The sequence below is a fragment of the Mycoplasma anseris ATCC 49234 genome (assembly GCF_000702805.1).
Taxonomy (GTDB): Bacteria; Bacillota_I; Bacilli_A; order Mycoplasmatales; family Metamycoplasmataceae; genus Metamycoplasma; species Metamycoplasma anseris.
This window is the reverse complement of the sequence record NZ_JNJX01000001.1, coordinates 57,672-115,342: the sequence shown is the minus strand read 5'-3', so window position 1 is coordinate 115,342 and position 57,671 is coordinate 57,672. Positions and strand designations below refer to the sequence as shown.

51 protein-coding genes and 1 tRNA gene (1 of these 52 only partly in view) are annotated in these 57,671 nt (G+C 26.5%); 41 read left to right on the top strand and 11 right to left on the bottom strand.

Annotated features, from left to right (window positions below):
- The 3 genes in view from tilS to T401_RS06325 are tightly spaced (each overlapping or abutting the next) and all read right to left on the bottom strand, a layout consistent with a single transcriptional unit that may run on beyond the window.
- Positions 1 to 577, bottom strand: the 5' portion of a protein-coding gene (tilS, locus tag T401_RS0100480; RefSeq protein ID WP_052169624.1) for a tRNA lysidine(34) synthetase TilS. It extends 344 nt beyond the left edge of the window; only the first 577 of its 921 coding nucleotides appear in the window; it begins with the start codon at positions 575 to 577; its stop codon lies off the left edge, out of view.
- Positions 577 to 1,128, bottom strand: a complete 552-nt coding sequence (gene pth, locus T401_RS0100475; RefSeq protein WP_033178533.1) for an aminoacyl-tRNA hydrolase — start codon at positions 1,126 to 1,128, stop codon at positions 577 to 579. Before pth ends, tilS begins: the two co-directional genes overlap by 1 nt.
- Positions 1,128 to 3,320, bottom strand: a complete 2,193-nt coding sequence (locus tag T401_RS06325; protein ID WP_033178532.1) for an AAA family ATPase — start codon at positions 3,318 to 3,320, stop codon at positions 1,128 to 1,130. Before T401_RS06325 ends, pth begins: the two co-directional genes overlap by 1 nt.
- 137 nt (positions 3,321 to 3,457) lie before the next feature.
- Here T401_RS06325 and serS point away from each other — a divergent pair, with 137 nt between their 5' ends.
- The 11 genes from serS to T401_RS06290 all read left to right on the top strand — a co-directional run bounded on the left by serS (position 3,458) and on the right by T401_RS06290 (position 17,895).
- Positions 3,458 to 4,726, top strand: coding sequence for a serine--tRNA ligase (gene serS / locus T401_RS0100465; protein ID WP_033178531.1), 1,269 nt, complete (start codon positions 3,458 to 3,460; stop codon positions 4,724 to 4,726).
- A gap of 69 nt (positions 4,727 to 4,795) precedes the next feature.
- The gene (locus T401_RS06320) at positions 4,796 to 5,869 is read left to right on the top strand and encodes a hypothetical protein (protein ID WP_033178530.1); all 1,074 of its coding nucleotides are present in this window, start codon (positions 4,796 to 4,798) and stop codon (positions 5,867 to 5,869) included.
- Between the two features lies 1 nt (position 5,870).
- Entirely contained in the window at positions 5,871 to 6,485 is a 615-nt protein-coding gene (locus T401_RS06315) for a variable surface lipoprotein (RefSeq protein ID WP_033178529.1), read from the top strand.
- A 12-nt stretch (positions 6,486 to 6,497) separates the two neighbouring features.
- Positions 6,498 to 7,844 carry an asparagine--tRNA ligase gene (asnS, locus tag T401_RS0100450; RefSeq protein WP_033178528.1) on the top strand — a complete coding sequence of 449 codons (1,347 nt, stop codon included), beginning with the start codon at positions 6,498 to 6,500 and terminating at the stop codon, positions 7,842 to 7,844.
- 2 nt (positions 7,845 to 7,846) lie between these two features.
- Complete coding sequence (locus T401_RS0100445; RefSeq protein ID WP_033178527.1) at positions 7,847 to 8,857, top strand: glycosyltransferase; 1,011 nt, start codon at positions 7,847 to 7,849, stop codon at positions 8,855 to 8,857.
- Positions 8,851 to 9,501, top strand: coding sequence for an RDD family protein (locus T401_RS06310; protein WP_033178526.1), 651 nt, complete (start codon positions 8,851 to 8,853; stop codon positions 9,499 to 9,501). The genes T401_RS0100445 and T401_RS06310 overlap by 7 nt, the downstream gene beginning before the upstream one ends.
- Positions 9,502 to 9,615: 114 nt before the next feature.
- Positions 9,616 to 11,817 carry an ATP-dependent helicase gene (locus T401_RS06305; RefSeq protein ID WP_033178525.1) on the top strand — a complete coding sequence of 734 codons (2,202 nt, stop codon included), beginning with the start codon at positions 9,616 to 9,618 and terminating at the stop codon, positions 11,815 to 11,817.
- Positions 11,801 to 13,363: an MHO_4530 family protein gene (locus T401_RS06300; protein WP_033178524.1), complete on the top strand. Its 1,563-nt coding sequence runs from the start codon at positions 11,801 to 11,803 to the stop codon at positions 13,361 to 13,363. The genes T401_RS06305 and T401_RS06300 overlap by 17 nt, the downstream gene beginning before the upstream one ends.
- Positions 13,364 to 13,375: 12 nt before the next feature.
- Positions 13,376 to 15,289, top strand: a complete 1,914-nt coding sequence (locus tag T401_RS0100425; protein WP_033178523.1) for a M13 family metallopeptidase — start codon at positions 13,376 to 13,378, stop codon at positions 15,287 to 15,289.
- A gap of 255 nt (positions 15,290 to 15,544) precedes the next feature.
- Positions 15,545 to 17,080 (top strand): putative cysteine peptidase, encoded by a 1,536-nt coding sequence (locus T401_RS06295; protein WP_145960553.1) that lies wholly within the window; start codon positions 15,545 to 15,547, stop codon positions 17,078 to 17,080.
- Positions 17,080 to 17,895, top strand: coding sequence for a hypothetical protein (locus tag T401_RS06290; RefSeq protein WP_033178521.1), 816 nt, complete (start codon positions 17,080 to 17,082; stop codon positions 17,893 to 17,895). The genes T401_RS06295 and T401_RS06290 overlap by 1 nt, the downstream gene beginning before the upstream one ends.
- A gap of 50 nt (positions 17,896 to 17,945) precedes the next feature.
- Here the strand turns inward: T401_RS06290 and T401_RS0100410 are convergent, their stop codons facing one another.
- Positions 17,946 to 18,848 carry a nucleotidyltransferase gene (locus T401_RS0100410; RefSeq protein ID WP_033178564.1) on the bottom strand — a complete coding sequence of 301 codons (903 nt, stop codon included), beginning with the start codon at positions 18,846 to 18,848 and terminating at the stop codon, positions 17,946 to 17,948.
- A 34-nt stretch (positions 18,849 to 18,882) separates the two neighbouring features.
- On the bottom strand, positions 18,883 to 20,928 hold the full coding sequence (locus T401_RS06285; protein ID WP_033178520.1) for a voltage-gated chloride channel family protein: 2,046 nt from the start codon (positions 20,926 to 20,928) through the stop codon (positions 18,883 to 18,885).
- A gap of 196 nt (positions 20,929 to 21,124) precedes the next feature.
- On the opposite strand from T401_RS06285, the gene mnmE reads away from it, so the two are divergent.
- Complete coding sequence (gene mnmE / locus T401_RS0100400) at positions 21,125 to 22,459, top strand: tRNA uridine-5-carboxymethylaminomethyl(34) synthesis GTPase MnmE (protein WP_211246851.1); 1,335 nt, start codon at positions 21,125 to 21,127, stop codon at positions 22,457 to 22,459.
- A 1-nt stretch (position 22,460) separates the two neighbouring features.
- The gene (rlmD, locus tag T401_RS0100395; RefSeq protein WP_033178519.1) at positions 22,461 to 23,798 is read left to right on the top strand and encodes a 23S rRNA (uracil(1939)-C(5))-methyltransferase RlmD; all 1,338 of its coding nucleotides are present in this window, start codon (positions 22,461 to 22,463) and stop codon (positions 23,796 to 23,798) included.
- A 130-nt stretch (positions 23,799 to 23,928) separates the two neighbouring features.
- Here the strand turns inward: rlmD and pip are convergent, their stop codons facing one another.
- Both pip and T401_RS06275 read right to left on the bottom strand, forming a co-directional pair.
- Entirely contained in the window at positions 23,929 to 24,879 is a 951-nt protein-coding gene (gene pip / locus T401_RS06280) for a prolyl aminopeptidase (RefSeq protein ID WP_033178518.1), read from the bottom strand.
- A 7-nt stretch (positions 24,880 to 24,886) separates the two neighbouring features.
- On the bottom strand, positions 24,887 to 27,034 hold the full coding sequence (locus T401_RS06275) for an SGNH/GDSL hydrolase family protein (RefSeq protein ID WP_033178517.1): 2,148 nt from the start codon (positions 27,032 to 27,034) through the stop codon (positions 24,887 to 24,889).
- 192 nt (positions 27,035 to 27,226) lie between these two features.
- Here T401_RS06275 and T401_RS0100380 point away from each other — a divergent pair, with 192 nt between their 5' ends.
- The 6 genes from T401_RS0100380 to T401_RS03445 are packed head-to-tail and all read left to right on the top strand — an operon-like array spanning position 27,227 to position 34,406.
- Complete coding sequence (locus tag T401_RS0100380; RefSeq protein WP_033178516.1) at positions 27,227 to 29,371, top strand: P68 family surface lipoprotein; 2,145 nt, start codon at positions 27,227 to 27,229, stop codon at positions 29,369 to 29,371.
- Positions 29,372 to 29,386: 15 nt separating this feature from the next.
- A complete protein-coding gene (locus tag T401_RS06270) occupies positions 29,387 to 30,304 on the top strand; it encodes a thermonuclease family protein (protein ID WP_033178515.1) in 918 nt (305 codons plus the stop codon).
- A 1-nt stretch (position 30,305) separates the two neighbouring features.
- Positions 30,306 to 32,261, top strand: a complete 1,956-nt coding sequence (locus T401_RS0100370) for an ATP-binding cassette domain-containing protein (protein WP_033178514.1) — start codon at positions 30,306 to 30,308, stop codon at positions 32,259 to 32,261.
- Positions 32,261 to 33,310, top strand: coding sequence for a carbohydrate ABC transporter permease (locus tag T401_RS06265; protein WP_033178513.1), 1,050 nt, complete (start codon positions 32,261 to 32,263; stop codon positions 33,308 to 33,310). The genes T401_RS0100370 and T401_RS06265 overlap by 1 nt, the downstream gene beginning before the upstream one ends.
- A complete protein-coding gene (locus T401_RS06260) occupies positions 33,252 to 34,229 on the top strand; it encodes a carbohydrate ABC transporter permease (protein WP_033178512.1) in 978 nt (325 codons plus the stop codon). Before T401_RS06265 ends, T401_RS06260 begins: the two co-directional genes overlap by 59 nt.
- Before the next feature lie 3 nt (positions 34,230 to 34,232).
- Positions 34,233 to 34,406: a hypothetical protein gene (locus tag T401_RS03445; RefSeq protein ID WP_156935654.1), complete on the top strand. Its 174-nt coding sequence runs from the start codon at positions 34,233 to 34,235 to the stop codon at positions 34,404 to 34,406.
- Positions 34,407 to 34,484: 78 nt separating this feature from the next.
- Here T401_RS03445 and T401_RS0100355 read toward each other — a convergent pair.
- Positions 34,485 to 34,577, bottom strand: a tRNA-Ser gene (locus tag T401_RS0100355).
- A gap of 186 nt (positions 34,578 to 34,763) precedes the next feature.
- Between T401_RS0100355 and T401_RS06255 the strand changes: the two genes are divergently transcribed.
- From T401_RS06255 to T401_RS06245, 7 genes are all read left to right on the top strand, one after another.
- Positions 34,764 to 35,627: a hypothetical protein gene (locus T401_RS06255; RefSeq protein WP_033178511.1), complete on the top strand. Its 864-nt coding sequence runs from the start codon at positions 34,764 to 34,766 to the stop codon at positions 35,625 to 35,627.
- Between the two features lie 67 nt (positions 35,628 to 35,694).
- The gene (yihA, locus tag T401_RS0100345) at positions 35,695 to 36,246 is read left to right on the top strand and encodes a ribosome biogenesis GTP-binding protein YihA/YsxC (RefSeq protein ID WP_033178510.1); all 552 of its coding nucleotides are present in this window, start codon (positions 35,695 to 35,697) and stop codon (positions 36,244 to 36,246) included.
- Between the two features lie 54 nt (positions 36,247 to 36,300).
- A complete protein-coding gene (locus tag T401_RS0100340) occupies positions 36,301 to 38,268 on the top strand; it encodes a GGDEF domain-containing protein (protein ID WP_033178509.1) in 1,968 nt (655 codons plus the stop codon).
- Positions 38,249 to 38,686, top strand: a complete 438-nt coding sequence (gene rplI, locus T401_RS0100335) for a 50S ribosomal protein L9 (RefSeq protein ID WP_033178508.1) — start codon at positions 38,249 to 38,251, stop codon at positions 38,684 to 38,686. Before T401_RS0100340 ends, rplI begins: the two co-directional genes overlap by 20 nt.
- 19 nt (positions 38,687 to 38,705) lie before the next feature.
- Positions 38,706 to 40,142: a replicative DNA helicase gene (gene dnaB / locus T401_RS0100330; RefSeq protein WP_033178507.1), complete on the top strand. Its 1,437-nt coding sequence runs from the start codon at positions 38,706 to 38,708 to the stop codon at positions 40,140 to 40,142.
- 3 nt (positions 40,143 to 40,145) lie between these two features.
- The gene (locus tag T401_RS06250) at positions 40,146 to 41,522 is read left to right on the top strand and encodes a YitT family protein (RefSeq protein WP_274541143.1); all 1,377 of its coding nucleotides are present in this window, start codon (positions 40,146 to 40,148) and stop codon (positions 41,520 to 41,522) included.
- A gap of 75 nt (positions 41,523 to 41,597) precedes the next feature.
- Positions 41,598 to 42,707 carry a YitT family protein gene (locus tag T401_RS06245; RefSeq protein ID WP_033178561.1) on the top strand — a complete coding sequence of 370 codons (1,110 nt, stop codon included), beginning with the start codon at positions 41,598 to 41,600 and terminating at the stop codon, positions 42,705 to 42,707.
- Positions 42,708 to 42,751: 44 nt separating this feature from the next.
- Here T401_RS06245 and T401_RS0100315 read toward each other — a convergent pair whose 3' ends face one another.
- Entirely contained in the window at positions 42,752 to 43,213 is a 462-nt protein-coding gene (locus tag T401_RS0100315; RefSeq protein ID WP_033178506.1) for an RpiB/LacA/LacB family sugar-phosphate isomerase, read from the bottom strand.
- Positions 43,214 to 43,222: 9 nt separating this feature from the next.
- Positions 43,223 to 43,690, bottom strand: a complete 468-nt coding sequence (locus tag T401_RS0100310; protein WP_033178505.1) for an L-threonylcarbamoyladenylate synthase — start codon at positions 43,688 to 43,690, stop codon at positions 43,223 to 43,225.
- A gap of 53 nt (positions 43,691 to 43,743) precedes the next feature.
- Here T401_RS0100310 and mutM point away from each other — a divergent pair, with 53 nt between their 5' ends.
- Positions 43,744 to 44,568, top strand: coding sequence for a DNA-formamidopyrimidine glycosylase (gene mutM / locus T401_RS0100305; protein WP_033178504.1), 825 nt, complete (start codon positions 43,744 to 43,746; stop codon positions 44,566 to 44,568).
- A gap of 1 nt (position 44,569) precedes the next feature.
- On the top strand, positions 44,570 to 44,815 hold the full coding sequence (locus T401_RS0100300) for a hypothetical protein (RefSeq protein ID WP_033178560.1): 246 nt from the start codon (positions 44,570 to 44,572) through the stop codon (positions 44,813 to 44,815).
- A 24-nt stretch (positions 44,816 to 44,839) separates the two neighbouring features.
- On the opposite strand, the gene def is transcribed toward T401_RS0100300, so the two are convergent.
- Entirely contained in the window at positions 44,840 to 45,397 is a 558-nt protein-coding gene (gene def / locus T401_RS0100295) for a peptide deformylase (RefSeq protein ID WP_033178503.1), read from the bottom strand.
- A gap of 107 nt (positions 45,398 to 45,504) precedes the next feature.
- Between def and T401_RS0100290 the strand changes: the two genes are divergently transcribed.
- The 13 genes from T401_RS0100290 (at position 45,505) to T401_RS06230 (ending at position 57,399) form a co-directional block, all read left to right on the top strand.
- A complete protein-coding gene (locus T401_RS0100290) occupies positions 45,505 to 46,824 on the top strand; it encodes a hemolysin family protein (RefSeq protein WP_033178502.1) in 1,320 nt (439 codons plus the stop codon).
- 59 nt (positions 46,825 to 46,883) lie between these two features.
- The gene (locus T401_RS06240; protein WP_033178501.1) at positions 46,884 to 47,087 is read left to right on the top strand and encodes a hypothetical protein; all 204 of its coding nucleotides are present in this window, start codon (positions 46,884 to 46,886) and stop codon (positions 47,085 to 47,087) included.
- Positions 47,088 to 47,171: 84 nt separating this feature from the next.
- A complete protein-coding gene (locus T401_RS0100280; RefSeq protein WP_033178500.1) occupies positions 47,172 to 49,337 on the top strand; it encodes a helix-hairpin-helix domain-containing protein in 2,166 nt (721 codons plus the stop codon).
- Positions 49,338 to 49,443: 106 nt separating this feature from the next.
- The gene (gene nusA, locus T401_RS0100275) at positions 49,444 to 51,006 is read left to right on the top strand and encodes a transcription termination factor NusA (protein ID WP_033178499.1); all 1,563 of its coding nucleotides are present in this window, start codon (positions 49,444 to 49,446) and stop codon (positions 51,004 to 51,006) included.
- Entirely contained in the window at positions 50,990 to 51,304 is a 315-nt protein-coding gene (locus tag T401_RS0100270) for a YlxR family protein (protein ID WP_241848663.1), read from the top strand. Before nusA ends, T401_RS0100270 begins: the two co-directional genes overlap by 17 nt.
- Positions 51,256 to 53,073, top strand: a complete 1,818-nt coding sequence (infB, locus tag T401_RS0100265; RefSeq protein ID WP_033178498.1) for a translation initiation factor IF-2 — start codon at positions 51,256 to 51,258, stop codon at positions 53,071 to 53,073. The genes T401_RS0100270 and infB overlap by 49 nt, the downstream gene beginning before the upstream one ends.
- On the top strand, positions 53,066 to 53,395 hold the full coding sequence (gene rbfA, locus T401_RS0100260; protein ID WP_033178497.1) for a 30S ribosome-binding factor RbfA: 330 nt from the start codon (positions 53,066 to 53,068) through the stop codon (positions 53,393 to 53,395). The genes infB and rbfA overlap by 8 nt, the downstream gene beginning before the upstream one ends.
- Positions 53,395 to 55,221, top strand: a complete 1,827-nt coding sequence (gene mnmG, locus T401_RS0100255; RefSeq protein WP_033178496.1) for a tRNA uridine-5-carboxymethylaminomethyl(34) synthesis enzyme MnmG — start codon at positions 53,395 to 53,397, stop codon at positions 55,219 to 55,221. Before rbfA ends, mnmG begins: the two co-directional genes overlap by 1 nt.
- Entirely contained in the window at positions 55,211 to 55,642 is a 432-nt protein-coding gene (locus T401_RS0100250) for a 23S rRNA (pseudouridine(1915)-N(3))-methyltransferase RlmH (protein WP_033178495.1), read from the top strand. Before mnmG ends, T401_RS0100250 begins: the two co-directional genes overlap by 11 nt.
- Positions 55,643 to 55,804: 162 nt before the next feature.
- Positions 55,805 to 56,236, top strand: coding sequence for a 30S ribosomal protein S6 (gene rpsF / locus T401_RS0100245; protein WP_033178494.1), 432 nt, complete (start codon positions 55,805 to 55,807; stop codon positions 56,234 to 56,236).
- A gap of 21 nt (positions 56,237 to 56,257) precedes the next feature.
- Positions 56,258 to 56,707 carry a single-stranded DNA-binding protein gene (locus tag T401_RS06235; RefSeq protein ID WP_033178493.1) on the top strand — a complete coding sequence of 150 codons (450 nt, stop codon included), beginning with the start codon at positions 56,258 to 56,260 and terminating at the stop codon, positions 56,705 to 56,707.
- A gap of 13 nt (positions 56,708 to 56,720) precedes the next feature.
- Positions 56,721 to 57,086, top strand: a complete 366-nt coding sequence (rpsR, locus tag T401_RS07340; RefSeq protein ID WP_033178492.1) for a 30S ribosomal protein S18 — start codon at positions 56,721 to 56,723, stop codon at positions 57,084 to 57,086.
- A gap of 124 nt (positions 57,087 to 57,210) precedes the next feature.
- Positions 57,211 to 57,399: a hypothetical protein gene (locus tag T401_RS06230; protein ID WP_033178491.1), complete on the top strand. Its 189-nt coding sequence runs from the start codon at positions 57,211 to 57,213 to the stop codon at positions 57,397 to 57,399.
- The last annotated feature ends 272 nt before the right edge of the window (positions 57,400 to 57,671 follow it).

Here is a 57,671-nt window from a genome sequence, read left to right as displayed (position 1 = left end):
TATTTCTTGTATAAATGTTTTCATAATTTGTATAATCAAGTCCATATGGAATTTTGTTTAATTGATTAATATTTAAAATCTGTTTTTTTCATACTAAATTAATAAAGGGACGAAACACAAATAAATTAAAAACTGTGTTATTTTTTTTAATACCATAGAAATTAGTTTTTCTTTTGGTTTGTTCTAACATAATGGCTGTTTCTAAAAAGTCATCTTTATGATGAGCTAACACTAATATATCAGTATGAAATTTATTTGCAATTTTATTAAAAAAATCATACCTTTGGTTTCTTGCAATTGTTTGAAAATTACCTTTATTATGATGCTTTTTAATTGATTTGACAAAAAAAGGAATTTGGTTGATTTCACAATATTTTTTAACGATTAATTCATCATCCATACTGTTGGTTCTTTTATTGTAATTAACATGACAAACTACAATTTTTTGATCTTTTAGTAATTCTAAAAGTAGCATTGAATCAGGACCACCACTAATTCCTAAAATCATAGTTTTATCTGTTTGAATTACTTTTTTTAATGAAGAAAGAACTCTTCTTTTTAAATCTAGTATTTTCATTATAAATTCCCATTAAATTTATTCATTACAAATCTAATATCATTGTAAATAAAAGAAATTAAAGCTTCAGAAGCGCGGGCTAATACTTTCTCAATAATTTGCATTTCATTAAATGAAAATTTACCTAAAACGTAATCGATTGCATTGCTATCTCTTCCAATACCAATTTTCAATCTCTTTATTGAATTATCTTCATTAGGCACTTTTAATAAAATGTCTTTCATTCCATTGTGCCCCCCGCTTGAGCCTTTTTGCTTAATTGAAACTTTACCTAAAGCTAAATCCATATCATCATAAACAATAATTAAATCTTCAGGGCTAATTTCATAATAATCCATAATTGATCTAACAAAATCACCACTTTTATTCATATAAGTTAAGGGTTTGGCTAAAATAAAATCATTATTTTTAAAAAATATTCCATTAAATTTTTTCTCATTTAATTCAATATCTAATGTTTGTGCTATTTTGTCAATTACCATAAAACCTACATTATGTCTTGTTTTGACATATTCAGGTCCAGGGTTTCCTAATCCAACTATTAATTTCATTATTTTTTCTCCTTAAGGGCTTGCCATATCTCCAATAAACATGTTTCACGATTTGAATCGTTGTCATTATTGATTCCTATTTCTAAAGCACTTGTTTCACCAAAAATAATACTTAAATTTTTCGCCCTAGTAATTGCCGTATAAATTAATTTTTTTGACAACAATTTTTTTGCTTCACTAAATAATACTGTTAAAACAACAGGACATTCACTACCTTGGTATTTATGAACGCTTGTGCAATAAGCAGGAATAATTTTTTGTAAAAAATCTTTTTTAGAAAAAACTACTACTTTACTATCATCTTCAAAACTAATTGCAATTTGATAAACATTATTATCTTCATCGTAATCAAAGCGAGTAATATAGCCGATTTCCCCATTAAAGACCTTCTTAGTGGGGTCATTAATTGTATTTAATACTTTATCACCAATTGCAAATTGCCGTTTGTTAATTTTGATTGGGCTTGTTTGTTCATATTCTCTTCAAAAAGCAGTAATATCTTCATTAATATGATCAATCCCAGTTTGATAATTGTAAATAGGACTTAAAATCGCAATGTCTTTTTTGGCATAACCTTTTTTAATCAGACTTTGAATTTCACTAATTAAGTGTGAGGATAAATCAGTTTTTTGAATTTCTTGAAATCTAGAATGTTTCCCCTTAAATGATGGGGTTTTTTGTTGATTAATAGCAACAGCATCAGTAATGATCTCAAAATTTTCTGATTGACGATAAATTTTTGATAATTCAATTACATCAAAAATACCATCATTCATTAAATCTCTAATTAAATATCCAGGTCCAATTGCTGGTAATTGATTTTTATCACCTACTAAAATAATTTTAGACAAAGCATCATGGTTCAACCCCTTTAGCAAATGATAAAAGACATCAACACTAACCATTGAAAACTCATCTATGATTAAACATTCAATATTTTCTGGGTTTGTTTCATTAATTTGAAAACTATTTAATTCAACGTCTCAATTTAAAAAACTATGAATAGTAACTGCTTTTTTGCTTGAAGTTTTATTGATATTAATAGTTGCTCTTCCAGTCGGAGTTACTACTGCTATATTATCTTCATGAAACTGTTCTAAAAGATTTTCAATAATTTCATTAGTTATTAAAGTTTTACCAGTTCCAGGACTTCCGGTAATTAAAACCAAATTGTTATTTAAAGCAAGATTTAAAGCTTCATTTTGTCTTTCATGAAAAGCTTTAACTTGTCTTTTAATAAATTTAATAAGTGGTTTTTTTTCTTTAACTTCTAATAATCTTTGAGCAATGTATTGTTCCATTTCACGCAGTTCATATGTTGTTATATAAGTTTTATTATCAAATAAAAGCACGCGATTATCATTAATTAAAATTTTTAAATATTCCTTAAATTCCGATGAAGAAATTTTGTCACAATATTTAAAATAATACTTATAGAAATCATTTAACTTAACTTTTGTATTACCAGTATTAAAAAAATAATCACTCAAAGCTTTGTATAAATAAGTTGGCTTTTTGTATAAGCTATCTTTTTGTAAAAAATGAAAACTTAATTTGTCTAAATCCAACAAAGAAACTGCTGTATTATCAAAATAAAAGTTATAAAAATTATCCTTATATTGATCTAAAAAGTCCTTTAATGAGTTAAATGATTGATTAATTTTTTCATAAAAACTAGGGCTTAAATTTAACTTTAAGAAGAACAATTGATCTTCTATTGTTTGGGGATTGTTATTTAAAAATGAACGAGCTTTTTTAAAACTGGCTTCAGTAATGCCTAAATCTTTGGCAGTGATATTTAAAGAGTTGGCAATTTGATTTAAGCTATCAAATCCATATTTTTCAACAATTTTTCTTGCTTTGGCTTCACCAATACCCGGAAAATGAGAAGTTTCTAAGAATTTGATAATGTAATTAAGTTTTCAAGTTTCATTTTCTAAACAATTTATCAAAATATAGCTATCTTTATATCTTGAATGAATATTTTTCTCTACAAATATGTCATAAAACTTGCCAATTTCAATTTCTTTATCATTTACGACTACTGATATTGTATTGAAATTATTATTTTTTACAATATCTTTATTTTCATAATAATTGCTGATTTTAAAAGAAAAAACACAATAAGAACTATTGGGTTTCGCAAACAACAATTTTTGAAAACTTCCTGAAATTTTATATACATCCGCCATAATATATTAATTTTAACAAATTAATTTTAATTTGGAAGATAACTAGAAAATAATGATTTTATGGTTTTGTTTATTCCAAACAACAAACAAAAACCTAAAAATGGTTTATAATATTTAAGATTTTTAAAGAGGTAAAAATGCTAGATTTAAAATACATAATTAACAATAAAAATGAAGTCATTAAAAAACTTTCAACTAGAAACTACGATATTACTAAAATTGATGATATTATCCAACTTGGTGAACAAAGAAGCAAGTTAATTTTTGAATTAGAACAAAATCAAGCCAAAAGAAACAAATTATCAGAAGAAATTGGGATCAAAAAAAGAAACAAAGAAAAAGTGGATGATCTATTGCAAGAAGTAAACCAAATCAAAGCACAAATTGATATTATTGATAAAGAAGCTGATGAAATTATTGCTAAAGTAAATGATATTCTTATTCAAATTCCTAACATTCCATATGATGATGTTCCAATAGGTTATGATGAAAATGATAATGTTTTATTAAAAAGACATGAAACTTTAGGAAGAGGTTTAGTAGTTGGTGTTGAACCACATTATGACATTGCTACTAAATTAAATATTATTGACTTTCCAAGGGCAGTTAAATTAGCAAGAACTCGTTTTGTTTTATACAAAAATGATGGTGCTAAATTAGTAAGAGCATTGGCAAATTTTATGTTAGATACTCATATTAAAAATGGTTATAAAGAAATTATGCCAGCTCATTTAGTTAATAGCAACATGCTATTTGGAACTGGTCAATTACCTAAATTTAAAGAAGATTTATTCAAGATAAACGATAATGATTTATGACTAATTCCAACTGCTGAAGTTCCTTTAACTAACTATCATTATGATGAAATTCTTAACTTGGCTCAGCCTTTAAAATATGTTGCTTACACTAAATGCTTTAGATCAGAAGCTGGTAGTGGCGGTAAAGACACAAGAGGTATTATTAGACAACATGAATTTCATAAAGTTGAATTAGTAAAAATTGTTAAAGAAGAAGACGGAATAGCTGAATGAGAAAAAATGGTTAATGATGCAAAAAGTATTTTAGAACTATTAGAAATTCCATACCAAGAATTATTATTATGTACTGGAGATATGGGGTTTACTTCAGCAAAAACTATTGATTTAGAACTTTGAATTCCAAGTGAACAAAGATTTAGAGAAACAAGTTCAATCTCTATTTGCAATGACTTCCAAACTAGAAGGGCAAAAATTAGATATAGAACTGATGACAATAAAACTAAATATGCTTACACTATGAATGGTTCAGGTTTAGCCATTGATCGTGTTCTAGCAGCTATTTTAGAAAACTATCAAAATCCTGATGGTTCAATTACAATTCCAAAAGTATTAATTCCTTATATGAATGGACAAACAGAAATCAAATAAAAACAAGTTTGATCTTGTTTTTATTTTTGGTTTGGTAAAATATAGATATATTTTAATTAAAGAGGCAATATGAAGAAGGAATTAGGTTTTTTATTAATGAGTGGGTTGCCAATTGTAGCGAGCTTCAGTTCAATAGCTTGTTATACAACAACTAAACCAGCCACTAAAGAGGAATTGAATGCTAAAATCAATAGCATCATTGAAGAAGAATGAACAAGATTCCCTATTTTACCTGGATATAAAATCGATGGCCCATTTGTTCAAGAAGATCAAGCAATTATGACAAAAGAACAATTTGATCACCAATTACGTTCATTTTTAGAAGAAGGAATCAAGCCTAATATATCAAATATTAATTCTTTATCTACATATTGAAACGAAAAAAGAACTAGTTTTTTCAAAACTAAATTGGATTGAAATATTAATAATTTGTTTAATCATTATTTAGTTCAATTTCAAGCATTCCAAAAAGAAAAAATTGATAATGGCGTTTTAAATAACGGTATGGCTGAAGTAAAGAGATTTGATTCTTATTTATCAAACAAAGAATATTTAGACTTAATGAATTACATCAATAATTTTTATTTAAACTTTATTAGTCAACAAATCAAAATTACTAAAAGAAAAGAAGAATTAAAATCAATCATATTTAAACAACACATTTTTTTAATTTACAATTACTGAAACAATGAAACCAATCAACCTTTAAATGAACCTGTCTTATTAGAAACTAAGAAATATGATTTGGCCAAAAAATTTAATGTATATTTCAATCTGCAATGACAAACTTATGATGAAATGGAAGTTTATATTGAGTCAAAATCTAAAGAAATTGTGGATAATGAAATAAATCCAATCTTTGAAGAAGTATGATTAAAAACGGCCAAAGCCATTGGAATTACTTCAAATAGTGGATTTTCAAAATGAATTATTGATAATATTAAAGATGCAGAAAGTGAGAATCCAGAGATTCAAAATCATATTAAAGAATATAATTTATTTCTAGAACTTTATAATTATCATTTAAATAACAATACTTTTGAACCTAATCATAATCATGCTGTTATTTATGAGAGTCTAAAAAATTGAATAAAAAGAAGTTGAGATGTTTACCGTCTTGAAATTTTAAAGAAAGTGAATTAGAATGAAAAAAATAAACAAAATTATATTAACAGGAACAATTCTTTGTTCAACAACATTGCCCTTAATTGCCTCTAAATGTACCAATAATGAAAAGACTGAGGCTGAAAAAATTAAAGAACAAAAAGATTTCGTAATTAGAAACACTTTAGAAAAGGTTTTGGTTGTAATGAAACTAAATGACAATGGCATTCCTAAACAAGAAGAAAAATTGTTGTTTAGTTTTAGTGAAGAACAAAAACAAGATATTATTAAAAAATATATTGAATTTCCAGCTTCAACTTTGGAAGAATATATTGCAAAATGAGAAAAACACTATATTGAAGTTGGCAAAATGTTTCAAGAAATAGTTGCTAAACCGGCATATGAAAAAAATAATGAATTTGCCATCAATAATTTTCATGCTTATGTGTCTAACAAAATAGCAAAAAATGAATTAAGTGGAAATGATGAAATGTATAAAAAATACATTAAACTTTATAACGAATTACAAACGCACATTCAAGCTAAAGATATTTCTTATCACAATTTATATATTTTACAACAACAATTAATTGGTTTTGTTGTTCAAGAATTTGCCCAATATATTTTAAAAAGCGCACACCCAAGTGCTAATTAACAAGGAGTTATTATGACAATTAAAAAAATGTATCAGGAATTTAAAAACCTAAAAGATAATGATGCTATTTCTATTGAAGGATGAGTGTTTTCTAATAGAGGAAATGACAAAATCCGTTTTATTACTTTAAATGATGGAAGCACTGTAAGAAATTTACAATTAGTTATTAAAGGGGATTTAATTAATAAATCAAACGTTGATAATATTAATTCAGGTAGTGCTATAAGCGTTAAGGGCAATTTAAGTTTAACTCCAAGTGCTCCTCAACCTTTTGAAATTCTTGTATCAGAATTAACTTTAATTAACAAAGTTGATGAAGATTTTCCTATTCAAAAGAAAGAAACGAGTCTAGAATTTTTAAGAGAAGTTCCACACTTAAGACATAGAACCAATCTAATTAAAACAGTAATGATTATAAGAAATACACTTGCTTTTGAAATTCATAAATATTTCCAAGAACATGACTTCATTAACATTGCCAGCCCAATTATTACTTCTAATGATGGAGAAGGAGCTGGCGAAACTTTAGTAGTAGATGATGAAAATCCAGAAATGTTTTTTAAACAAAAAGCTTTTTTAGGAGTTACTGGTCAGTTGCATGCTGAAGCATTAGCGGCTGGATTAAAAAAAGTTTACACTTTTGCTCCAACTTTTAGAGCTGAAAATTCGCATACTTCAAGACACTTAGCAGAATTTTGAATGGTTGAACCAGAAGTTGCTTTTTATGATTTAAACAAAATCATCTTATTGGCTGATGATTTATTAAAGACCGTTATTTCTAATACTATTAAAAAACACCCAGATGAAATGGACTTTTTAAATAAATTAAGTGGTGAAAAACTACTTTTAACCCTAAATAAATTCTTAAATAACAAATTAACAATTCTCGACTATCGTGATGCTGTTGAAAAATTAAAGGCTTTTAAAGATCAATTTGAAGAGCAAAATATTCACTTTGGAATGGATCTTGCTAGTGAACATGAAAAATTTATTTCTGAAAAAATTGTTGATGGGCCAGTTGCTATTATTAATTACCCAAAAAATATTAAAGCGTTTTATATGCATCAAAACTCTGATAAGCAAACCGTTGCTGCTTTTGATTTATTAGTGCCTGGCATTGGTGAATTAATTGGAGGAAGTCAAAGAGAAGGCGATTACAATAAATTATTAAATAGAATGAATGAATTAAACATGTCAATTGAACCACTACAATGGTATTTAGATTTAAGAAGATTCGGTTATGCTTATTCTTCTGGATTTGGAATTGGTTTTGAAAGATTAATTATGTATGTAACTGGTGTTGCAAATATAAGAGATGTTATTCCTTTCCCAAGAATTGCTGGAACAATTAAGATGTAATTATGCAAAATACTAAACCAAATTTAACAATCATTTTACCTATTTATAATCCCAGCACTCCTTTAGAAAACATTTTTGAAAATCTTATTAAACAAAAAGATCAAAACTTTAATTTAATTGTAACTCTTGATAAACCAAGCGAAGAAGGCTTTGAAATTATTAACAAAATGAATAATATTTTCAAGGATCGAATGAAATTAATTATTAATTCTACCCATCAAATTTTTCATACAGTCTTACAACAAGCTATTAAAATGGTTGAAACTGAATACACTTTCATCATGTATTCATATGTTTATGTAAAAAATGAATTTATAAAACGAATTAATGAATTTATTGACAAATCTGAAATTAAACCTGATTTTATCGAAATTAATGGCATTGGTAGTGGCTTAGTAAAACATGAATTAAAATCAAAGAAAATTAAAGAGCAAAATATTTATAATATACAAGAATCCAAAGAGGCTATTTTAATGATTTCACCTTTTTCTTTTAATAAAATTCTTAAAACTAATATTGTTGATGATCTCTATAATTTAGTAGAAATCAAAAATGCCAATTTACAATATAGTATTGATTTCGTTTATTTTGGTATTTTGAAAGCAAAAAATTTTGCTTACATCCAAAATACTTGAATTGAAGATTTTAATGAGCAATTAACATTATTTAATCCCAAGGATTTTCATAGAGAATGATGTCAAATTTTTAAAGAATATGGCGAAGATAAAACCGTTAATTTAATTTTAACAATTGCTTATTTTAAACACATGAAACGGTTTGTACCTGGCTATCTTGGTTCGATTAAAACTCGTAGATCTGATTCTGTTTCAAAATCAATTAAAATGATGCAAAAAAGCTTAATTGAGAGTGTAAATAATTTTAATTTAAAACACAATGACTTATTAAACAGCAAAGATTTGCAAGGATATTTAAAAGCTGAAAATTTAGATAAAAATGACTTATTTGAAGATACAAACAAGTGAAAAGAAATTCTTAAACACAATACATGATAAAAATTAATTTAAAAGCTAATTTTTGAATTAGATTATTAGCAACTTTATTAGATAGTTTAATCTTTTTGGTGTTTTTTGTTACAACAAGCTTTTTTGCTTTTGATTATCAAAAGGCAAAAATCCATAATATTTTATATTATGTATGGTTAATTGATCAAATTATCTTCTTATTGATTTGATATATATTAATTCCAATTTTCTGATATGGAAAAACTTTTGGAATGTGAATTTGTAGAATAAAAGTCATTAAGACAAATTCGAATGAGAAATTCTCTAAAGTTATTTTTGATCGCCAAAGATTGTTCGCTTTTTTATGAATGATAATTTTTACTATATTTGCAATTCTTATTTCGCCCCAAACTTTCGAACAAGCTGCATTAATCGGAATAAAAAAAGAAGACTTAACTAACACTCAATTAGCATTTTTATTAATCCCAACAATTCTAATTGGTTTAGCTAGTTTTGTACAATTATTTTTAATAATTACAAATGCTAGAAATAATCGCATTGGCTTAAATGACACTTTTTCAAATTCTTTTACCGTTTGAATAAATAAGTATGAAGAAATCGAAGATCCAAATCAAAATTTAATTGAAATTAAGCCGAGAATCAGAAATTTACCTAAATTAGAATGAAAAAATTAGCACTACAAAGTGCTTTTTTTAGTTCTTAGTTGAAATTACATCGTAAATAAAGTATAATTTTATTAGTATTTTATTGCATAGCAATATGTTTTTTTATTTTTTTAGGAGATTGAAATGAACAAATTGAATTTAGAAATGTTAAATAAAGAGCAATTAGGTGCTGTGTTACACACTGACGGACCATTAAGAATTATTGCTGGTGCTGGAAGCGGCAAAACAAGAGTGTTGACTCATAAAATTGCTTATTTAATTAATGAAAGGAATATCAATCCAAGAGATATTCTGGCAGTAACGTTTTCGAATAAAGCGGCAGCCGAAATGAAACAAAGGGTGGAAGCATTGCTTGGTTCTTCTGAGTTAGGACAACCTAATGTTTTTACTTTTCATTCCTTATGCGCAAGAATTTTAAGACAAGAAATTCATAACATGGGGTATCCTAATGATTTTCAAATTCTTGATGAATTAGACCAAAAAGAAGTTCTTAAAGTTGTTTATAATGAATTAGATATTACTGCTTCACAATATTCTTATAATTCAATTATTTCTTTTATTCAAAATCAAAAAAACGATCTAAAAACTCCTAAAGACTTAGAAGAATCAGAAGAGTTTAAAGATTCAGATGACATGAGAATTAAGATCTATAAAAACTATCAAATCCATTTAGACATGGCTCACTCTTTAGATTTTGATGATCTTTTAATATTTGTATATCACTTATTTTATGACAAGGAATACGAAACCATTTCTAATAAATGATCTCGCTATTTTAAATATGTTCTAGTGGACGAGTTTCAAGACACTAGCCAACTACAATATGAAATTGTAAAAAAAATAGCTGGAAGTCACAATATTACTATTGTAGGAGATCCTGATCAAACCATTTATTCTTGAAGAAATGCTGATATTAATATAATTCTAAATTTCGATAAAGATTATCCTGATGCAATAACTATTAAACTAGAAAAAAACTATCGTTCAACTCAAAAAATTCTTTTTGCTGCTAATAAACTAATTAAATACAATAAATATAGATTGAAAAAAGATTTGTATACAGAAAATGATGAAGGTGAGGATATTGAATTCTTCTGTGGTTACAGTGAAGAAGAAGAAGCAAGATGAATTGCACAACGAATTTCAGATTTAAAAAGAAATCGTGTTCAATTAAAAAATATTGCTATTTTATTTAGAATTAATAGTTATTCAAGAGCAATTGAAGAGGCTTTAATTAAGGAAAATACAATTTACAAACTTTTTGGTTCGATTAAGTTTTATCAAAGAGAGGAAATCAAAGATGCTTTGGCATATTTAAGAGTTATTCATGATGGAAGTGAAATTTCTTTATTACGAATTCTTAATAAGCCTTCAAGAAAAATTGGTGAAATTACCATTGAAAAATTATTAAAATTTGCAAGAAGACAAAATTTGGACTTATTTAGTTGCTTAGAACAAAAAATAAATGATATTCAACGCAATTTAAAAATCTCTATTGAAACCTTAAGAAATATTGCTCAATTTATTAATCAAATCCGCTGAGCAAGAAGAGCCTTAGAAATTAATAATATCAACCTAACTTTAAAAGAATTAATGATTCATCGAATCAAATATTTTGAAGAAATAAAAAAATCGCAAGAAGAATATGAAGAGCGATTAAATAATTTTAATAGTTTAATCGAGGCAATTGAAAATTGAGAAAACAAAAACCCAACTGGAACAATCGATCAATATTTACAAGAAATTACTTTAATAACTGATAGAGATGTGGACGATGATGCTGCAAGCTATGTATCTTTAATGACTGTTCATAATGCCAAAGGTCTTGAATTTGATTATGTTTTCATTGCTGGTTTAAGCGAAAATATCTTTCCTTTAAAAAGAGCAATATCAATTTCACCGAAAAATGATTTCACTTATTTAAATAGAAAAGCAATGGTTCAAGAAAATCCAGAGGGCTTAGAAGAAGAAAGAAGATTGGCTTATGTTGCTTTAACTAGGGCTAAGGAAAAATTATTTTTATCTTTCGCTGTAGGAAGAAACGCCGCTTCTCAAAGTAGATTCATTATTGAAGCTGGCATTCAAAAAACCAAAAACCGTATAAACATTGCAAATAATTTCTCTACATCAACTAATATCAATAAAAATGTTGATTTGATTGTTGGCGATTTTATAACCCACAAAATTTATGGTAAGGGGGAAGTGTTAGAAATTTTAGATAACATAATCCATGTTCAATTTGAAACAGAAAGCAAAATTAAAACATTAGATAAATACCATCCTTCAATTAAAAAGTGAGTAGACCCAGATGATTCAGATAAATAAATTTCATTGAGCTATTTCCATTCTTTTCTTAGTAATAGCAATTATTTTAATAAGTGTGCTTATCTATCAAATTTCCAAATTAAAAAAAATTAAAAGATTTAATTTAAATGGTTTTCTTTTATTTGATATACAACCCAAAAAGCAAAGAATTAAAATGAATAAGAATTTTGCAAATTTAGAAATCTTACCTGATTTTATTCGGTTTAATCCCCTTGCTAAGGCTGAATGATGTGATATTTCTTCTTTTTTAAAAATTCTTACTAAAAATTCAATTACTAAATTTAAAAAGGCAATTGAACACAAAGAGTTTAATGATCCTGAATTTAATATCGAAATTTCTTTAATTAATCAATCTACAGAGAAAATGAATTTTAAATTGTATTTCAATCCATTAAATGAGGAAACAATATTACTAACCTTAAAATGAAGTGAAAAAGATGCAAATGTAAAATCTTTATTTGCTAAAACAAGTGAAAATACTAGAAATTTAATTAAAAATGATTATAAATACATTTTGTTTATTAAATTACATTCTAAGCAATTAATGCAAGATAATTCCATAATTGATTTAGTTACTCAACATATTCCAAGTAATCTATCAGTTTACATGGATTTTATTAGAGATGAGGACAAATTATTTTTTACTGTTCCTGATAATTTACCAACTAATGGTTCAATTAAAATCATGTTAGAAGATGTCTTAAAATCTTTAAAGACGGCAATTAAATATGTTAATTTTGCTGCCGTATTTAATAAAGATTTATGTGATAGAATAACTAATAAAAACCTTGATATTATTTTAAATTATTTATATTTCTTAAAAAATAATAAAATTGATGTCAACTTCAAAACATTTAATAATAATTTAATCAATACTGATGCCTTTAAAAATTTTTATAAACAATACAGTAGAGGTATAAAAGCTATTGAAAAAGGTGAAATTGAAATAGAATCCACAAGTTTAAAAACACTTGGCAATTCCACTTCTAATTTGAAGATTCTTTCGCCTGTTTTTAAGGATAAGGAATTAGATCAACAATTAAGGTTATCGATGGCTGGATTAGATTTATTTTGATATTTAGATCAAGAATTCATTAATAAATTGAAAACTTCTTATAAAATCCAAAACGCTTTTTTAGTAATTGAAGATTACAATTTCATAAAAACTGATTTAAGCGCAATCAAAACTCTTATTGAGGATTCTAAAAACTTAATTCAAATCATTAAACTTAACAATATGAGCAACAATGATCTTATTTTCAAGCGCCTAGATCTTTTAAGTGTGAGTGGTGAAAATGTTGGCGTTCATATCAAGACAATTGATGAAGATGTTATTCAAACAATAAATAAAAATAATATTAAATACATTATTTTTGATAAAGAGATCGCAACTAATTTAGATAATCCTAAAAACTTAATGTTATTAAGTACTTTAATTAATATGTTGAAGGACAAAAAGCCACTATTGATTTTTGAAAAATTAGACATAACAAACCATAAAAGAATATTGCAAGAAAAATACAATAAAATTTTATATACCAAATAAAAAGGAGAAACTATGAATAAAAAATTATTAAAAGATGACTTTTTTGAAGCAGTAAATGGTAAAAAATTAGCCAAAATGAAAATTCCTGGAGATAAACCGGGGATTGGTTCTTTTAGTATGATTGATCAAAAACTTCAAAGAATTAAAAAGACTTTGTTCAATAAATGATTAGTTAATGATAAGGATATTCAAAATTATCCAATGCTAAAAGAAATGATTAAATTTTATAAATTAACCAAAAATTGACAACAACGTAAAATAAATGGGGTTAGACCTCTAGATGCTTTATTGACCAAAATTAATAACTTTAACTCATGAAATGATATTATCAACAATTATGAATGATTAATTCTTTCAAACCTTCCTGTACCTTTTAAAATAGATGTTTCAACCGGTTTTGAAGAACCAGGTAAATTGGTTTTATGAATGGATGAATATCCTTATATCCTTCCTGAAAAATCATATTATGATGATGAAAAGAAAAAAACCAATTTATTAGGTGTTTTTAAACAAATGGCAACTAAAATCTTAAACAAAATTTATTCTAAACAACAAACCGATGACATAGTAGACAAAACTATCAATTTAGATGCTAAAGTAAGCAAATATGTTTTAACTAGGGAAGAACAAGCTAAATATTATGAGTTAAATAATCCAAGAACCTTAAGTGAAATTCAAAGTCATATTGAAGTTTTTGATGTAGAAAAATTAACCAGAATGCTTGTTGGAGAAAAGGAAATTAAATCAATCATTGTTCCTTCTTTAATTTTCTTAAACAACTTTAATAAGATTTTTAATAAAGATAATTTTGAAGAATACAAAGCAAGCTTAATTGTTAATACAGTGTTAGAATATGCTAAATGATTAGATAATACCACTAGAAAAGAAGCCTTAATGTTTAGAAATGCCTTATCTGGTATTAATAAATTTACATCTAATGAAAAGGTAGCTAGCGATCAAGCTGAAGCCATTTATAAAATGGTTTATGGTAAATATTATGGAGAGGTTTTCTTTGGATCAGAAGCCAAAAAACAACTTGAAGCAATGATTGAAACCATGAAAGATGTTTATAAAGAATCAATTAGAAATAATGATTGATTAGAAGAAGCAACCAAACAAATGGCAATCAAAAAATTGACCCATATGGATGTTATGGTTGGCTATCCAGAAGAAATTGAACCTTATTACAATGAGTTTTTCGTACAATCATACAATGGCTATGATGACTTATTACAAAATGTTTTGGCTTTCCAAAAAATTAGAATTAGATGAGAATACGATAGATATTTAGAAATTAAGAATAAGAAATTGTGATCAATGACTCCAGCAATGGTTAACGCTTATTTCCAACCAACATCAAACCATATTGTTTTCCCAGCCGGAATTTTACAGGCTCCTTTTTACAGCACTAAACAAACCTTAAGTCAAAACTTTGGTGGAATTGGTGTTGTTATTGCTCATGAAATTTCTCACTCATTTGATAACAATGGAGCTAAGTTTGATGAACGTGGTGTCTTACATAATTGATGAACCAAAAAAGACGAAGAAAACTTTGAAAAGAAAATTAAACAAATGATTCAGTTATTTGATAAGGTAAAAATTACAAATAAAGTAAGATGCAATGGAACCTTAACAGTTTCTGAAAACATTGCTGACTGTGGCGGGGTTTCTTGTGCTTATGAATCAGCCAAACGTTTTGATCCTAAATTTAATCCAAAACAATTCTTCAAACAATATGCAATTATTTGAAGATCAAAATACCGTGAACAATTTATTGAAATGTTAGCTAATGTGGATGTTCATGCTCCAGTTAAATTAAGAACTAATTTACAGCTAAAAAACAATATTGATTTTCAAAAAACTTTTAACATTAAACCTGGCGATAAAATGTATTTATCTCCTAAAAAAATATTCAAAATTTGATAGTTAAACAAAAAAATAGAGGAGCTTTGGCTTCTTTTTTTTGTTGTTTTTGTCTATCCAATATTAAAATTAAAATTCTTTTTAGAATTTGGAATAAAATGAAGGAGAGTAAAAGAAACAAGAAGGATACATGAGAAAAGAAAACCGACAGAATTTTACATTTAATAATTAAGTGGCTTCTATACAACACAACTTGAATAATTAATGTCTAAGCAAAATCAATACTATAACATACATTTAAAACTTAAAAGAGGAGATATGAATAAAATATTTTTAGGGATTGGTAGTCTAATACCAATATTTTCAGCATCAATATCTTTGGTGTCTATGAGCAATGAAAAATTAGATGATGAAAAAGAAAAGATTGAAAATTTTTGCTTATATGATTTCATAAGATTAACTGGTAACTTCGAAGCCCAAATACTCTCATCAAAACTTTTATATTCAAAAGAAACCCACTTAAATAAAAGAATTGTATTTTTTAAAAACAAAGGTTATTCTATATTTGATATTGATTTACAAAAAATTGTGGAAGTAAATCCTAATTACTTAGGTAAAGTGCGATCTTATTTGGCTAATAGCAAATTAGTAAATAACAAAAATATAATTGTTATAAGAAATGGTCTTGTAGATTTTGAATTACACAACTTACAAGATAGAGATCGTACAATGATTGGTGATAGAAGAAGAAAACCAAAAGCAAAACCTAAGAAAGAAGCGGATAAAAAATATCCAAAATATTATCCAACAAACAAAGAAAAGGGTAAAATTAAAAATTTTAGTGACTTTAAGAATTCTGATTTAGAAGAATTAAGAACTGCAGGATCAAAGAATCATAAGGAATATAAAATAAAAGAATCATATTTAGATTTACTTTATGCTGATTATGAGGTTGACAATTCCTGGTTTTTCAAGGTAGTAAATGGTAAACATATTGGAGATAATGAACCAACTAAATATTTACCAAACCCCAAACAAGATTGGGGAGGTATTTGTGGTTTTTTGTCTATGACTTCATTGCTTTTATATAATGAATATTTTAAAAATTCACAATATTTTGGATATTTTGATAAATTAAGCCTTATTAAGACAATTCAAAATTATAGAGTCAACATTGACTATGATGAAAGTAAAATGGGTTATTGAGATTATAATGGCGAAATAATACATAACACTGATAAATATATGGAAGAAGCTCTTTATTATCATTATAGAGATATGAATAAGGAAGACAAGAAAAAAATTCTTGTTAACGAAATTATACCCCACCTTCAAGATCAATTTTATATAAACATGATGCAAACTCACAATTATTTTAAAGGCACCACTTCTACAACACAAAAGAAATTAATTAATGATTTCATGAGTGTTGAATTAAAAAATGGATGGGCAAATTACAATATTTATAATTTTGGTGTCTCTAATGCAAATTTTGAAAAATATTTAAAAAATAAGAAGATCCCTATTGAAGCCTCAATGTCAATGAATATTAAATATGGATCAGATTTAGAAAAGAAAGAGAAAGTTTCAGGGCACTCATTTATTGTTTATGGGCTTTATAAGGATGGAAGATTATTAGCTACATATAATTGAACTGCAAGTTCTATAAAGAATTTGAGAGAAATGGAATGAAATCAAATAATCTTAGATCAATCTACAATACGTGGGGCTATGACAATGGAAGACACAACAAAAGGTGAAGCTCATTTAAAACGTTATTTTTGAAATGGTGACGTTCATGTAAATGGGGTAGAAATGACCAAAAATCTAAAATCATGAGGTTTTATTAAATAATGAGAAAAAATAAGAAGTTAGCAATTATCCTATGTTCTACGTTAATTCCAGTCACAATTACAACAACAATAGCAACCGCTTGTGTTTTAACACAAAAGAAGAATGATGAATGATTCATTCCATTTGAATGAAAACACCAAAACACATACAACTCCTTTATTGAAGATCCTAAAACTTTTAGAAACTCAGATAAAACAAGTAATATCGCGCACCCTTTTATCCGTTTGGTTTTTAATCAAAAACAATCTAAATGAGATCAAATTGATAATTTTGTCAAGATTAATTCAAAAGAAAATTACTTTCTTTTATCAACTAAGGGTTTAGAAGACACCTCACAAAATGGAATTTATTCAAAAGATAAATTTGAAGAACAACTTAAAAAAGTGGAATACATTGATTTTCTTTATGTTCCACAAACCATATTTAAAAAGAATTCAGACTTTTTTAGATCAAATTTCGACATAAACATTGATTTCAATAACAATATTATTGATTCTCTTTTTTATAAAATAACAACAAACGTTGGTTATGTTTTGTTTCCTTTTTCTACAAGCAACACTTACCATGACATTATAGATGAAATATTTTGGTGTAGACCAGATAGATTTATAGGCAAGCCTCAATGTGAGTTTAAATTAGGTGATTTGATGCTAACAAACACAAAAAATAGTGATTCTAAGAAATATGAAATTTGATTATTTCAGTATACAAATTGAGATGAAAGTTCAATTGGACTAGGTTTTCGATTATTTAATGAAGAAGATGGGAGAAGATTTTTATATAGCAGAGCCAATTTATTTACATTTGAATATTAGAATTGGATTTTTATGATGATAAAAATAAGCTACCTTTAAATTGGTGTAGCTTATTTTGTTTTTTGAATTCCTAACAAAACATATAAGATTACTCTTTTTATTCTACTTGCTGTATATCTTCTTGATGTACAAGCATCAACAAATTCATTATAAGAAGTCAAATCTATATGTTTTTTAAATAAATTTTCCATGCCCTCAGAAACTAATAAGATTTGGCTTAGCTCTTCAGCTGTGCTAGATCTTACAATTTCTTGAAACTTCGAATATTCATCTTCGATTTTTGGGAAATTAAAATTTATTTTCATTGGTGTATATTTAGATACATCTAACCCACATTTTATCATTTCTCTTATACATGATCCTGAAGCATATTCATCATTAGGAAATAATGAGTTATGCTCGATTGTTCTCTTAAAGCAATCTAACTGGATTGGAATATTGTTGAAAATAATATATTTTGTATACTCAAATCCTAGAATGTCTGTTGGAATTTCTTCTTCTTTCATTAAATTATTCAAACTTGAAAAAGCACTGGCTACAAATGATTTCCCTTGCTTCAATTCTTTTTTTAAAAACGAATTGTATTCATTAATATTTTGTTTAATTTTTTTTGCCGCTAATATGTATTTGTTTATATCTTCTGTATCAGAGACTCCAAAACACAAAACGTCAATATTTTCTTTTAATAAAATCTTAATAGAACCTTCAGCAAAAACATGAGCAGCTTGAGTTGAAGTAAAAAAATCCAAAGGAACAACTTTGGTTGCTCCATATTTTAAAGCAAATTCTTTTCTTTCTTCATATGAAACAATTGCTTTTTCACCCCTTTGAACATAATCAGAAGATAAAGCAATAACAATTTCTGAAGAAGGATATTTTTCTTTTATTTTACTTAACAAATATTTATGACCATTATGAAATGGATTAAATTCAGCAATAACTCCTATTTTCATAAAATAATTATAAATAAAAGCAACTAGTAGTTGCTTAAATTTTAAAGATTGGTGTTTTTCTATCAACAGCTTGTTTTTCTTTAACCAATGTTGAATTTTGCTCTCCGGAAGTTAAATTAGTAATTTTAATTTCAATGTCCTGATTTAATTCGTTGAAATATTTTTTGTTTAAATCTAATATCCTATTTTTGTTAAATAGTTTTTTACCTGGTGATATGTAAATTTTATTGTGTAATTTATCCTTATCAAGTTTCTTTGAATTTGGATTGACTGATATTTCAAAGAATTTGTTATCAATTTCGATTTTGATTGTTGTTAAATTAAGGTTTGTTTTGACTACTTCAAGATTACTGGTAGCTAACAAAATGTTTGAAGAAGCCCTGATTAAGACATAATTTTCACCAACTTCTTTTACTATACCTATTACCGGACTTTTTAAGTCGTTATTAAATATTTCTAATTCGCTAGTTATTGTCTTAACCGGTTTAGAAGTAGGTAGTTTTTTGTTTTCGAAACTTAACACTTTCATAATTGAGGGTTCAATTTCTTTAGTTTTTTCGTAATTTAATTCTATATTTTGTAATTCTTCTTGAGGATCATCGTTATTTAAAACAAAATCCTCATCTTCAATAAATTTTTGTGGATTATTTTTTTTCTTATCTAAATGTATTGTTGGATTTGTTAATTCTTTTTCATTTGAAAATTGCTTAGTTTTATTAATTGTTTGAGTGGATATTTCTTGTTCTTCTAATATATCTTGTAATAATTCATCAGATTTTTGGTGTTTTATTAATCTTGATTTATTTATTGATGAAGTTTTAGAAAATACAGTGTAATTATTTTCAACAATATATTCTGAATTTAGGATTTTTAAATTGTTATATGGTGTGCCAAAATATTGAACGTGAGTTTTTTTCATATAAATCGCTATTATAGTTACAAATATTAAAGCAAATATAAATGAACAGGCAATTAATAATGAATTACTTAAAAAGTATTTATTTCATTCAAAATCATGAACATTTACACCTATGTCAATGGTCATATCCAATTTTGCATCAAAAACCTTTGAAACAACACCTGAAGTATTCGGAATTTCTATTGAAGCAATGACTGATAATAAAATTGAAGCTACACTTAAAACAACAAAAAAGAAAAATGGAATCAAAATAAAAGTAATTAATAACAGAACATATGGGTTTCCAAAAATTATTACTTGGATTATTGAAAGAACTATTATTGTTAATGAAGATTTTCTTTCTTTCTTGGGAGTTAATAATAAATAACTTATTGCCAGTCCAATTCCTAGAAAAACCAAAAATCAATTCATGTTTGTAAATTGTTCTTTGATTTGTGTTGAAGGATCACTTACTAATTTTAAAACGTAAGCAAAATTCTTAGCAAAAGGAGTTTCGTGTGAATCAATAATTTTTATTAATTGAAAAAATAAAACATTAAGAATTTGTAATAAAAATAAAATCGCTAATGAAGAAATCACACATAAAAACATACATAATAATGATTTTTCAAATCTAATTATTTTATGGTTTCTTATCCTTTTTATAAATTTATTTATGATTAATGAATTAATATAACCACAAAGATAACCTGATATAAAACCTAATACTACAAACGGAAAAAGTCCAACTACAATAAAGTTATCTATGGCAAAGTTGCTTCCAAATAAAAATAGTCCATTTTCTAACGTTATAGCAAAATAAAATAATGGATAAAATAAGGCAAAACTTAATAAATTTACAATTGCCCCTAATGTTCGATTATAACTATGAGTTGCACTTACATTTATTGCTAAAACTAACGGAAAAATTCCTAATAAAAGTTTAATTGAATTATGAAACAAAGTTCCATTTTTTACATCAACAAAATCAAATGGGACATATTTAAAAATCTCTAACAAAAAGATAACAACAATTAAATATAAAATAGCATAAATAGAAGATCTAAAAATATCACCAGTTATTTTCCTTACTTTGGGGATTTTTTCTTTTTTATCGGTTTTTAGATATTCTTTTTCTAAAGTTAAAAACTCTTTTGTGGTCTCTAAAGCTTCTGATTTCATTCATTCTCCTTTATTAATAAAATTATAAACAATTTAAACAAAGTTATTAACATTTCTTTATAATCAAAAAACTACTTAAAAATAATGTTTTTTGTTTTTAATAACAAAAGCGACAGTGCTTATTATTATAATTAATTTAAATAAATAGAAAATTTCAATTTTGTCTTATTTTTTTATTTTATATATAATTTGTATTATGAATTACTTAGATACTATAGTTGCTATTTCAAGTGGAAATATTAATCAAGCTATTTCAATTATTAGAATGTCAGGAGAAGACTCAATTAATATTTTAAAAAAGGTTTATACTGGTAAGATTGGTGAAGATCGTACCATTACTTTTGGAAACATAATTGATAATTCAACTGGAAAAATCATTGATGAAGTGTTAGTTAATTTTTTTATTGGAACAAAAAATTATACTGGGGAAAATACAATTGAAATAAATGCTCATGGAGGCATTATTGTTACAAATAAAATATTAAATTTATTAATTGCTAATGGTGCTAGATTAGCAGAAAAAGGAGAATTTACTAGAAGAGCTTTTTTAAATGGAAAAATTACATTAGAAAAAGCAGAAGCTATTAATGCATTGATTCATGCTAAAACAAATAAACAAGCAGAAATCGCTATATCACAATTTAACCCACAAATAAATGAATTAATTGAAAAATTAGATGAAGAATTACTAAGAATTATTTCCTTAGTAGAAATCAATATTGATTATTCTGATTATAATGACATCGAGCAAATGGATAAAGAAAAACTTTTAAGACTAATAAACAATTTAGAACAAAAATTAAAAATTATTATTGATAAATCAAATAATGCAACCGAAATTTACAAAGGTGTAAATGTTGCTATAGTAGGAAGACCCAATGTTGGTAAATCTTCTTTATTAAATTTATTAATCGGAAAAGAAAAAGCAATTGTAACAAACATTGCTGGAACAACCAGAGATATTGTTGAAGGAGAATTTGAGATTGCTGGAATTTTGTTTAAATTAATTGATACAGCTGGTATTAGAGATACTAAAAACAAAATTGAGTCAATCGGGATTAATAAGTCGTTGGAAGCTATTAAAGAAGCTCAAATCGTTGTTCATTTACATGAACCAAATAAAAGAGAAAATAAAGAAGACAAGAAAATTAGAGAACTTTCTAAAAACAAGCAATACATTGATGTTTTAAATAAAAGAGATTTAGTTGAAAAATTACCAAAAGATAAAGTATGTATTTCTACTAAAACAAAAAGTTTATATGAATTAAAAAGTAAATTAATTGAAAAATACAAAGATATTGATCTAAATGATAAAGAAATTTTATATAACACACGACAATTATCTTTATTAAAATCAACATTATTAAATCTTCAGGAAGTAAAAGAAGGTTTAAACAATGGTTTTGGTCCTGAAGTTGTGATTTTAGATTTAACAAAAGCTTGAGAAAATTTAAGAGAAATTATGAATAAAAAATTTGATAACGAGGCTTTGTTGGATAATATTTTTAGTAAATTTTGTTTAGGTAAATAATATGGAATATAAAATAGGACAAATACTAAAAAATCAAGAAACAACCGAATTAAGTTATGAAGGTTATGGTGTTATAAGGACACAAAATTTTTCTATTTTTGTTGAAAACATGTTAAATAACGAAATTGCTGATATCAAATTAACAAGTGTTTATAAAAAATATGCTTTTGCAAAGATTGAAAAAATAATAAAGAAATCATCAAAAAGAATTGAAATAAAAAATAAAGAATTATATGCTGCTGGTTCTGCGCCACTTTTAAGTTTGAATTATCAAGATCAATTAGAATTTAAACAAAAAATAGTTGCAGATTTATTCAAACGAAATTGTAATTATAAAATTTCTACTAATATTATCCCTTCAAAAAAACAATTTGAATATCGTAATAAATTAACTCTTCAAATTTTAAAAAGTCCAAAAGAAATAAAATTTGGTTTTTATGAAAGAAAAAGCCACTTATTAATTGAACAAACAAATTTTGATTTAGCATTATCTTCGATCAATCAAATCGCTAAAGAAATCATTTCGATTTTTAAAACTGATAAAGAATTTTTAAATTGAGCCAACATTTGTGATTTGCAAAATATTACAATAAGGACTAATGAAGAACAAACTGGAGTTCAAATAATTTTTGCTATTTTTAATGATGAAAAAAGCATTAAAGATTTCATTTCAAAATTAAAAGAAAAAATAGATTTTAACAAACTACAAATTATTGTGTCAATATTTGAAAAAAATTTAATCAAAATAAAAAAAACATATCTTGATAATGAAGAAAAATTCTTAGAACACATTTTAGATGGCAATCATTATTTAGTAGATTACAATTCTTTTTATCAAATTAATGAATCACAAATGAAAAAAATGTTTAATTTATTAATAAAACACATTGATTTTAAGAATAAAAACATAATAGATGCTTATTCAGGTATTGGAATAATTGGTTGCTATTTATCTAAATATGTTAACAATGTTTTGTGTTTAGAAATTAATCCAACTAGTGAAGCAACCGCTTTAATAAATTGCAAAAATAACAACATTACAAATTTGAAATTTAATACATATGATGCTTCGAAATATTTAGTAAACAACAACATTGATTCAGACATAATAATATTTGATCCACCAAGAAACGGATTAACAAATGAGTTGATTGATTCTGTAATTAAAAATGATATAAAAGAAATAGCATATATTAGTTGTAATGTAAGAACTTTAATAAGAGATTTACAAATGTTTTTAACAAAAGGATATGAAATTAAATTTGCTCAAGTTATAGATATGTTTCCGCAAACATATCATATTGAAATGCTTGTTATTCTTAAAAAACGAAATCAATAAAATTTATAAAAAATAAAATTACAACCTTTTTGTTATTATTTACTTAACATATGGTTGATGAATTTTTTATATAGTGTTTTAATATATAAAGGAAATTAAAAAACCAAGGAATTTAAAAAAGCAGACAAAGTTAAAGTTCTGCTTTTTTAAATTCTTCTGTTGCTTGTACTAAAGCTTCAGCAATTAAAGGTTCCTTAGAACTGTGACCGCTTGCTCTTATAAAATAAAGTTTGGCATTACTTAAATTTTTATATAGTAAATAAGCATTTTCTGGAACACAATCCATATCATATCTTCCGTGAATAATAATAGTTTTTATTTCCTTGATTTTATGAATATTGTTTAAAATGTAATTATCATCTTCGATAAATATGTTATTTATAAAATAATGGTTTTCTAATCTTGCTAATTCTAAATTGGCTTTTTTATCGCTTAAGATTTCTTCAATAATATCAATTTTATCCAAGGTTATTAAACCTAATTCTCATTTTGCTCAATGATAAGCAGCTTTTTCAGCAACAGCTTGATCTTTAGAATTTAGATATTTTGAATAAGCCTTCATTAAATCATTTTGTTCATGTTTTGGAACAAAATTTTTATATTCTTCATATTCTTCAGGAAAATATCATGAAGCACCCTCTTGATATAAATAATGTTGATCTTTTTTTCTCCCTAAAAAGATCCCCCTTAAAATCATTCCACTAACATTTTTTGGGAAATTAATTGCATAAATTAAACTTAATGTTGAACCTCAAGAACCACCAAATAATATTCATTTTTCAATATTTAAATGGATTCTTAATTTTTCCATGTCTTTGATTAAATCTCAAGTGGTGTTTTCCTTGATTTCAGCACTTGGTAAACTTTTGCCACAACCTCTTTGATCGAATAAGATAATGTGATAGTAACTTGGGTCGAAATATTGCGAACTAGAATCGCTACAACCGCCACCAGGGCCACCATGTACAAAAACAATTGGCACACCATTTTTATTGCCATATTCTTGATAAAAAATTTGGTGTAATTCACTAACTTTTAAAAATCCAGTATTAAATGGGACTTGTTTTTCAAATAATTCCATAACTCTCCTATTTTAATTTATTTTTTATTTTTAAATTAACCAAAATGAATAATAGTTTATTAATTAGACGAGTATTTTTATTAAAGATATTTAAAAACATAAGTTTTCCAAATTTCTTAAGAATCAAGTATAAAAATTTACTAAATTTAAATTCCTTTAATTCTACTCAATCCCAAAGTTTGATGGCCTTTAATGCTTTAAAAAAGGTTTTGAAAACAACTTTTTGTGTGCTGGTCTTTTCAAAATTCAAGAAGAATTTATCCAGTGTGGTTTCTATTTTTTTTCAATCCTTATCCCTTAGAATTTTTTGTGGGATGTTAAAACCTTTTAAAATTATTTGTGAAATTTCGCCTTTATTATTATTGTATAAATCCTTTAATAGCGAAACAACATCAATAAACAACACTTTAATAATTTCTTTATTTTTTTCTAAAAATGAATAATAAATTTGATCTATTTTGTTTCTATTAGGTAAGTTTAATAAAAAGGTTTTGATTTGTTCTAATAAAAGTAATAAATCAGCATTATATTTGTCATTAAGAGTTAGATTGTTTAATAATGTATTAAAAAAAGAAGATTTAGTTGTGATTCTGATTTGATTTCGTAGATCATTCATGGTGGCTTCAACGATCATTGAGATAGATTTTTTATAAATAGAATTTTCTTTGTTTATTAATGTTCTAAGCAATTCAATAATTAAAGTTTCATTTTTCATTAAAGCTTTTTTAATAAAGAAATGCAGATTTATGCAACCAGTCTTTTTGTATAATTTTTCAATATTTTGAATAATTTCTTCAATAATCGGAGAATTAATAACATCTTTAAAAACCTTATTTACTAATTTATATTCTTTTAATTTAAGAATTGCTTTTCTAAATTCAGTTTTTTCGTCTAAGTTATTAAAAATAGAAAAAATATTTTTAATTAAAATATCATTCAATGAAGTGTATTGTTCTCTTGTTGTAATTGTCAAATTACTTTCTTCTTCAATGAAGTTTTTTGTTTCTCTTTGTAATAAAACAAAATAAGGATTTTGAATTTGATTAGATTGTTTGTTCCAAGAACGAAAAATAACATTAATTCTGTTTTGGTTATATAACATTTCTAAATGTTGTTGAAAATGATTTTTACAATCATTAGAAATATTTTTGGCAATATTTAATGAAGAAGAAAGATAATTATTTTTTTCTACAACATTTAAATTCAAATCTAATGAATTAGTTTTTAGCAATTTTAAAAATATTTTTCTTGCAATTTGTTGATATCCTAATTCGGTAGGGTGGACATCCAAGAAATTTTCTACTAATTTTCTTGAGTCTCTATTTCAGTTTTTAAACTCAAAGCAATTTACAAATAATGTACCAGTTTGAATTGAAACTTCTGCAAATGCAGAATTAATAACATTTAAAACAGATTTTCAAAAATCATTAAAAATAAGAGGATGTTTTCTTTTTAAGATTTTTTCATATGATAATAAAAAAGGAAGAAAAGGTGGCACATAAGAAACTATAACAATGGTTGCTTCTGGATTTAATTGTTTAATTTTTTTAATAAATAATAAATATTGTTCTTTAATGGAAACAACAATTTCTTTTAATTGATTTATTATTTTTTCTTTAATTTTCTGTTTAATAAAAAAATTCTCTTCTAAAATAAGGCTTTTTAAAAGTACCAACGGAAAACTTGATTGATATTCATTCCCTCCTAAACTAATTGTAATTAAATTAGCTTGTGAAATTTCAGTTTTAATTTGTTTAATATGTTTTTCAATATCTAATTTAATATCATCTGATTCTAATTTTAAAAAAGAGGAATTTTGATTTGCTAATTGTTTTTCAATATTCTTATTTAATTGAAAAAGTTCAACAACCTCATCGTTAATGTCTTCATCTAATATATTTAAATAATCATTTATCCTAGCAACAGCTAAACCAAAATTAGAATATGAAAATTCATTTCATATTTCCTTGTATTCTCGGTTATTATGTTTTAAATAATAAAAGAAGTATTCCATTAAATAATCAGCATAACTAAAACCCTTTGAAAAAACTTCATTTTCTTTTTTAAAACCAGCGGTAGTACCACCTATTTTTGAATTAAATCCTTGAGTAATCGAATCACCCAAGGCAACGAATTTCAATTTTTTGCCCCACATAATCTTTTAATTATACAATAATTAAAATAAATATTGCTCTAATAATTTTTATTTATAAAAAACTTAATTCTTTATGTGAAATTTCATTAGATTTTAGGTTTGGACTTGCTAGATTTCAAAAATTTAGTAAATATATAATAAAATTATATATGTGTAAATCGAATTATTTATTTTAACTCTTGAAAGGACAACATGAAAAAATCTAAATTATTATCAATGACTTTATTACCAATTTTAGCGGGAGTTGCTGCATCATTGACAGTTTCTTGCGTTAAAAAAGGTAGATACGATTTAAATGATGATGGTAAGCTATCAATTCTTTCAGGCTTTTCATCAACCAATAATCAAGGTAAAGCATTATCAGCAATGGTTGCTTTATACAACAAATATGTTGATGAATTTAATAAATCACCTGAAGTAGTAAGTGGCGCCAAAGACAAAATGTTACAAATGGAAATATTAATTAATACTAGCGGTTATGATGGTTCAAAAATAAGTGCTGACTTAAATGCACGTAATGCTTCTAGTGGTTACAATATTGTTATTAACTATCCAGCTATTGCTTCAACAATTGTTCAATATAGAATGACTTTAGCTATTCCTGATGAAGTTTATAATTCTTTGGGCCTAGCAGACGCGTTTGCTCATTCAAATGAACGTATTGCCCTAAATGATAAAAACGAAAAATGAGTAGCACCTATTTCTCGTTCAACAGAAATGATGGCTTTAAACCAAATTTTATTAGGTAAATTTTTACATGAAATTATGACTGAATATGGTGCAACATATGAAGAGTCAAAACCTCATGTATTAATTGACAAATACATTAAGGCTTATACTGATAGTAAAAAAGTTTCAAGTGATGATACACCAACTGATGCAACTCAAGCTGACAAAATTTGAGCACCATCAAAAACAACAAACGAAGGTGTTAAGAACAAAGTTAAAGAAGATGTTAAACAATTTAAATTAAGTGATGAAATCTTCTCAAATTACAAACAATTAATTCAATTATCAATCTTGTTTAAAAAGATGTACAACAACAGTAATCAAACTTATGTATTAGGTCTTGACTCATTCCCTAACGCTGTTAACTCAATCGTGGGTTCATTAACTAATGATAATCCTGAAAAACACTACATTTCTAAAAACCCAGAAGAAAAAGTTACTGGTGGATATGATTACAAAAAATTCTGAAATGACAAAAATTCTAAAGAATATAAAGTTTTCAAAGAAGCAGTGGATATTTTGTTAGATGGTATTAAAACTGGAGCGATTTGAGTTGGTGGTGCTGGTGCCTACGGTTCAACAGACTTAACCTTACACAAACTTGCAATTTCAATGGGATCAACAGCTGGTTGAAGCCACACATTTGTTGAGGATTCAGATAAAACATACTATGTAGAAACAAATGATTTAGTTGCTGATAATACCAGTGTTATTAATGCAGCAACTTACACTGCTCCAACAGATTCTAACAAAATTATTGATGGAATCGGAAAACACAATAATAACTTCTTTTACAGTACATACACCGGCGAAAAAGGCAAATATGATTATCAACTTAAAACAGCCAAGGATGATAAAAAATTAAAAGACTTCTTGACAGCACATGCTGGTCAAAAAATAGCTGTTTCAACTTCTAAGATTTTTAAAGAAGAAAATGGAAAATTATATGCTGTTTCACAAAACAATCCAGATATTAAGAAAGAAGTTACTGGGGTAACATTCAATAAAGATTCAGTTGCTTCAAATTATTCTCCTATTACAGTATTATTGGCATCAGATTTAACTGAAGCAGGAAAACACGAAACTCTTCAACAAAAAGAAGCTGATTGATTACCAATTCCACTTAAAGCAACTGGTGCAAGTGAAGAAAGCAATGTAATCTTCACTCAAGGCCCTTCATTTGTTTTAATGCATGCAAATGACAGAGAAGACAAGGCCATCATGGAATTCATTAAATGATTCTATACTCACAAATATAAAACACATTCATTTGAAGGTAAAACTTATACTAATAAGACCCCAATTGATATGTTCAACCTATTTGGAAGTTATGTATCTCCTACATCTTCATTCTTTGCACAAACTGAAGAAGATATTAAAGCTTTAAAATTAAACGAAGCCCAAAAAATTGCATTTGATGGATTTAAAAAAGCAGTTACAGATCCAGAACACTACAAATCTGTAGAAGATATCGCTTCAACAAAATCAGATCCATTAAGACAAGCTTTAACTTCAACAGCTAAAGCCCTTGCAAGTATTGCTCAAACAAACCCAAAAGAAGCAACTTTTGACAAATTCATCGAACGTTTCAAACCTATTTTCAACTAGTTAGAAAAGATAAAAATGAATAAATTAAAAAAACTCTTATTGTTAGGAACACCTTTTGTTTGTTTATCTGTTCCTGTTTTGGCAGTAAGTTGTCAAAAAAAGCCTGTTTATAATTCAGTAAAAGCCACTGGAGAATATATTCCATTTAATGAATATTCAAGAGTTGGAAACCTTTTTGATAGAAAATTCAGCAAAACAATCTTCGACAGAATTCAAGACAAAGATATTACAGTAGAAACCAATTATTGAGAACAATTTAGTTACATTGATTGTGAAGTAATTAGTTGAGCTGATGGAGACACAGTTACTGTAAGATCAATTACCCCTTCATTTACTTATTTTGGTACACCAGCCAGAGGTAAAGGAAGCATAATTAAAGTAAGAATATCTTCTATAGATACTCTTGAAGAACATTTACCAAACACTGAAGTAGATCCAAATGAAAAAGCTTTTGCTGAAATAGATCATGCTTTTGCTGAATCAATTTGTCCTAAAGGATCAATTGTGAGATTAATTACTAATAACTGAGCTGATAATTCACATGATAGAAGTGTAGGAGAAATTTTCTTTGGAGAAAACTTTGAAAAATGTTTTTCAGTAGAAATGTTGGCAAACGGTTACACTTTAGCAAGATTAGAAAAAACAGTTTTCAATTCATTTAAAGCAAACCATAATCTTGATATTAAACCTTCTATTTCAGATTTACTATTCCCATATTTAGCATATGGAATAAATTATGCAATTGATAATAAAAAAGGTTTTTATGATCAAACTAAAGAAAAACATTTTAAGTCACCACAAGAATTCTCAAACATGTATAAAGCACATGGTGATATGCTATCTCATTCATTAACAATTTTAGATCCAGCATTTGATAAAGAAGGCAAAATTACTCCTGAAAATAACATTTATTCAATATTAACTAAGGATTAAAATGAAAAATAATGAATCAAAAATAACTCAAGAAGATATCTATCAATTTTCTAAAGAGCGTTTTGAACAAAAAAAGAGCATTCCAACAATTGAAATTAAGGATTTAGTAATCGATTTTGGTGATGCTGTTGCAGTGGATAATGTAAGTTTTTCAATTAATAAAGGAGAATTAGTTACTTTATTAGGTCCTTCAGGTTCAGGGAAAACAACCACTCTTAATGCTATTGCTGGTTTATTAAGACCAACAAGTGGAAAAATCTTTTTCTCAGGAATTGATGTAACTAAATATTCACCACAACAACGTGAATTAGGATTAGTGTTTCAAAACTATGCACTATATCCACATATGTCAGTTTATGAAAATATTGCTTTCCCATTAATGAATGATCCACATTGAAAAGAAGAAACATTAGAAAAATCAAAATTAGCTCAACAAGAAGTGTTTGAAGTTATTTTAAGACATGAAAAAGTTGCAGAAGAAAAAATTCAAGATTTAAGAAAGAAGTGTTATTTCACAATTGATAATCCTAAAGAAACTAAAAAATATTTAACAGAAGTTATTGCTGAATTAGGCAACATTTCAGAAGATGAAATTAACAATTACAATTTCTTAAAGACAAAAAATATTGCAGAACTTACTTCTTTAACAAAGAATGTTATTAATGATATTAAAAACATTCAAAATGACACAAAAGAAGAAATTCATCAAATTAGATTTCAAACTAATTCAAAAATTGTTAAATTAAAAGAAGAAATTCTTAAATTAAAAGCTATAGGTAAAGATTTTCAGCATATAAATAAAGAAATTCAAGAAATTCAAAATAATGCTTCAAATCAGATTACTAAACTTAAATTTAAAGAAAATCACACAATTAAAGAATTAGAAGAAACATACAATAAAACATACAATAAAACCAAAGCTGACAATAAAGTCAAAATTGCTCAAGCTAAGGAAAAATTAATCATTGCTGAAAACAATAAGAAAAAGAGCCCATTAAACAAAAAAGTTACTGAACTTAAAAAACGTTTAGTTGTAACTAAAAAAGAAACTGAAAAAGTTTATAGAATGGCTGTTTTAAGCTTATTAACACCAATTTTTGAAAAATACAAAATTTCAGGTTCTTTTAATGCAAGAATGAACAAATTAGTTTTATTTATGCCAAAAGAACTTCAAACTCAAATTGAAGAATTATCAGCAAACATCTTAACAATTAATCAAGCAATTATTAAAGACGTATTAGAAGTTGCTCAAAGAGTTGAAATTACCAAAAACTTAAAGAAAAAACCAACTCAATTATCAGGCGGACAACAACAACGTGTGGCAATCGCTAGAGCTATTGTTAAAAAACCAAAAATTCTATTATTAGACGAACCACTTTCAAACTTAGATGCAAAATTAAGAATCTCAACAAGAAAATGAATTCGTTCAATTCAACAAGAATTAGGAATTACCACTGTATTTGTTACTCATGACCAAGAAGAGGCTATGTCAATTAGTGACAAGGTTGTATGTATGTCAACAGCTAAAGTGCAACAAATGGGTAGTCCAATGGAACTTTATAGAACACCTAAAAATGAATTTGTGGCAAAATTCTTAGGTATGCCAGAAATGACCATTTTTGAAGCTGATGTAAAAGATCATAAAATTCTTGTTGGCAACACAGTTTTAGGTGAAGTAGCAAACAAAGACTACACCAAATCAAAAATTCACATTGGATTTAGAAGTGAATCATTAGTTGAAAATGAAAATAACTATGTTTTAAAAGGCAATATTAAGAATATTGAATACTTGGGAAAAGAAATATTGGCTCAAATATGAATTGAATCAATCAATAAACTAGCCAATGTATATCTAACTCAAAAATCGCATTACGAAATCGATGAAGAAATTAAATTATCAATTAAAAATGTTGACAATATTCATCAATTTGATTTTGAAACAGGTGAAAGAATCTAATGTTTAAAATTAAGAGTTATTTCCTTAAGAAATTTAGAATAAAAAAGGTTGGTGACAATTTAAGTGTTTTAAGTCAAAGAACACCATTTTGAAAACCATTTTTATTCATTCTTCCTTCACTTCTAACAGTAACATTAATGACTATTATTCCGTTTATATTAGTTATTATTGATGCTTTTACAATTCAAGTAGGTTCATTCGCCGATGAAGTATCATTTGGCGTTGATAACTTTAAAGAATTACTTCAACATAAGTATTTCTTAGTAGCATTAAGAAATGCCTTCTTATATTCAATTACAGCATTACCTTTTAGTTTGTGTTGTTCAATATTAATTAGTGTTGCAATCACAATGTTAGTTCAAAGATGAGCAAGAGGTTTTTGACAAACAGTATTCTTTTTACCATATGTAACTAGTGCTATTGCTGTTTCCATTACCTTCTTCTTTATCTTTAAAAAAGATGCTGGATTTGTAAACACCTTATTGAAAAACGCTGGTTTAATTGATGCTCCTATTCCTTTTCTAGAATCGGGCGATCCTTCAAGTTTTAAACCATTTATCGTTATTTTATTAAGAGGTGTTTGAGGTTCATTAGCATTCCAAGTATTAATTTTAACTACTGCAATGCTCTCTGTAAATCCTCAATTATACAAATCTGCCTCAATTGATGGTTCATACAAATTTAAACAATTTTTCAGAATAACATTACCTTCAATTAAAAGAACTTTATCATTCTTAATTACCATGGGTATTATTGGGGGTATTAAAGTTTTCCCATTGGCTTTATTTAATAACAGTTCATCAGAAGCATTTAGTAATGGTGGTGGTTCATTAATGTTATATGTTTACCACTATACTAAAACTGTTGTTAATTTCTCTAAAGCTGGGGTTGCTTCAATTATGTTGTTCTTAATTGGAATCGTAGTGTCATTTACTTTAAGAAAATTAGCTGGATTTATTTATCTAGCAGGTGTCAAGATAGGAGAAAACAATGTCATTAGGAAAATTGAAAATAAGAAATTGAGATCAAAAACGGTATTTAAAATCTAAACAAGAAATGATGGTAAAACAAGTTGAGACCACTAAACCAATTAGTATTATCTTAACTTGAGCCTTCAAGATTGCAATATTATTATTCTTCGGAATGATAATATTATTCCCATTCTTGTTTATGATTAACCAATCAGTATTAGATTTAAGATTCCAAACCTCTAATGACACTTTAATTTGATATCCAAAACCTTTTGAAAAAGGTGGACAAGTCATTTTCTTAGATAACTTTAAGAAAGCATTCCAAGATGGATATTTTAAAGCTGTAGTATATACAGCGTCAACAACTGTTTTATCAGTTATTTGTAGAATATTCTTCTCAATGACTTTCGGATATGCTTTCTCATTAAAAAAATGAAGATTTAAAACTTTATCATGAATTTTATTCCTATCATTATTAATCCTACCTGAAGTAGCTTTATTAACTGGACAATATAAAATTATTGTTGCTCTTGGTTGAAAAGATGGAATTGCTCAATATATTGCTTTAACAATGCCATTTGTTGCTTCAGTATTCTCTGGATTTATGTATAGAAATGCTTTTGAAGAAATAACTGGTTCAGTTAAAGAATCTGCAATGATTGATAGTGCTAATGATTTTGTTTTCTTTACCAAAATCGCAATGCCAATGGTTAAGGCAACTACTTGAACTGTCGCAATTCTAACTGCTTTAGCTTCATGAAACTCATTTACTTGACCATTATTAGTTATTACTGAAAAAGAAGATTCATGATTAGTAATTAACGTATGATTAACTCATACCGGAAAATTAAAAGGCGATGATAGTGGATTAGTATATACCAGTATTCGTTTAGCAGCTAATATTTTAGCAATCTTACCAATGTTTATTGCTTACTTCTTATTTAGAAAGAGAATTATGAATGCAATTTCTAGACAAGGAAAGGCAACTAAAGGATAGAATATGAAAAAGAATTTTGATATTGAAATTGATAATTTAAAAAGGGAAGTAGCAAAAAGAAGAATAGTTAAAATTGCTATTCTAATTGCAGTTGTTATCATTATCATTATTGGAATTGTTATGGCTGGATTAGCTGCTTATGGTATTATTAGCTACCCAATTAAGGCTGCAAAATAATAAAAAATAAAAATAAAAAAGTTAGTCCCTTAAGGGGCTAGCTTTTTTATTTATTATGATAAAAAAGAAATAAAAAAATGGCGGGTAAGAGAGGATTTGAACCTCCGCGGGTGCTTTAACACCCCTACAGTCTTAGCAGGACCGCCTCTTCGACCACTTGAGTACTTACCCAAAACATTAATATTATATATGATTTCGTTGTATTTCAAAAAAATAACTTTGGCACTTTTCAAAATTGTAAATTTTCAATAAGAAAAGCAATTGTATTTTTCTTTATTTGTGATTTTATTGGATATAAATAATCTTATATTATAATAAGTGAATATTACTATTAAAATAGTTTTTTAAGGGGAAAGAATGAATTATTCGTTTTTATTAAATCCAATTGCTACAAGTATAGTTTTTAAGAAGATGTATAAACAAAATGATGAAAAATTACATAAACCCATTATCTTATTGTGATTCTTTATTGCTTATCTTAATATAATTTTTCTTACTACATTTGTTTTGGGATTTCTTTTTGTTTATGAAAGAAATTTATTAGAAATTGAATTTTATTTTAAAAGAATATTAGTCTTTCTTATACTAGCACCGATTATTGTTTCTTTAAGTTATCTTTTTTATTTAATATTTGCTTTTTGCTATCTTAAAAAACATATTGAAAATTTTATAAAAGTTAATTCAGATTCTGAAATTTGTAATCTATTAATTAAAATTATTAAGAACAATCAAATTATTAAATATAACCGTTTAGATCTACTTATAAATGTAATTTTGTTTATTGTTTATTTTCTAATAATTTTATTGAATATATTTTTAGCTAAAGTGATTTTTGAAAAATTTTATTATTATAATATTCAACTTTTAATCTTGAGTTTAATTATATGTTTAAAATGATATATAACAAATATTTCTCAACAAAAACTATTGAATAAAAGACATAATTTTAAAATTCAAGATCAATCTAGACAGAATAAAATTGTTATTATTTGATTCACTTTTATTTTATTTGTTTCAGTGTTTACAAAGATTATATTATTATCTCTTCAAGTGTTAAACCCCTCATCAGAAACCATTAAACATGCTAATTTAATTTATATGTGTATTGTCCCGGGCATTATTTTGTTTGGTATTGTTTTTAAATGGTTTTTATCTTCGATATGTTTTTCTAAAACAACAATGAATAAAAAAGAAAAAAAGAAAAATAATTTTTTCAATTAAGATATATCCGGAAGCATAAATAAAGTTATGCTTTTATTTTTTAATTTCTATATGTATAATTTTAATTATGTGAAAATTTATAAAAAGTGCTGCAGATCAATTAAGTTGACATATCCATGATAATCAAGAAATTGTTTTTTGGGGTCGTTCCAATGTTGGTAAATCTAGTTTAATTAATGCTTTGGCTAATTCTAAAATAGCCAAGACTAGTTCAACCCCTGGTAGAACTAGATTAATTAATTATTTTGAAACTGATAATAAAAAAATCATTGTTGATTTACCAGGTTATGGTTATGCTTCAGTATCAAAAAAACTCCAAAATAAAATTGCGGGGATTATTGATTATTATTTTAGAAATCATACTAGTCCTAAAATCGTTTGTTTTTTGATTGATGCTAAAATTGGTTTTAGTGCCATTGATTTGGAAATGATTGAATACATAAAGAATTTGAATATTCATTTTGATATTTTTATTACCAAAATAGATAAGGCAAATCAATCCCAAAGACATAAAGTTAAGATGCAAGCCTTAACCTTTAAAAACGAAATAAATATCTTTATGGTATCATCTCAAAAAAACATTGGAATTAAAGATATAACTGAATTTTATGAACTATAAAATAGCTTGTTTGACAGGCTTTTTTATATTAAAAATTAGTATATAATTATTAATATGAAAAAAGACAAGAAAAAAATATATTTGATTTTTGAAATTATATTTCTATTTCTAGTACCAACTATCTTATTTTTTATTGGAATATTTCACTTAGACAAGACACCACAAATTATTATTTCAGTGGTTTATTGTCTTTGAGTAATTGGACTAAGTATTTATACATTGGTCATTTTTAAAAGACATTTAAGAAATGTATATATTACTAATAAGTCATTAAATTATTATTTTGAAGAACAAATAAGTAATCATGGAATGGGAATTATTATGTTCTCTGATAATGGAACGATTATTTGAGTTTCCAAATTTATTGAAAATCGTTTTGCTAGAAATATTATTGGAAAAAACATAAAATCATTACTAGATATTGAAGAATGATCAACATCTAATTTAGATTTTGTATTATCAAAAGACAAATTTGATTATGAAGTTCATGTTTCTCTAGAAAGAAATATTGCAATTTTTAAAGATATAACTATTCAAGAAAATTTATTGAAAGATTATGAAAAACAAAGAACAGTTTTAGGCGAAATAAACATTGATAATATTGCCTTATATCAATCTTCAATGAGCGAGGAAGAATTGTTTAAAATTTATTCTAGTGTTGTTAATATGTTTGATGAATTAGCCAAAAAACATGATTTTATTTATCGACAATACGAAAATGGACGTTTCTTTATTATCAGTAACAAAGAAACATTAAATCAGTTTGAAAATCTAGAATTTAATTTCTTTGAAAAGTTAAAAGAAATTAAAACTGATAATGATATTAAAATCACTTTATCAGCTGGTTTTTCTTATGGCATATATAAATTTGATACATTGGATCAACTAGCCAAAGAAGCAATGTTACAATCCCAAACTCGTGGAGGGGATCAAGTTACGGTTTTAACTAAAAATGAAAAACCAAGACATTATGGCTCAACATCTGAAATTGAAGTGAACATTTCAAGAACTAATGTTAATTACATTGCTAAATTGTTAATTGAAAAACTAAAATCAAAGGTCATTACTAAAGTTGTGATTTATGGTCATATCAATGCTGATTTAGATGCGTTAGGATCGGCTTATGGTGTTTATTCATTGGCTAAAGGTTTTAATAAAAAAGCATATATTCAAAACATTACATTTGATGACACAACATCACGTTTATTAGAAACAGCTCAATATAAAAATTTAGAAAATGTGTTTATAAATCCAAAACAAGCAACCAAATTAAATGATGAAAATACATTAGTAGTTTTAGTAGATACTTCTGATGAAACAAGAATCGAAAACAAACAAGCATTTAAAAATATTCAAAAAGAAAATATTGTTGTTTTAGATCATCACCGAATTACCTCTAGCCCGGATTATGCATTTAAGAAAAACACTTATATTGATTCAAGTGCGTCATCTGCTTCAGAAATAATAACTGAAATTATTGCTTTAACTAATTCAGCCGATAAGATATCAGAAACAACAGCACAATTATTATTAGATGGAATTTATTTAGACACAAATAGATTTCAAAAACAAACTTCATCAAAAACTTTTCATGCTTGTTCTTTATTACAAAATTGAGGTGCAACAACCGATTTATCTGTGGATAGTTTAAAAATTGATGAAAGAATTTACCATGTAGTAAACCAATTATTACAAAACCTACAAGAAGTACGTCCTGGTTATTATTTAGCTTATCGCGATATTGAAGCACCAATTGATGTAATTTCAATTGCTTCTGATGAAATATTGCGAGTACAAGGCAGAAAAGCTGCCTTTGTAGTTGCTAAATTACCAGGTACAAATAAATACAAAATGTCAGCAAGAGGAATTAATACCAATGTTCAAATCATTGCTGAAGCAATCAATGGTGGAGGTCATTTTGGAGCCGCTGCTGCGGTTAGTGATGAACCATTAGAATTATTTGTTGATAATATTAAACAAGCGATAGTGAGTGTGAGAAATAATGAAAGTAATATTAATTAAAGATTTTCAAAAAAATAAAGCCAATGAAATTATTGAAGTGGCTGATGGTTATGCTAAGAACTTTTTAATTAAAAACGGCATAGCCCAACCGGTTAATAAACAAACCTTAGAAAATTTAAAAAGAATTAAACAAAATATTGCCAATGATGTGGCAAATCAAATTTTTGAAGCCAAATTAGTTAAAGCTGAAATTGAAAAATTATTATTAACATTTGAATTAAAATCAAATGGAAATATAGTTCATGGTTCAATTACTCATAAAGCAATTGCTAAAGAACTTCAAAAACATGAAATCAAATTACCAAAAAATAGTTTATCAAGTGATGTATATAACACTTTTGGAATTCATGAAGTAAAAGTAAAATTACATCCAGAGGTAATAGCTATTTTAAAAATCAAAATTATTGAAATTAAATAAATAAACAAGGAGTGAAATTATGGCATTAAATAAAGAACAAGAATTAGCCATTGCTAACAATGAAGCAACGTTTTTGGGTTTGATTATAAGGGAATCAAATGCATTTTTAGAAGTTGCTGAAATTGTTAAACCCCATATGTTTCACTTTAAGGAAAATGAAATTTTATATGATGCTTTAGCAAAAGTGCACAATCTTTATGGCACTTTTGATATTGCTATGTTTATTGATTATTTAGTAAAACAAAAAATTATTAATCAAGTATCTCGTTTTAATATGGAAGGAGTAGATTATATTTCTTGATTGGTGGAAAATGGTGGATATCAATCAGAATTACATAATTATGCTCAAAAAATTCTTGATCAATATAAGACTGATTCTTTACAAAGTTTATTAGCAAAAAGTATGGATATTATTGCTAATAAACCTTTTCAAATAACTGATTTATTAAACAATATTCAAAGTGAAATTATTAATATTGATATTTCTGAAATCAATTCACCTTATGAAAGAATTGGAAATAAGGCAAATGAAATTGTGGATACTATTTTGCATCCAGATCAATCAGATCATTCAACAGGATTAAAATTTGGATTTGAATCCTTAGACAATGTCTTAATTGGAGCCAACCCTGGGGATTTATTTATTTTAGCGGCAAGACCAGCTATGGGAAAAACTGCTTTTGCTTTAAATATTGCTAATAATGTTGCTAATGCCGGTAAAACTGTGCTATTTTTTAGCCTAGAAATGACTAATGCTCAATTAGTACAAAGAATGATCTCAATCGATTCCTTGGTTCCAATTGCAAAATTAAGAAAAAACGAGTTAACTTATGATGACAAAAAATATTTGATCTTTACAAAAGATAAGATGCAAAAATGAAATTTGTTTTTAAATGATAAACCTAATTTGTCTATTTCTGATTTGTATACATTATCAAAACGTTTTGCTACTCATACCAAAGTAGATTTAGTTATTATTGACTATTTACAATTAATTAGTGATAGTAAAAATAAGAGCAATTTAGAAAATCGCCAATTAGAAGTAAGCAAAATATCAAGATCATTAAAACAATTAGCAAGAGAATTAGCATGTCCAGTTATTTCATTAAGTCAATTAAGTAGAAATTTAGAAAAAAGGGAAGATAAAACTCCTATTTTAAGCGATTTAAGAGAATCTGGTTCAATTGAACAAGATGCTGACGTGGTTATGTTTTTACACAGAAAAGATTATTACAACAAAAAGAAAGATCAAGAAGGTGATAATCTTAATAATCAAGCTGATTTTGATACTACCAGTGAATCTTCTATTACTGATGTTATCGTGGCAAAAAATAGACATGGTGCAGTGCAAACTATCCAATTGCTATTCAAGCCACAAATTAATAGATTTTTATACCCAAGAGATAATAAAGAAAATTATGAAAAAAAACTTTTTGTTCCTAGAAAGGAGGATTAAGTTATGTCAGATGCTAATTTATCACAAGAACAACAAAATCAAATTAAGAAGTCAAGATGTTGTGCTTTAAAAAGAAAACAAAAACAATTAGCATATCAAGAACGTTTAAAAGTGATAAATCCTTTTAAAGTTGATTTAATTAACATATGAAAAAAGTATCCTAAAAAAGTTCTTTGAATGTTTATTAGTGCTTTTTTATACAACATCGCAATCACAGTATTTTTAAAGAAGGCAGCCACTATTGCTAGTGGAACTTCTTCTTTATCTCAAATTATTACATTTACAGCGCCAAGCACTGAACAATTTTATGGTTTATTTTATGTGCTAGTTAATTTACCATTAATGTTTGGTTTTTGACGTTTTAACCCCAGAATGTTTATGGTTTTAACGTATTATTGAATGTTATTTCAAGTAATTGTTCAATGTATATTCATAAATTACAATAACAACAATCCAGTTATTAATTTTATTAATCAGAAGATTTCTATTTATAATCCAACAGGATTAGCAAATGATTATTGAGACCCATTTGGTATATATATCAATAATCATGACTTAATGCAATTTAAAATTACTGAAAACGGTAAAGAAGTAATAAAATATTTTGCTTTGGATAAAACTGATATTAACAATATCCATGTAATATCACAAAATAATCCATTTGAAGCCAATGATTCTATAAAAGCATTTTGAGATCAATTAATTTCATCAGAAAAATCAATGGTTTTAAATAAAATGAAAGAACTATCTGGCAAAAAAGGATTACCAATCAATGATGGACAAACTTGACCAATTTTAGTTTATGCAATTTTAGGAGGGATTTCAGAAGGTTTTGCTTCAGTTGTTGCCTGAAAACAAAGAGGATCAATTGGAGGAACTTCAGTAATTTCCAACTATATTGCTTATAGAAATAAAAAACCAGTAGGTAATGTTTTTCTATTTGTTGCTTTATGTTTTTCAACTTTTTCAACAATTGTTATTGGTTCATTAGAATACACTGGTAATATTGCTAGTCATATTTGAAACGCTAACCAATTTCTAGTCAGAGTTTGTGGAACTTTTGTTTATCTAATTGTATTTACTATTTTGGTTAATAAGTTTTATCCAAAATACAAAAAAGTAAAAATTGAAATTTATAGTGACAAAATTGAATGAATTGTTGAACACCTAAAGAAAATTGGCTATTTACATTCATATAACATAATTTATGGATATAGTGGCTTTAAACATAGAGAAGTAGGCAGAATTGAAACAATTGCTTTATATTTAGAAAAAGATTGAATTTTTGAACAAATTAAAGTAGTAGATAAAAAGGCATGAATTGCCACTTCAAATATTCATGATATTAGCGGAGAATTTGATACTTCTTTAATTGATTAAAAAAATAAAATTAAATTTCTAAAAATAAAAAAATTATGCTAATATTTTTCCATAAAAATATGGTGGGAGAACATGATGACAGAGACTAAGAAAAAAAATAAAAAAACTAAACCTGAAAGTTATTTCGATTTAAACCCTTATAAGGTTAATATTATTAATGTTTGAAAGAAGTTTCCAAAAAAAATCTTTTTTATCTTCTTATCAGCTATTTTATATAACTTAGGAGTAGCAACATTTCTTGCTAAAGCAGCTACAGTTGCATCTGGTCTTTCTGCTATAGTTCAAACCCTTACTTATACCATTTCTTCAATTTCGCCATATTTTGCTTTCTTATATTTTGCTTTTAATTTACCATTTTTAATAATCTTTTGAAAAAAGAATAACCGATTGTTTATGATTTTAACTTTTTATTGATTATCATTCCAAATTCTTTTTCAAAGTTTCTTATTTATTAAACCAGTTGAAGATTTCTTTCAAAAAATGACTATTTACATAGTTAATTGGAAATCAGGAATTAAATTCCATGAAATTATTCCTTGAAATGTTTATGGTCAATATCCAATTGCTTTGGAATACGCAAACCCAACTTGGCCAATTCTAATTTATGCTATTATTGGCGGAATTGCAGCCGGAACTGCTGCTGGAATTGCTTGAAAAAATTCAGGTTCTACTGCTGGTAGTGACATCATTATTTATTATTTTTCAAGAAAGAAGAAAAAAGGTGTAGGAATTGTTTCAACTGTTGTTGCCTTGATTTTCGGAAGTTTATCAATTTTAATTATTTTTATTGTCGAAATAACTGGTATTGATGAAATTCATAAACCATGAAATTTAGGAGCATTTATTTTAAGATGCATTTCAAGTATTGTTTATATATTTATTTATAATATTTTTGTAGAAATTTTATATCCAAAATATAAGAAAATTAAAGTAGAAATTTACACAAAAAAACCAAAAGAAATTATTGCTCATTTTCAAGCAATCAAATATTGACATGGATATAATTTTAGTAATGTTACAAGCGGATTTAACAACACCGAAACAACCAAAATTGAAACCGTTGCTTTATATTTAGAACAAACCATGATTCAAAAAGAAATATTAAAAATTGATGCTAATGCTTGAATAACATTTTCAACAGTTAATAAAATTATTGGACAAATTAATACTTCTAAAGTAGATTAAGCAAGTTAATTCTTGCTTTTTTTATTATATAAAAAAAGAAGGAACTAATTTTCGCTTCCTTCTCCAACTTCATCTAATTTCAAGATTCTTGGAATATGTCTATTGCCTTCAAAATTAGTGTTATTTCATTCATGAAACATTTCTAAGGCTAATTCTTTGGTAATTAATCTTCCACCAAAACACAAAATATTAGCATCATTGTGCAATTTAGCTAAACGTGCTTCTTCAGGAGTATCCACTCTTGCACATCTAATTTTCTTAAATCGGTTTAAAGCAATACTAATTCCAATTCCTGAACCACAAATGGCAACATATTTAGTATTCGCCTTATCTTCATCGTTAATATATGCTTTGGCAAATTCAATTCCAACATCAGCATAAGATATTGGGTTATCATCGCTTTGGGCACCAAAAAGTTCAATTTCATAACCTTCTTTTTTTAATTCTTCAGCTAATTCTTCTTTCATTTTGCAACCAGCATGATCACTTGCAATTCTTACTTTCATATTTTCTTCCTACTTTCTTAATATTTCGCCATCTTCTACACGAATAACTTGACTTGCTTTTTGGCTCATAGAACCAAAATTGTATACATGAGTAATATCTGGAAAAATCTCTTTAGCTTCCTCAATAGTTTCACAAATAGGAGCATTTGATAAGTTACAGCTAGACATATAAACTGGACCATTTTTTTCTAAATATTCCAATAATAATGGTTGATTTGGGATTCTAAAACCTTGATCATTCACTACTAAAGTTGTTGGTCCGGGTCAGTATTTTTTAGCAAAAGGCTCTGCTTTTTTTTCTCATTGTTTAAATTTTCTTATTTGTTCAATGGATGAGGCTAAGATAATTAATTTTTTGCTTCTATCTCTCCCTTTGATTTCATAAATCAAATTTTTTACCTCGTCGTCTACAGGACCTCCTATACCTAAGACAGTATCTGTTGTGGAAATAAATAATCGGTTATATTTATTATTCATATAAAAAAATTATAACAAATTTATAATTAACCAAAAACTTATATAATTTTGTTATGCCTGAATTAGCTGAAGTAAAAACAGTTATTAAAGCTTTAAAAAGCAAAATTTTAAATAAAGAAATTGCTAATATTCAAATTTATAAAGAAAAATTATTTAAAGAAAAACCAATCAAAGAATTTAAAGAAGCTTTAATTAACCAAAAAATTTTAAATATTGAAAATAAAGGAAAGCACATTATTATTTTTTTAACTAATAATGTTGTTTTACTATCACATTTAAGAATGGAAGGAAAATACCGTTTCTATGAAACTCCCTTTGAAAATGAACGTCATTTAATTGTGAAATTTATTTTTAAAGATAATACCGAATTACATTATTTAGATTCAAGAATGTTTGGCACTTTTCATTTAAGAAATATATTTAATTACAATCAAATTTTGCCTTTATCCAAAGTTGCAAATGAGCCAAACCAATTAGATATTAAGGAGTTTTATAACAAAATTAAAACCAGCTCTACTGCTATTAAGACTAAACTTTTAGATCAAGAATTGGTTGCCGGAATTGGAAACATTTATGCTGATGAGGCATTGTTTGCCTCTAAGGTGCATCCTTGTTCTAGTTGTAGAAATTTGTCTTTTAAGAAAGTGAAGGAAATTATATTAAGTGCTGGATTAATTATGGATGAATCTTTTAAAAAAGGCGGAACCACTTTATTTTCTTATGAAAGTATTAATAATCAAGAAGGTGAATTTCAAAACTTTTTAAAAATTCATAATAATAAAATTAAAAATTGTGTTGAATGTAAAGGACCAATAATAAAAATTAAAGTAAATCAAAGAGGAACCTATATTTGTGAAAGGTGTCAAAAAAAATATTAATATGAATTTCAATTTTTCTGAAAATGAATATGATTTGCACGGCTTAGATGAAAATCAAGCCACTGCTGTAGTTTTAAATGCTATTTATGAATTAGAAAACGATTATTATATGAATTATTTTGATTTATTAATTGGAATCGGCACTGGAACTTTAAAATTAGTGGTTGAAAATCTTTTAGATGAAGAAGGGTATTCATTTGTTTACTTAAACAAAAATTGTTCAAAAATGAGAGTGTATAAAAAATAAAGCCTTTTACTGCGGCTTTATTTTTTATAAAATATCAGTATTTTTAGGCAGTTTTCACGGATCTTTTTGATTAATGTGATCAATGAAAAGGTTTCCTTGTAAATGGTCATATTCATGTTGAAATACAATAGCAGTATATCCAGAAACATCAAAAGTTTTTAATTTTTGTTCAAAATAAGAATATCCTTGAATCACTACCCTAGCATAGCGTGGCACATATCCCGCTTGATTTGGGTGTTTTTCATTAACACTTAAACATCCTTCGCCTTCTTCTAAAGCAAGTTTTTTTTCAGAATGCCCTAATAATTTAGGATTAATCACAGCATCTCTAAAAATAATTTCATCTTTGTGATCTTTTATTAGAATATAAAAAATTTGTTTGGGAATTCCATACTGAATAGCAGCCACACCAACAGCCGGTCTAAATTTAGTGTCTTTTTCTTGGCTATTGTCCACATGAAAGATCATTTTTTGGATTAATAAATCATCTTCTTTTTTTAAAGGTCAAGGTACAGGTTTTGATTTTTCTCTTAAAATTTTTTTTGGTAATTCAACTAAATTAACGTCTTCAAATTTAAACATAATAATTATTATAATGAAATTTAAGCAGATTTTTTTAATACTTTCATTTTCATTTATAGTAAAATACTTGAATAATAAATAAATTTTTATATGGAGATTAATTAGAGATGGAAACTTCCCCGTGAATATTATTAGCTACAACATCAAATGCTGAGACTAATAATGTTAGTTCAACAACCACACCATGATACATATATTTAATTAGTGCAATTGTTTTAGTACTACTACTTACATGTAGTGCCATTTTTTCGTCTGCTGAAACAGCTTATACATCAATTAATGCTGCCAAAATTGAGCAAATGATTGAGAACAAAAAAAGAGGAGCTAAATTAATTAAAAAACAGCATATTGCCTTTAACCGGACAGTGGGAACAATTTTAATAGCTAACAATTTAGTAAATATTGGTTCTTCAGTCTTATTATCCTATGTGTTAGGAAAAGTAATGACTAACACTGAATTGTCAGCAATTATTTCAACTGTAGTAATGACACCAATCATTGTTTTATTTGCTGAAATTATTCCTAAATTAGTTGCTAAAGCTCATCCAGAAGGAGTTGTTAAAACATTTTATTGGTTTATTGAGGCATTATATTGAATTTTCTTTCCAATAACTTTCCCAATTAGTAAAATTGGCAAGAAAATTTATGTTACAAATACTGAAGAAGATGTGAAGAATTTTTTAAACATCGCTTCTAAAGAAGGCGTATTGGAAATGAATGAGTCAACCATGGCACAAAATGCCCTGGATTTAGATTCAACTAAAGTATCACAACATTATGTTAAATTAAAAGATGTTGACTTTATTAAATCAAGAGCTTCTTTAAATGAAGCATTAGAAATATTTAAAGAAACAAATTTTTCAAGATTACCAATTGAAAAAGATGGTAATTTTATTGGAATCCTTCATTTAAAAGATATTTTCTATTTAAAAAAAGGAAATATCATGAACTACATTAAAAGCGTTCCTAATGTGTCAGCTCATTCCATTTTATCAGTTGCCTTAGAAAAAATGAGACAAGCAAGAGCACAAATGGCTTTTGTTGTTGAAAACAATAACTCAGATAAGGTTATTGGAATTATTACTATTGAAGACATTTTAGAAGAAATTGTTGGCGAAATATATGATGAATATGATGATGATGAAATGATTTATGAAACTAGTTTAGAACGTTGCGAAGCAAATGGAAAAGTTAAAATGAAAGACTTATGAAAACAAGTTGAATTTGAAGACATTTTTCAAATTGAATTAACTGAAGAAGAGGAAAATGAAAAACTAATTGATTGATTAACCAACAAAGTTGGACACAAATTAAGAATCAATTCTAGATTTACATTAGAAGATAAAATTGATTTTAGAGTAATAGAAAGAAAAACCAAAAATAATCCAAATAACAAAGACATTATCGAAATTGAATGGAGTTTATAATTAGCTAAATATCATTATTTTGTTGTAAAATTAATTGTATTAATTATTAAGGAGTAAAAATGAATTTAAAAACATTAGCAATTCTAGGTATTATTTTTAATATATTGTCACCTCTTTTGGTATTTATTCCAATTAATATTATTTTAGGACTAAAACTAAAAGAATTAAATAGAACACCACAATGAATTTTTGCAATTATTTGTGTTATCCCTCTTTGTGGATTAATTGCTTCTATTTGAACATTGGTTGATGAGAGCAAATAACAAATTACTAGCACTTAATAAGTTGCTAGTTTTATTTTATATTATTTTAAAATATTATAATTATTATCACAAAGTGAGGAGAATATGAATATATCAATTACTAATGTTGCTAAAAAATTACAAATTAAAGAAAGTCAAGTGATTGTTGTACTAGAACTATTAAAAGAAGGTGCTACTATTCCTTTTATTGCTCGTTATCGTCAAAGTCAAACAGAAGGATTAAACGAGGAACAAATTGCTTCTATTACAGAACTTTATGAATATGATGTTGCTTTAAATAAAAGAAAAGAATATGTTCTTAACATTTTAGAAGAAAAGCAATTATTAACAGAAGAATTAAAAAACAAAATTAATCTTGCTGAAACCAAACAAGAATTAGAAAACATTTATGAGCCCTTTAAAATCGGTAAAAAAACCAAGGCAAGTGAAGCAATTGCTTTAGGTCTAGAACCTCTTGCTAAAAAAATTGAGACAGAGAAGGATGAAAAATTCAATGTATTTAATGAAGCAAGAAAATATATAAAAGAACCTTTAAAAACAGTGGAAGAAGTTTTAGAACAAACTAAGTTTATTATTGCCCAAGATATTTCACAAGATATCTCAACAAGAGAATATATCAAAGATCAAATCTTTAATTATGGTTTTATTGTAACTAAAGTTAAAAAGAATGCTGAAGATGAAAAAGAAGTTTTCAAGCAATATTATGATTTTAAAGAAAAAATCTCAAGAATTCCTAATTATCGGGTTTTAGCAATTTCCAGAGGTGAAGAAAAGAAAATCTTGAGTTATGATATGGAATTTAATGAGAAAAAAATTGTTTATGATTTAAACAATAAATACTTTGTAAATAAAAGAACTGCTTTTATTATTAGAGAGTGTATTGATGATAGTTTAAAAAGATTATTAATTCCTTCAATAATAAGAGAAATAAAGACCGATTTATTTGCCAAGGCTGAAAAAGAGGCAATTAAACTTTTTGCAGAAAGCTTAGAACAAATGTTGTTGGCACCAGCAACAAAAAATAAAAGAATTTTAGCAATCGATCCAGCATATATAAATGGTTGCAAATTGGCAATGTTAGATGCAAACGGGAATTTCTTAGATAAAGGAATCATATTCCCTACTCCACCTTTAAATAAAATTAAAGAAGCAACATCAATTGTTACTGAATTTATTGAGAAATATAAGGTTGATTTAATTATTATTGGTAATGGAACAGCAAGTAGAGAAACTGAGGAATTTATTGCCAAATTACTTCAAAAAAGGAAAACAATTTATCCTCAGGAGCAAATCAAATATGCAGTTGTTTCAGAAGTAGGGGCTTCAGTTTATTCTGCTTCTAAATTAGCACAAGAGGAATTTCCAACATTATCAGTAGAAGAAAGAAGCGCAATTAATATTGGAAGAAGATTCCAAGACCCACTAAATGAATTAATTAAAATTGATCCAAAATCAATTGGTGTGGGGCAATATCAACATGATGTTAATCAAAAAGAATTATCAGAACAGCTAAAATTTAAGACGGACAAAGTTGTTAACTTAGTTGGGGTAGATTTAAATTCTGCTACAAAAGTAATTCTTTCTTATATTTCGGGTTTATCTAATTCAATTGCTGAAAACATAATTCAATATCGTTTAGAAAATGGAAATTTTAAATCAAGAACTGAACTAAAAAAAGTAAAAGGTTTAGGTCCAAAAGCTTATGAACAATCAGTTGGTTTTTTAAGAATTCACGACTCTAAAGTTTTTTATGACAAAACCAATATTCATCCTGAATCATATAAATTAGCTGATGCACTAGTTAAGGAATTAGATATCGATTTAACAAATATCAACAAAGAAAAATTAGAATCAGCTAATATCAATGAATTGGCAAATAAACTGGGTTCTAATAAATATGACATTCAATTAATAATTGATTCATTATTAAGCCCTGAAAAAGATATTCGTGATAATAAACAAGGTTTTATTTTAAGTGATAAAGTTCTTTCAATTGATGATATTCATGAAGGTTTAGAAATTAATGCCCAAGTTCAAAATATTACAGACTTTGGTGCATTTGTTTTCTTCGGAATCAAACAAAACGCCTTAATTCATATTTCACATATGAAAAAAACTCCCAATCATTTCATTAAACATCCTTCAGAAGTATTAAAAGTAGGACAAAACGTTTTAATTAAAATTCTTGAAGTTGACAAAGAAAGAGAAAGAATTCAAGCTCAATTAATTTGACCAAAAAATGAAAAATAATGTAAAAACATGCTTTTGTCATGTATAATTTAAGTACTTGTTTTATAAATAAATATAAAAGAGGTTGGCGTTCTGCCAGCCTTTTAACTTAAAAAAAGGAGAAGAAATGTCAGAAACAAGCAAACTTCAAAATTTAAAAGCAAAGGAAATTTTTGAATCATTAAGAAATTTAGCATGTATTAAAAATTTTGATAAACATCAAATTATTGAATTATTTAAATCAGCTATTATTAAAACCATTCAAACAGATTATGATGAAGAAGCAGATTTAGAATTTATTTTTGATGAAATTAATAACAATTTTTCAGTTTTAAACAAAAATAAAAGAATTGTTCCAGATCCAATTACTGATGAAGAAAAAGATATGTTTCAAGCATGTGTTGAGGTTACTTTATCTGAAGCTCAAAAAAATGATCCTAATTTAAAAGAAGGGGATATTATTGCTGAAGAAATTGATTTTGAAAAATTCTCAAAAAAAGACTACATCAAAATTGGTCAAATGTTTAATCAATCAATGAGGGAACTTGAAAAACAACAAATTTATGAAAAATATTCTGCATTAGTTGGTCAAATTATTAAAGCAAAGGTTATTACAGCAGAAACAAATGGAATCATTTTAGAATTAGAAGATATGGTTGCAGCTTTTATGCCCCCAAGTATCACTAATAAACATATGTTAAAAAGAATTCAACCAGGGGACACAATTGATGTTTATGTTGATCATGTTTTAGCAGAATCAAAACACGCCCAAGTTATTGTTTCAAGTGTTGACACAAGAATTTTAAATAATTTATTGATCAAAGAAATTCCTGAAATTAGTCAAGGTTTAATTGAAATAGTGGGTATTTCAAGAATATCTGGAGAAAGATCAAAAATATGTATCAAAAAATCAGAAGACGCTCCAGTCGGAATTGAAGAATTGGGTTCAATTATTGGAATTAACGGAGAAAGAATTGAAAACATTTCTCGTCAATTAAAAGGTGAAAAAATTGATGTTATTTTATATAGTGAAAATATAAAGGAATTCATTATTAATGCTTTAAGTCCAGCCAAAGTTATTGACATTATTGAAAAAGAAGTTGATCCAAGAAGCAAATATCCTTCATTTTTAGTAATCGTCCCAAACACGCAACACACTTTAGCAATTGGAAGAAGAGGGCAAAATGTCACTTTAGCTTCTGAATTAACTAAATCTAAACTAGACATTATTAGTCAAAAAGAAGCCAATGAACAGGGAATTGATTATGGTTTTAATGGCAATATTAGTTTAGAAGAAATTCATGAATTAGAAAATGGTAAAAGATTGCAATCAAATTTCAAAAAGAAAAAGCCACAAACCAAATTGACTGGTGGATTTGATGTTCACATTGATATGTCTGAATTTGAAGACGAAATTGCTGAATTACGTTCAAAAGTAGTAAATTCTGATGCTTTTGAAAAGCAAATTCTAGGTGACACATACTATGATAATAATTTTGAAGAAACATTAGAACAAGTTAAAAATGAATTAGATAATGATGAATATGAAGAAGAAGATGAACCATATTCATTCGAAGAAGATTATGAAAAAATTACGTCAACCAAATTAAAAGACTTTAAACAGGATGATGATTTAAGCTTTGGTCTTGATGATTTAGATTTAAGTAATATTAATGATGAAGATTGATAAGAAAAACTATAGTCGTAAATCAATAGTGGATAATCAAATTTATCCAATTGCTGATTTGTTAAGATTTTCAAAGGATCAAAATGGAGAGATTCATTTCGATCCACAAAAAACTCATCAAGGGCGAGGAGCATATTGTTTAAAAACAATCGAGCAAATTGAACAACTTTTTAAAAAGCGTCTATTAAATAGAGCTTTTAAACAAAATATTGAAATTGAAGTATATAACAAATTAAGAAATGAGGTGGATGAATGGGTAAGAAAAATACAAGAAGAAGAATTTCCAATGTTGAAGAAATAAAGCAACAATTGAGTGCTAGTGAAACTAAATTAGAAGATGGTGTATTTGTTTTTCATGGACCTTTAACAATTTCTGAATTTTCTGACAAAATCAAGAAACCAGTTTCACAAATCATTACAAATTTCTTGAAAAAAGGAATTTTAAAAACAATTAATACCTCTTTAAATGAAGAAGAAATTGCTGAATTATGTTTGGAATACAATTTAGATTTTAGAAAAGAAGATAATGTTAATGCACAGAATCTTTTTGAAAATCTAGAAGTTAACGATGACCCTAATGATTTGGTTAAACGGGCACCAATTGTAACTATTATGGGGCATGTCGATCATGGTAAAACAACCCTAATTGATCATATTAGAAAAAGCAATATTTTAGATACTGAATTTGGTGGCATTACTCAACATACTGGTGCTTATCAAATAACTTATAACAAAGAAAAAATTACTTTTCTAGATACCCCGGGACATGAAGCATTTACCGAAATGCGAAGCAGAGGAGCCAAAGTTACTGATATTGTAATTATAGTTGTTGCTGCTGATGATGGTGTTAAACCTCAAACCATTGAAGCAATTGATCATGCTAAAGCAGCAAATGTTCCAATTATTGTGTTTGTAAACAAAATGGATAAAGCTGGTGCCGATCCTGAAAGAGTAAAATCTCAATTAAGTGAACATGACATTGTTTGCGAAGAATGAGGTGGTAATGTCCCATTTATTTATGGGTCAGCTTTTCAAAATGAAGGAATCAATTTATTATTAGAAACTATTTTATTACAAGCAGATTTATTAGAATTAAAGGCTAATTTAAATAGAGATCCAATTGGAACTGTTATTGAATCAAGAATTGATAAAGGAATGGGTGTTGTTTCAACTATTATTGTTGAAAACGGAACTTTATTAGCAAGAGATTTTATTGTGGCAGGCGCTCAATATGGGAAAATAAGAAGTCTTTATTCAATTGAAGGCGAACAATTAGAAAAAGTATTACCTGGGACTCCTTGTATTATTACTGGACTAAACTCAAATCCTCAAGCTGGAGATAAATTTGTTGTTATTAGTGATGAAAAATTTGCTAAGAAATTAGCTGAGGAAAAATCATACCTTGATAAACAAATGGAATTAAATTCCAAAAATGTTTCTGTTTTTGATGAAAACACCAAAACAGTTAATGTTATTATTAAAACTGATGTGCATGGAACTGCTGAAGCCATTAAAAATACATTAAGTAAAATTCAAAATGAAGAGGCAGTAGTTAATGTCATAAGGGCAAGTGCTGGTGAAATTACTAAAGCTGATATTTTGCTAGCAGAAGCTTCAAAGGCAAGAATTTATGCCTTTAATAATGATTCTGTTAATGCTGATATTAAAAAACTTGCTGAACAAAAAAATATTAAAATTTTAAAACACAACGTTATTTATAAAATTGTTGAAGAATTATCAACTTTAATTAAAACTATGAAAGAACCTGTTTACGAAGAAGTTTTAATTGGTGAAGCAATCATTTTACAAATCTTTTTCTATTCAAAGGTTGGAAATATTGCCGGATGTAAAATGTTAACCGGACAAGCAAAAGAATTTTCTAAAGTAGAAGTTTATCGAAAGGATAAATTAATCTATAAAGGAATAATAGATTCTTTAAAAAGAGAAAAAAATGATGTAAAAACTGTTGAAAAAGGGTTCGAATTTGGGACTCATATTAAAGAGTTTGATAAAATAGAAGTAGATGACATATTAAAATTTTATGAGGATGTATTAAAAGAAGATGAATAAGATTAATCACGAAAGAAAAACCAGTTTATTATTACAACTAATTGGTGAAAGTTTCTATGAATTGCAAGATTTTAATGTAACAAATATTGCTATTAATGATGTGATTTTATCTACTGATGGGTCACATGCCAAAGTGTATATTACTTTGTTTAAAGACAAAGAAAGATATTTTGAAAAAATTTCTAAAATGACTCCATTTATTCGTTCAGTTGTGGCAAGAAATTGAAAATATAAAAAATTACCAGAATTACAATTTCTAATTGACACAGTTGAACCTAATGCTCAACGTATTGAGAAAATTCTTGAAGAAATAAAAGAATAATGAAAAAATTTGATGCGATTGTAATTGGCGGGGGTCATGCTGGCATCGAAGCTGCTTATGCATTAGCAAAAAGAAAATTTCAAGTAGCTTTAATTACATTAAATATTCATAAATTAGCAATGCTTCCATGCAACCCTTCAATTGGCGGATCAGCAAAAGGAATAATCACTAGAGAGATTGATGCTCTTGGCGGAGTCCAAGGGCTTTTTGCTGATAAATCAATGATTCAAATCAAAATGCTTAATACGTCAAAAGGTCCAGCAGTGTGATCTTTAAGGGCTCAAATTGATAAAGAAAAATATTGTCAAATTATTTTAGAAGATATTCAAAAACAAAAAAACATTACTTTAATTGAAGACGAAGTAAGTGATTTAATTGTCAAAGACAAAACTTGCAAAGGTGTTATTACTAAGGAACATGGCGAAATATATTCAGGCGTTGTAGTAATGACTACTGGCGTATATATGAATTCTAGAATCCTAAGAGGCGAAAACATTAAATATGATGGTCCAGATGGAGAAAAAACTTCATCAACATTATCTAAAAATTTAGCTAAATATGGATTTGATGTATTTCGTTTAAAAACCGGTACTCCATGTCGAATTTATACTGATAGTATTGATTTTTCTAAAGTTGAAAAAGAAGTTTTAGAAAAAAATGAGTTGTTTTTTTCAAATAAAAGTGGTATTAAACTTGATGAACAAACCTGTTGCTATCTAACTCATACCACAGCCAAAACCAAAGAAATTATTTTAAAAAACTTGGATAGAAGTTCTTTATATTCAGGAATAATTAAGGGAATTGGCCCAAGATATTGCCCTAGTGTAGAAGACAAAATTGTTAGATTTCAAGATAAAGAAACCCATCACATTTTCTTTGAACCAGAAACTGCTAAAGGGGACATTATGTATATTAATGGTCTTTCAACTTCAATGCCTGAAGATGTTCAAGATGAAATGATTGCTTCAATTCCTGGCTTAGAAAATGCTAGAGTGCAAAAATATGGCTATGCTATTGAATATGATGCAATTAACCCCTTAGATTTAAAGAAATCTTTAGAATCTAAAATTCTTAATAATTTCTTTTCAGCAGGTCAACCAAATGGAACAAGTGGTTATGAAGAAGCTGCTGCCCAAGGGTTAATTGCCGGAATTAATGCTGCTAATAAATTAGATAATATGCCTCATTTGGAGTTAAAAAGAAGCGATAGCTATATTGGTGTTTTAATTGACGATATTGTAACAAAAGGTACAAACGAGCCATATCGAATGCTTACTTCCCGTGCTGAATATCGTTTATTATTAAGAAATGATAATGTTGACGAAAGATTGTCACAATATGCTTTTGATAATAAAATGATTAGTCAAGAAGAATACCAAGCAGTTATAGAAAAATACAATTTAATTCATCAAAAGATTGCTGAATTAAAAGAACAATATTTATCAGCAAACGATGAATTAGCTCATAAGTATCAAATTTTTAATGGTATTTCAATGCTTAAATTATTATCTAACCCAGCAGTTGATCCTCAAGATGTTTTAAAGGACTTTCCTTATCCAAATGAAATTACTATTCAAGTTAGATTATTTGGTTATTTAAAGAAACAAGAAACAGTTGCTGATAAAATGAACCGTTTAGAAAAATTAAAATTACCTGAAGATCTTGATTATAATGATGTTGATAATTTAGCAACAGAAGCAAGACAAAAATTAAGTCAAATAAGACCAACAACAATTGGTCAAGCTTCAAGAATTAGTGGCATTAATCCTGCTGATATTCAAATGTTAATGTTTTATTTGAATAATAAAAGAAACAATGAAAATTAATATTATTGCTGTTGGAAGCTTAACCAAAGAATTTAAATCATTATATGAAGATTACGTTAAAAAAATTTCCTTTTTTTCTTCAATAAATTTATTTGAAATAAAAGAACAAAATGAAAATAACATCGAATTAAAAATTAAAAAAGAAACCAAATTAATTTTAGAAAAAATCCCCAAGAATTCCAAGGTTTATTATCTAAGTTTGTATGGAAAAAAAATGAATTCAGAAACCTTTTCGGAATTATTGATTGAAGATAATATAACCTTTATTATTGGAGGAAGTAATGGTGTTGAAGAAGACTTTTTTGAAAATAAAATTTCTTTTTCAGATCTAACTTTTCCACACCAATTATTTAGAGTATTATTAGTTGAACAAATTTTTAGGGGTTTTGCAATTAAAAATAATATTAAATATCACAAATAAAAGTCGATAATTGTGTCGATTTTTTTGTTATTAATCTCTCTTTATTATGCTTTTGGTTCAAAAAAAGCAAATTATTGTATAATTCTAAAGTTAAATTTTTAACAAAAAAAGGGTGACTCCTTGACCATCATTATTGGTCCAAATGTCCAGAAGGAGAAAATAATGTCAAATTATGAAATTATGATTCTTACAAACCCTCAAGCAACCGATCAAGAAGTTAAAGAATTACTTCTAAGTGTGTTAGATCCAAAAAACACCAAGATCGAAAAACTTGAAAGAACTGAGTTAGCTTATTCAATTAATAAATTAACTCGTGCTTCTTATTATTTAATTAATGCAAAACTTGAACCACAAGTGATTGCTGAATTAACAAGAAAATTAAACATCAACAAATTTGTTATCAGATCTTTAATTATTAACTTGGATTCTGAAAAAGGTATGAAACCAAGAAAAATGAGAAAAGCAACAAGAAAATTCGATAATAGAAAAAGAGTTGAAAAACAAGAAGAATCAACTAAAGATGAAACAGAACAAAACGAAATTAAAAAAGAAAGAAAACCAAGAACTAGAAAAACAGCTCCTAAAGCTGAGTAATTAATACTGTATTGGAGGAATATGAATAAAGTAATTATTGTTGGTCGTTTATCAGCTACACCTTATCAAGGTTTTACTAATTCAAATATTGAATATTCAAGATTTACTGTAGCAACAAGAAGAACTTATAATACAGCAAATAATGAACCAATAACTGATTTTATTCCATGTGTAGCATGAAGACAAAACGCAGAATTTATCAATAAATATTTAGATAAAGGTTCATTAGTTTCGATTGAAGGTTTTGTTCAATCTTCAAGAGTCACCATAGCAGATGGATCAAATATAAATTCATTTGCAATTAGTGTTGATCGTATTGAATCATTAGAAACTAAAGCAATGTCTGAAAATCGCAGAAAAAATGTCCAAGAATTTGAGATTCCTTCTAACACTAGTCATAAAGAAGAATCAAATGAAATTCATGATATTGATGAAAACATTGATTCTGATTTCTTAGATTTAGAATTTTAATTGAGGAAATATAATGGCAAGAGTAGTTCATAAGAAACTTTTTATTCGTAGACGCCCATGTCAATTCTGTTTATCTAAACAACCAATCGTTTATGTTGATTATAAAAATGAACAATTATTATCAAAACTAGTAAATATGCAAGGAAAAATTCTTTCATCACGTATTACTGGAACTTGTGCTAAACACCAAAGAGCAGTATCTTTAGCTATTAAAAGAGCAAGATATGTTGCTATCTTACCTTATTTAGGAACAGTTAAAAAAGATAAAGATGAACAACCTAAAATAGCAAAAGAAGTTGTTGTTGAACAAAATGAAGAAGCAGTAGAATCAAAACCAAGAAGAACAAGAAAATCTGCAGAAAAAAATCTGAATAATTAAAAGAAGTTGCCTCTTTGTGGCAACTTTTTATATTCAAAAATCAATATAAATTTTAAAAAAAGCAAAAAATTTGAAATTTTATTTGGAAAATTATGTAGAATATTAGGCATAGGAAAACAAAAATATGAACGCAAAATTATTAAAATCAACAAACTGAACAAACATTTGCGCAGCTAAAGAAGCTGGTATTTTTGCTATCAATTTTATTAACTTCATTAACATGAATAAAGATATGAAGAACATTATTATCAACAATATTTTTTCATATTTTACATGTAAAGGAGTTAATAATGACACTGTTTATTTATCATAAATTTCAATATAATCATCATAATAATCATCATATTTTTAATAATAAAAAAGAACAAATGGCTTTTAAGGGTTCTTAAATTCATGTTTTAATTTCTTTAAATTTGCTTATCAAAAATATAACCACAAAAGCCAAAAAAAACTTTTTTATTACAAAAATTTATATAAAAATATTAAAAAAGTCCTATAAATAGGGCTAAAAAAACCAAAATAAATTATAATTTTTAACGTATATTACAAATAGAAGTTATATTAATTTTATTAATAATAACTTGT